Origin of the sequence: Faecalibacterium sp. Marseille-P9590, from assembly GCF_017377665.1 — a bacterium.
Lineage (GTDB): Bacteria > Bacillota > Clostridia > Oscillospirales > Ruminococcaceae > Faecalibacterium.
Genome location: NZ_JAFREF010000007.1, coordinates 1 through 57,671 on the forward strand (window position 1 = coordinate 1; position 57,671 = coordinate 57,671).

46 protein-coding genes and 1 tRNA gene (1 of these 47 running past the window's edge) are annotated in these 57,671 nt (G+C 59.8%); 18 read left to right on the forward strand and 29 right to left on the reverse strand.

Annotation, left to right across the window (positions count from 1 at the left end; all coding sequences use genetic code 11):
* Window positions 1–354: 354 nt before the first annotated feature.
* From J3349_RS08975 to J3349_RS08995, 5 genes are all read right to left on the reverse strand, one after another.
* Complete coding sequence (locus J3349_RS08975; RefSeq protein WP_207677174.1) at window positions 355–1,053, reverse strand: alpha/beta hydrolase; 699 nt, start codon at window positions 1,051–1,053, stop codon at window positions 355–357.
* An 82-nt stretch (window positions 1,054–1,135) separates the two neighbouring features.
* The gene (locus tag J3349_RS08980) at window positions 1,136–1,876 is read right to left on the reverse strand and encodes a YoaP domain-containing protein (protein WP_207677175.1); all 741 of its coding nucleotides are present in this window, start codon (window positions 1,874–1,876) and stop codon (window positions 1,136–1,138) included.
* A 122-nt stretch (window positions 1,877–1,998) separates the two neighbouring features.
* Entirely contained in the window at window positions 1,999–2,139 is a 141-nt protein-coding gene (locus J3349_RS08985) for a hypothetical protein (RefSeq protein ID WP_347564994.1), read from the reverse strand.
* Window positions 2,140–2,164: 25 nt separating this feature from the next.
* Window positions 2,165–3,061, reverse strand: a complete 897-nt coding sequence (locus J3349_RS08990) for an NAD(P)-dependent oxidoreductase (protein ID WP_207677176.1) — start codon at window positions 3,059–3,061, stop codon at window positions 2,165–2,167.
* A 15-nt stretch (window positions 3,062–3,076) separates the two neighbouring features.
* Window positions 3,077–3,877: an aspartate dehydrogenase domain-containing protein gene (locus J3349_RS08995; protein WP_149794335.1), complete on the reverse strand. Its 801-nt coding sequence runs from the start codon at window positions 3,875–3,877 to the stop codon at window positions 3,077–3,079.
* Window positions 3,878–4,098: 221 nt separating this feature from the next.
* Here J3349_RS08995 and J3349_RS14195 point away from each other — a divergent pair, with 221 nt between their 5' ends.
* The 9 genes from J3349_RS14195 (at window position 4,099) to J3349_RS09040 (ending at window position 12,639) form a co-directional block, all read left to right on the forward strand.
* Entirely contained in the window at window positions 4,099–6,108 is a 2,010-nt protein-coding gene (locus tag J3349_RS14195) for a hypothetical protein (protein WP_207677177.1), read from the forward strand.
* Between the two features lie 74 nt (window positions 6,109–6,182).
* Window positions 6,183–7,040 (forward strand): PHP domain-containing protein, encoded by an 858-nt coding sequence (locus tag J3349_RS09005; protein ID WP_207677178.1) that lies wholly within the window; start codon window positions 6,183–6,185, stop codon window positions 7,038–7,040.
* Window positions 7,041–7,138: 98 nt separating this feature from the next.
* Entirely contained in the window at window positions 7,139–7,399 is a 261-nt protein-coding gene (locus tag J3349_RS09010) for a TIGR03905 family TSCPD domain-containing protein (RefSeq protein ID WP_149794332.1), read from the forward strand.
* A gap of 278 nt (window positions 7,400–7,677) precedes the next feature.
* Window positions 7,678–7,753: transfer RNA gene (locus J3349_RS09015), tRNA-Gly, on the forward strand.
* A gap of 72 nt (window positions 7,754–7,825) precedes the next feature.
* Window positions 7,826–8,206 (forward strand): hypothetical protein, encoded by a 381-nt coding sequence (locus J3349_RS09020; RefSeq protein WP_207677179.1) that lies wholly within the window; start codon window positions 7,826–7,828, stop codon window positions 8,204–8,206.
* Window positions 8,203–9,117, forward strand: coding sequence for a DnaD domain protein (locus J3349_RS09025; protein WP_207677180.1), 915 nt, complete (start codon window positions 8,203–8,205; stop codon window positions 9,115–9,117). Before J3349_RS09020 ends, J3349_RS09025 begins: the two co-directional genes overlap by 4 nt.
* Window positions 9,118–9,138: 21 nt before the next feature.
* On the forward strand, window positions 9,139–10,119 hold the full coding sequence (locus tag J3349_RS09030; RefSeq protein WP_207677181.1) for an ATP-binding protein: 981 nt from the start codon (window positions 9,139–9,141) through the stop codon (window positions 10,117–10,119).
* Between the two features lie 49 nt (window positions 10,120–10,168).
* A complete protein-coding gene (locus J3349_RS09035; protein WP_158397044.1) occupies window positions 10,169–11,101 on the forward strand; it encodes a carbohydrate kinase family protein in 933 nt (310 codons plus the stop codon).
* A gap of 167 nt (window positions 11,102–11,268) precedes the next feature.
* Entirely contained in the window at window positions 11,269–12,639 is a 1,371-nt protein-coding gene (locus tag J3349_RS09040) for a sodium-dependent transporter (protein WP_207677182.1), read from the forward strand.
* 50 nt (window positions 12,640–12,689) lie between these two features.
* Here J3349_RS09040 and J3349_RS09045 read toward each other — a convergent pair whose 3' ends face one another.
* Both J3349_RS09045 and J3349_RS09050 read right to left on the reverse strand, forming a co-directional pair.
* Entirely contained in the window at window positions 12,690–13,226 is a 537-nt protein-coding gene (locus tag J3349_RS09045; protein WP_149794325.1) for a TIGR00730 family Rossman fold protein, read from the reverse strand.
* 14 nt (window positions 13,227–13,240) lie between these two features.
* A complete protein-coding gene (locus J3349_RS09050) occupies window positions 13,241–14,200 on the reverse strand; it encodes a 2-dehydropantoate 2-reductase (protein ID WP_207677183.1) in 960 nt (319 codons plus the stop codon).
* 331 nt (window positions 14,201–14,531) lie between these two features.
* Between J3349_RS09050 and J3349_RS09055 the strand changes: the two genes are divergently transcribed.
* Entirely contained in the window at window positions 14,532–14,813 is a 282-nt protein-coding gene (locus J3349_RS09055; RefSeq protein WP_207677184.1) for a hypothetical protein, read from the forward strand.
* 64 nt (window positions 14,814–14,877) lie between these two features.
* Here J3349_RS09055 and J3349_RS09060 read toward each other — a convergent pair whose 3' ends face one another.
* The 14 genes from J3349_RS09060 to pheS all read right to left on the reverse strand — a co-directional run bounded on the left by J3349_RS09060 (window position 14,878) and on the right by pheS (window position 37,637).
* The gene (locus tag J3349_RS09060; protein ID WP_347564996.1) at window positions 14,878–15,228 is read right to left on the reverse strand and encodes a cupin domain-containing protein; all 351 of its coding nucleotides are present in this window, start codon (window positions 15,226–15,228) and stop codon (window positions 14,878–14,880) included.
* Window positions 15,229–15,289: 61 nt separating this feature from the next.
* A complete protein-coding gene (locus J3349_RS09065; RefSeq protein WP_207677185.1) occupies window positions 15,290–15,907 on the reverse strand; it encodes a GyrI-like domain-containing protein in 618 nt (205 codons plus the stop codon).
* Between the two features lie 276 nt (window positions 15,908–16,183).
* Window positions 16,184–17,389: an elongation factor Tu gene (gene tuf / locus J3349_RS09070; protein WP_149794321.1), complete on the reverse strand. Its 1,206-nt coding sequence runs from the start codon at window positions 17,387–17,389 to the stop codon at window positions 16,184–16,186.
* 171 nt (window positions 17,390–17,560) lie between these two features.
* Window positions 17,561–19,687, reverse strand: a complete 2,127-nt coding sequence (gene fusA, locus J3349_RS09075) for an elongation factor G (protein WP_158397031.1) — start codon at window positions 19,685–19,687, stop codon at window positions 17,561–17,563.
* A 24-nt stretch (window positions 19,688–19,711) separates the two neighbouring features.
* Window positions 19,712–20,182, reverse strand: a complete 471-nt coding sequence (gene rpsG / locus J3349_RS09080; RefSeq protein WP_005930552.1) for a 30S ribosomal protein S7 — start codon at window positions 20,180–20,182, stop codon at window positions 19,712–19,714.
* A gap of 163 nt (window positions 20,183–20,345) precedes the next feature.
* Entirely contained in the window at window positions 20,346–20,774 is a 429-nt protein-coding gene (rpsL, locus tag J3349_RS09085) for a 30S ribosomal protein S12 (RefSeq protein ID WP_015564943.1), read from the reverse strand.
* Between the two features lie 308 nt (window positions 20,775–21,082).
* Entirely contained in the window at window positions 21,083–24,658 is a 3,576-nt protein-coding gene (gene rpoC / locus J3349_RS09090) for a DNA-directed RNA polymerase subunit beta' (RefSeq protein ID WP_149794319.1), read from the reverse strand.
* A 133-nt stretch (window positions 24,659–24,791) separates the two neighbouring features.
* Window positions 24,792–28,619, reverse strand: a complete 3,828-nt coding sequence (locus J3349_RS09095; RefSeq protein ID WP_207677186.1) for a DNA-directed RNA polymerase subunit beta — start codon at window positions 28,617–28,619, stop codon at window positions 24,792–24,794.
* A 389-nt stretch (window positions 28,620–29,008) separates the two neighbouring features.
* Window positions 29,009–30,088 (reverse strand): RNA polymerase sigma factor RpoD, encoded by a 1,080-nt coding sequence (gene rpoD, locus J3349_RS09100; RefSeq protein WP_158397028.1) that lies wholly within the window; start codon window positions 30,086–30,088, stop codon window positions 29,009–29,011.
* Window positions 30,089–30,124: 36 nt separating this feature from the next.
* Complete coding sequence (gene dnaG, locus J3349_RS09105) at window positions 30,125–31,903, reverse strand: DNA primase (protein WP_207677187.1); 1,779 nt, start codon at window positions 31,901–31,903, stop codon at window positions 30,125–30,127.
* A gap of 21 nt (window positions 31,904–31,924) precedes the next feature.
* The gene (locus tag J3349_RS09110) at window positions 31,925–32,923 is read right to left on the reverse strand and encodes a deoxyguanosinetriphosphate triphosphohydrolase (RefSeq protein ID WP_207677188.1); all 999 of its coding nucleotides are present in this window, start codon (window positions 32,921–32,923) and stop codon (window positions 31,925–31,927) included.
* Between the two features lie 512 nt (window positions 32,924–33,435).
* Window positions 33,436–34,056, reverse strand: coding sequence for a YigZ family protein (locus tag J3349_RS14270; protein ID WP_207677189.1), 621 nt, complete (start codon window positions 34,054–34,056; stop codon window positions 33,436–33,438).
* 128 nt (window positions 34,057–34,184) lie between these two features.
* Complete coding sequence (gene pheT, locus J3349_RS09120; protein ID WP_207677190.1) at window positions 34,185–36,596, reverse strand: phenylalanine--tRNA ligase subunit beta; 2,412 nt, start codon at window positions 36,594–36,596, stop codon at window positions 34,185–34,187.
* An 18-nt stretch (window positions 36,597–36,614) separates the two neighbouring features.
* Window positions 36,615–37,637 (reverse strand): phenylalanine--tRNA ligase subunit alpha, encoded by a 1,023-nt coding sequence (gene pheS, locus J3349_RS09125; RefSeq protein WP_207677191.1) that lies wholly within the window; start codon window positions 37,635–37,637, stop codon window positions 36,615–36,617.
* Window positions 37,638–38,337: 700 nt separating this feature from the next.
* Between pheS and J3349_RS09130 the strand changes: the two genes are divergently transcribed.
* The gene (locus J3349_RS09130) at window positions 38,338–39,543 is read left to right on the forward strand and encodes an MFS transporter (RefSeq protein WP_207677192.1); all 1,206 of its coding nucleotides are present in this window, start codon (window positions 38,338–38,340) and stop codon (window positions 39,541–39,543) included.
* A 363-nt stretch (window positions 39,544–39,906) separates the two neighbouring features.
* Here the strand turns inward: J3349_RS09130 and J3349_RS09135 are convergent, their stop codons facing one another.
* The 4 genes from J3349_RS09135 to J3349_RS09150 form a co-directional block, all read right to left on the reverse strand.
* Window positions 39,907–41,088: an FprA family A-type flavoprotein gene (locus tag J3349_RS09135; protein WP_158397017.1), complete on the reverse strand. Its 1,182-nt coding sequence runs from the start codon at window positions 41,086–41,088 to the stop codon at window positions 39,907–39,909.
* A 300-nt stretch (window positions 41,089–41,388) separates the two neighbouring features.
* Complete coding sequence (gene rmuC / locus J3349_RS09140; RefSeq protein WP_207677193.1) at window positions 41,389–42,744, reverse strand: DNA recombination protein RmuC; 1,356 nt, start codon at window positions 42,742–42,744, stop codon at window positions 41,389–41,391.
* Entirely contained in the window at window positions 42,745–44,229 is a 1,485-nt protein-coding gene (locus J3349_RS09145; RefSeq protein ID WP_207677194.1) for a transglutaminase-like domain-containing protein, read from the reverse strand.
* A 15-nt stretch (window positions 44,230–44,244) separates the two neighbouring features.
* Window positions 44,245–45,300, reverse strand: coding sequence for an alpha/beta hydrolase (locus J3349_RS09150; RefSeq protein WP_207677195.1), 1,056 nt, complete (start codon window positions 45,298–45,300; stop codon window positions 44,245–44,247).
* 146 nt (window positions 45,301–45,446) lie between these two features.
* On the opposite strand from J3349_RS09150, the gene J3349_RS09155 reads away from it, so the two are divergent.
* Both J3349_RS09155 and J3349_RS09160 read left to right on the forward strand, forming a co-directional pair.
* Window positions 45,447–46,244, forward strand: coding sequence for a histidinol-phosphatase (locus J3349_RS09155; protein WP_207677196.1), 798 nt, complete (start codon window positions 45,447–45,449; stop codon window positions 46,242–46,244).
* A 91-nt stretch (window positions 46,245–46,335) separates the two neighbouring features.
* The gene (locus tag J3349_RS09160; RefSeq protein WP_207677197.1) at window positions 46,336–46,854 is read left to right on the forward strand and encodes a GNAT family N-acetyltransferase; all 519 of its coding nucleotides are present in this window, start codon (window positions 46,336–46,338) and stop codon (window positions 46,852–46,854) included.
* A gap of 56 nt (window positions 46,855–46,910) precedes the next feature.
* On the opposite strand, the gene J3349_RS09165 is transcribed toward J3349_RS09160, so the two are convergent.
* The 3 genes from J3349_RS09165 to J3349_RS09175 form a co-directional block, all read right to left on the reverse strand.
* Complete coding sequence (locus J3349_RS09165; RefSeq protein ID WP_207677198.1) at window positions 46,911–47,426, reverse strand: HD family phosphohydrolase; 516 nt, start codon at window positions 47,424–47,426, stop codon at window positions 46,911–46,913.
* A 160-nt stretch (window positions 47,427–47,586) separates the two neighbouring features.
* Window positions 47,587–48,012, reverse strand: a complete 426-nt coding sequence (locus J3349_RS09170) for a hypothetical protein (protein WP_158388400.1) — start codon at window positions 48,010–48,012, stop codon at window positions 47,587–47,589.
* 102 nt (window positions 48,013–48,114) lie between these two features.
* On the reverse strand, window positions 48,115–48,894 hold the full coding sequence (locus J3349_RS09175) for an alpha/beta hydrolase (RefSeq protein ID WP_207677199.1): 780 nt from the start codon (window positions 48,892–48,894) through the stop codon (window positions 48,115–48,117).
* 295 nt (window positions 48,895–49,189) lie between these two features.
* On the opposite strand from J3349_RS09175, the gene htpG reads away from it, so the two are divergent.
* From htpG to galT, 3 genes are all read left to right on the forward strand, one after another.
* On the forward strand, window positions 49,190–51,118 hold the full coding sequence (gene htpG, locus J3349_RS09180) for a molecular chaperone HtpG (protein ID WP_207677200.1): 1,929 nt from the start codon (window positions 49,190–49,192) through the stop codon (window positions 51,116–51,118).
* Between the two features lie 437 nt (window positions 51,119–51,555).
* Window positions 51,556–52,842, forward strand: a complete 1,287-nt coding sequence (locus J3349_RS09185; RefSeq protein ID WP_207677201.1) for a galactokinase family protein — start codon at window positions 51,556–51,558, stop codon at window positions 52,840–52,842.
* Window positions 52,839–54,335, forward strand: a complete 1,497-nt coding sequence (galT, locus tag J3349_RS09190; protein ID WP_207677202.1) for a UDP-glucose--hexose-1-phosphate uridylyltransferase — start codon at window positions 52,839–52,841, stop codon at window positions 54,333–54,335. The genes J3349_RS09185 and galT overlap by 4 nt, the downstream gene beginning before the upstream one ends.
* Window positions 54,336–54,381: 46 nt before the next feature.
* Here galT and J3349_RS09195 read toward each other — a convergent pair whose 3' ends face one another.
* Window positions 54,382–55,209 (reverse strand): RNA methyltransferase, encoded by an 828-nt coding sequence (locus tag J3349_RS09195; RefSeq protein ID WP_207677203.1) that lies wholly within the window; start codon window positions 55,207–55,209, stop codon window positions 54,382–54,384.
* Window positions 55,210–55,413: 204 nt separating this feature from the next.
* Between J3349_RS09195 and J3349_RS09200 the strand changes: the two genes are divergently transcribed.
* Both J3349_RS09200 and J3349_RS09205 read left to right on the forward strand, forming a co-directional pair.
* Window positions 55,414–56,136: a YoaK family protein gene (locus J3349_RS09200; RefSeq protein ID WP_207677204.1), complete on the forward strand. Its 723-nt coding sequence runs from the start codon at window positions 55,414–55,416 to the stop codon at window positions 56,134–56,136.
* A 113-nt stretch (window positions 56,137–56,249) separates the two neighbouring features.
* Window positions 56,250–57,671: the 5' portion of a DUF1846 domain-containing protein gene (locus J3349_RS09205; protein ID WP_207677205.1), read on the forward strand. 69 nt of this gene lie beyond the right edge of the window; 1,422 of the gene's 1,491 nt are visible here — the first part of the coding sequence; the start codon lies at window positions 56,250–56,252; the stop codon falls past the right edge of the window.

Consider the following 57,671-nt stretch of genomic DNA (forward strand, 5'->3'; position numbering starts at 1 on the left):
TCTTTGATGAAACTATTTTTGTTTCATCGATGACATTGTACCAGCAAGCAGGGCAAGCGCATCGCTTTTATGCCCCTTTTGAGTGGAAATTTCTGCACCATCGTAGGTTGATACAGCAAAAGCGCAAAAATACCAGCCTCCCATAATGGGAAGCTGGCGCAATATCGCACATCGGAGCTCCTATAATGCTGCCATTACAAAGCCGAAAAACGGGCAACGCCTTGCTTTCGCAGCCACCGGTAGATGGGCACGGATAGCAGTACTTCACTCTCCTGCAGTTCCATCTGGCAGTTGTCTGTTCCTGTCATGCTTTCAACATTCAGTCCGTAAGGATCCGAGCCTCCTGTGCTGCTGTCAGCAAGACTTTTGGTGCCTCAAGCCATCAGCACCAGCCCGGTTCCCAGAACCATAAGCAGGAGAATCGAAGCCGTCCTTATTTTCTGTTTCATTGCAGGGTCTCCTATTCTTTATCCAGTTATCTAAAAATTGCATCTGCTCTTTCGTATGAAACCAATGCTCTCCGCCCGGCATAACGGTCAGCTCTGCGTTGTTCTTTTCCGCAAAGGCTTTTATGGTTTCCATGGAGGTCAGAGCATCCTTTTCCCCATACAAGATGCGGGTAGGGATTTTCCATGAAACCGGATACTCTCGGACATAGCAGAGATATTTCCACGACAGCGTTTCTCCAAATGTTGTGGGAATTTCCAGTTTTTCTGCAAGTTCTGCTTCGGAGACGTCAGCCCATTGCATCATGTTGCAAATCAGTTGCTCCATATCGACTACTGGAGAAATAAAACAAGCGGTATCCACCAATTTCTCATTCAACGAGGACAAAGATAAAAACGCACCAATGCTATTTGCCACCAGTGTGAGCTTCCCGCAGCGTTTCCGCACTGCCGTAAAAAATCCGGAAAATTCCTCCGTGGCTTCCCATGGAGATTGTGCGTGGTAGTCGAAACCAATTACTTCACAATCAGGGAATAGGGCTTTATAATGCTCGGCCTCTTGTGCCGAACCGCCCTTTCCGTGAACATATACAACAATTTCTTCCATATAAAGTCCTCCAAAAAACGCAGCACACCCCCATTCTATGGGCTGCACTGCGTCTGAGCGTCTGGCGTCTGGCCTGATTCAATTATTCTGCCGCTAATTTCAAAAATTTCTTGTCCGACTGGATGCTCTGGGTCACAAACTTCCCATCCCGGAACAACGCGTATGTTGTGACAGGTGCAGGCACATTCTGGGCCGTCTCTTTCTCGGTGATGTGAACGGCTTTGAACGGGATCCCATGTTCCTTTGCAGCCTCCTGTACCTTTGGCACCCAATAATAGGTGTAGGGGCACTGGTCGGTATAGTAGAGGACAAAGCCGTTTTCCTCCACCTTGGGATGCTTGGCACAGTCCTTGAATTTTGGTGGCCGGACATTCTCTGCAAGGGGCAGACACATGAGATTGATGCCGCAATCGGAGATGTCTGAGACCTTGAAGCCCTTATGGGTCAAAAACTTGGGGTCAGCGAGAAATTCCCGTTTGCGCCCCTCGGCACACAGAATGCAAACGCCGTTTTTGCCCTGCGCCTTGGCATCCCGAAGGCATTCTTCCAGCAGATCGCTGGAATAGCCGTGACCTTTCAAAGAACCGGAGACCCACAGACAGTTGATATAAAGCCAGCCTGCGGCATCAATGGGTACCCATGCGTTTTCTGCCGGGATGTACTCGATAAAGCATTTGCCGCGCTCTGTACTGCGGTAAAAAACAAGTCCCTCCTCAAAGCGCTGCTTGAGCCATTCTTTCTTGGTGAGGCTCTGTTTGCCGGACATGGCACAACAGATGTGTTCCCTGTCGATGTTTTCTTTGGTAACTCTGATATAGTCCATCGAAGCACTCTCCCCTATCTTTGTACTTTTTCATACCTTCTCCGGCACAGTTTCTTCCAGTTTTCCATCTGTGCCGCAGAGCACTTCTCCGGCACAGCGACCTTTTCGTTTTTGGCTGCGGCTTACCGCATCCGTCCATCGCCGCCCATCAAGGCGGTCATTTCCTCGATGTAGTCCAGCGGGAACGGCGGAGAGCACAGGGGCTTCATGGCAATGCTCATGAGCTTCATGGGGTTGTCGTCTGCCGCCGCACAGTCTCCCATGCAGCGGCTTTTCAAAAGTTATAGCTTATTCTCCCAGCGCCGTCTCGATGTTTGCCAGCACCTTCTTGCTCAGTAGAACGAAAGCCTGCCTGGTGCGGCCTGCCGAGACACCCGGGCTGTGGACATTGGGCCGCTGGAAAAAGCCCTCACTGACGGGGCCTGCGGCGGCGTAGGTATCACAGAAGAAGTGGGTGCCGGGCTTATCCAGCCACTTTTCCAGCGCGGCGGAGTCAAAGCCGGGGCCGATGGAGGTATTGAAAAGGACTTTCCCCTCCCCCAGCGCCTCAAACTCCGGCTCGCCCAAGAGCAGAACATTCTTGTTCAAACAGGTAAAGACCACTTCGCTCTCCCGGAGCAGAGCGTCCAACGGCTTATACTTCATGCCTGCGGCCTCGGCGTCGGGCTTATGGCTGCGGCTGTAGTAGGAGATGTCCGCGCCGAGGAAGGTCAGTGCATCGGCGATCATCCGGCCCGAAACGCCCAGACCCACGATACCCACCTTGAGGCCGTAAATTTCCACGGGCTCGTCGTGGAGCATCGGCATCCCGAAGCCGTGGAGCAGGCCGGTCAGCTCGTGGAGGACGTACTCCACCACGCCGCGGTCGCCGTAGTCCCGGATGCCCAGCACCTTGATGCCCTTTTCCCGGGCAAAGGCGATGTCCACATTGGCGCTTTCCTCCGAGTAGAGGCTGCAGCACATCCCGATGTAGCGCAGGTTCGGGCAGCGCTCGATGACGTTTTTGCCCATGCGGGAGGTATAGCTCAACAGCGCCGCGTCGGCGTCTCCGATGCGGCAAACGATCTCTTCGTCGTCGGCGGGAATATCGCGGTAAAGCTCGACCTGTTCGGCGTACTGATGCAGCGCTTCCTCTGCTGTGGGGATGAGGCTGACCGGCTCGATGGCCACCAGTTTCTTGAACATGAGACTCCCTCCTTTTTAATAGAAGCAGACCGGCGAGGCGAGGTTGCGCAGAAGCGCCACGGCGCTCCAACCGGCAATGGCGCTGGTGGACGAGCAGATGTCCACCACGGCCTTCACGCCCTCGATCTCGGCAGTGATGCAGTGGTCGTCGCCCACCCAACCGGGTACGGAGTGCATGGTCACGCCGGTGATGTCGGGGCCGGTGGTGGCCAGCGAGGTGGCCACAGCGACGTTGACCCGGCGCGGGAAGGTTGCGATGGCTTCCTTGGCGCTGCCGGTGAAGACTGTAGTCTTCTCGGTGTCGGTCAGCAGATGGTCGGCCCAGACAGGGGTGTTGCGGAAGCCCTTCGCACCGGTGTGAGTCTCGATGCCGGCCTTCTCGTCCAGCTTCAGGGCCTCAGCCATGAGGGTGACGGTCTGCAGCACATCGAAGCCGCCGATGGCGCCGCTGGCCAGATGCACCTTTGCGCCGCCCTCCCGGGCCGCCTGCTTGACCTCTTCATAAAACGCGAGGTCGGCGAATGCACCGATGGACAGCACCACGAGGTTCACGCCCCGGCGCAGCACCGGAACGGCCATTGCGCGCACCGCTTCCACCGAAGCGGCTTCCACGATGTACTCCGGCTCCAGCGCCAGCAGAGCATCCACGTCCGCGCAGGCCGCACAACCCACGCTTGCCGCCGTCTTCTCTGCCGAAGCGAAGGTGCGGCTGGTGACACCCACCAGCTCGTAGTCTTCCAGCAGGCCCTTCTTCCACGCATCGGCCACGATATTGCCGAGGAAACCACAGCCCACGATGCCAAATTTCGTTTTCATGTTTCCGTTTCTCCTTTTTCCCGCCGGGTTGGCGGATTTTTCTTTTCCAGTATACCATGCCATGTGCAGAAAAGCAAAACCCGGCGTTTTTCATAGTTTTTTTGTCATTCACGCACGAAAAGCAGCATTTCACGCAGATTTGCTTGCTTATTTCCCCAGAAATGCTATAATTGCATCAATCGAATGTCCATATTTTTTCAACATCCAAAGGAGGTTTTTGTATGCTCTCTTATCGTAAACTTGCCATGCGTGTTCTGGGTCGGCCTCTCAATACGGGGGGGGGTAACAATTCACCCCGTCCGGCCTCTCAGCGGGCAGCGGCGCTTGTCCTGACCGCTGCCCTGCTGACCGGGGCGGCCTTCCCCGCCTTTGCAGATACCTACTATATTGAGGATGGCGACATTACGATTTCGGCGGGTGAGAACGGCAACGACGTCACTCAGAACGAGACGACCACCAAAAATGACACCGACACCGTCATCACAAACCGTCACAAGGACACCGCTTCTTCCAACACTGTGACTATCGAGGCCGAAGATAAGGACGATAAGGTTGAGGTCACGCTCAAGGATGTGAACATCGACGCCAGCAGAGGGAGCGAAGCCGCCGTGAGCGTGACCGGCAAAGGTGACACCACCATTGAGCTGGATGGCGACAACGAGCTGAAGAGCGGCGCTGGCCATGCCGGGTTGGAGCACAACAAGACTGACACCAGCGGCGAACTGACCATTCAGGACAAAGATAATAACGGCAGTCTGGAGGCTGCCGGTGGATTCAAAGGCGCTGGCATCGGCAGCGCTGGCAGCAATGACGCTCAGGTGAAAATCACTGGCGGCAATATCACGGCCACCAGTGACGATTGGGGCGCAGGCATTGGCAGTGGTTCCTACGGCACCGGCACGGTAGAGATCACCGGCGGCGAGATCAATGCAACCGGCGGTTATTTAGGCGCTGGCATCGGCGGCGGCTGCAACGGCAGCGGCAATGTGACCATCAGCGGCGGCACCATCACTGCCGCAGGCGGTGATGGCGCTGCGGGCATCGGCGGTGGTTATTATAACGGTGCGACCGTTACGATAACCGGCGACGCTGTTATTAAAAATGCATCTAACACGAAGTACGGTGCAGGCATTGGCGGCGGCAATGGCAGCGATGGCAATGTGACCATCTCCGGCAATGCAAAAATCGAGAATGCGACCGGCGGCTACGGTGCGGCAGGCATCGGCGGCGGCGCATTTAGTTCCCCCGATAAAATCGGCAACGGTAACGTGGTCATCAAGGATAATGCCAAAATTGGCACTGTCACCGGTGGCACTTTTGGCGCTGGTATCGGCGGCGGTGTCTATGGCTTCGGCAATGTAACCATCAAAGATAATGCAACGATTGGCACTGTCACCGGCGACGCCTATGGTGCAGGCATCGGCGGCGGTTATGCCGCACTGGGTGATGTAACCATCGAAGGCAATGTCACCATCAAAAATGCACAGGGCGGCATGAACGCCGCTGGCATTGGCGGTGGTGCTGACGCAGAAAACGACGAAGATGACGGCAACGGCAACCAAATCTCCATCAAGAGCAATGAGAGCGGCGCGCCCACTGTGAACGCGACCGGCGGCGTGTCGGATGTAGACAATGCTGGCGAAACGATCCCCGGCGGCGCGGGCATCGGTAGCGGCGTTGGCGACGCCAAGGCAAACATCACCCTTGAGGGCAAAGTGACCATCGTTGCCAAGGCGGGCGAGGGCAACGCGGCTATCGGCGACATAAACGGCGAGCAGGAGTTCTCCGGCCTTGCTGAGGGCAGCTCTATCACCCGCTACGACTCTAAGGGCAATGATACCTCTCTGCCCGGCGACAAAGTCCCCGTTACCCCTATCGTCCCCGATGATACCTCCTCTGGCGGCTCTGCGGACGCCTCTGTGCAGGAGTCGGTCTTCCCGGGCCTCATCGTCACCGACAAGGACGGCCAGCGCATCTCCTACACCAGCATCCGGGGCAACAACGTCCTCTCCCTCCGCGTCGGGCGGTTCACGGCCTCCCTCCACGCTTCGCTGGCCACCCTGCGTCAGCTGCGGGCTGAGGGCATCGACACCATCACCTTCCAGACCATCCTCTGCTCCACCAGCCTCTCGGTGGACGAACTGCTGGCCATGGGCGGCGAGGATACCGAAGTCGTTCTCACCCACCACATCCGTTCTTCCACGCTCACGGTGGGCGGCAAAGCCGTGTAAGGCTCCCTTGTTCCCCGATGATTTTTGTGGTACACTAGGCGCAGAAATCTGTAAAAATCGAGGGAAAGTAACTTATGGCTGGCGACCTTCATACTCATTCCACCTGTTCTGACGGCTCTGTCCCCATCCACCGCCTGCCCCTGATGGCAGCGCGGCTGGGGCTGAGCGCTCTGGCCCTTTCTGACCACGACACCACCCTCAGCGCCCAGTACGCCTACGACCACCCGGTGCAGGACGGCGTGCGGCTCATCCCCGCCGCCGAGCTCACCGGCTACGACTTCGAGCGCAGCCACCGCGTCCACCTGCTGACCTTCTGGCCCGACCTCGACTGCCCTGCCCTGCGCCGGCACTGCGACATCATGCGCCAGCGCCGCAACGAGTGCGCTCTGCAGAGCTGCCGGGAGATCGAGGCGCTGTACCCCCAGTTCCGCGCCGAGCAGGCGCTGGAATATGCGCAGGACAGCGGCGTCCTCTTCAAGAGCGGCATCATGCAGGCGCTGCAGCAGCTGGGCCTGTGCGACGGCATCTACACCGGGCTTTATCACGAACTGTTCGGCTGGGAGCCGCGGGGCAAGTGCCTCCACTCCCCCACTTACCCTCCGGTGCGGGAGGTGCTGGCCACGGCAAAGGCCGCTGGGGCCGTGGTGGTGTTCGCCCACCCGACGGTGTACAAGAGTATGCCTCTGCTGCGGGAGCTGGTGGCTGAAGGGGCCATCGACGGCATCGAGGTGCATCACCCCCGCAACAGCCCCGAGGATATGGCCGAGTGCGCTGAGCTCTGCAAGAAGCACGACCTCATCGTCACCGGCGGCAGCGACTTTCACGGCGCGAACCACGGCAAACCCCACCCGGTGGGTGCCTGCGTCACCGAGGACGACCAGATCGCGCGCATCGAGGCACTGGCCCGCAAGCGCCGGGGCGGCGCTCTGTGACCGGGTCACATTGACTTCCTCGTCTGACAAGTATATAATAAAAATGCTATGCGAGTCCGCTCGCCTGTCAGTCGGATATAAAGAGAGGATGTTTGAATATGAGCAAGTCTTTCAGCTACCCCAACAAGGGTACCTGCTCCAAGGAGACCCACATCGTGCTGAACGATGACCACACCATCGAGTCCATCGAGGTCATCGGCGGCTGCAACGGCAACCTGAAGGGCATCAGCCGCCTGCTCAAGGGCATGAAGGCTGAGGACGCCATCGCCCGCATGGAAGGCACCACCTGCGGCCCCCGCCCCACCAGCTGCCCTGACCAGATCGCCCAGAACCTCAAGCGCGCTCTGGCTGAGCTGTAATTCACAGTCCGTTCAAAAGACCACCGTCCTGCCCTTATTTCCTGCGGGCAAAACGGTGGTCTTTTTGTTTATCGCAATTTTCAAAAATAGTGCCTATCGAAACGGCATATTTGCGATAGGCAATTCAACGCTGTTGCTGCTGCATTAAAAAGTTGAATTGCTATAAAGTAAAATTTGATTTTCTACGCTGCCGACAGAGGAGTTTCTGGTTCCGACCAAAATCGAGCCAAAAAGCGGTTGACAAAACCCGTGTCCTTTGCTACAATAAATGAGCAAACGCAGGGTTAGCTCATCCGGTAGAGCGACTGCTTCCCAAGCAGTAGGCGGCGGGTTCGAGTCCCGTATCCTGCTCCACAAAAAGAGCGCTGATTCGTCAAGAATTGGCGCTTTTATCATTTCAGCAAGTCTAAAACTGAGAGGGACGTCATGATTTTTGTACCCCTTCTGCACTATTTCAAGTGCAAGAATCAATACAGCGGCAACGAAGACGGGATGCGCTATCTGCTCTCGCCCGGCAAGCGCAGCGTGCCTGACCCGGACGGCGGCGAGGGCGCACAGAAAGAGGAAGCCATCCTCACGGTGGACATCTGGCCCGACCCCTGGGCGCTGGACCGCACCGACCCCGCCCTGCGCCGGCAGATGGTCTTTCCGCTGACGGACGAGGGCCGGGCCGCAGCGGCAGAGTATCTGTCCTCTGCCTACAGCACTGACCTGGCGCTCTGGAAGCAGCGGCCCTCCATCCTGGACTGTGAGCCCTGGTCACCGCCGCCGAAGGACGAGGACGCAGAAAGCGGGGAAAGCAAATGATATACCGTCTCAAAGAGCTCAAGGGCGACACCATCCCGGTGCCGCAGCTCATCTTTTCCAAGCTGGGCATCGCCGAGGAATACAACGTCCGGGTAGCGCTGTATGTGCTGGCCACCGGCGTCACCGACCCCGAAAAAATTTGTGCCGACCTTAAACTGCGCAGCCGCATCTCTGCCGAAAGCGCCCTCTCCTTCTGGGCCGGTGCGGGGCTTCTCGAGCGCTACGACGAGAACGCCGCGCCGGGAGCAGAGCCCTCTGCTCCTGCCCCCATGACCTGGGCGGAGATCGCCGCCGCAAGCCGCACCGACCCCATGATCTCGAGCCTCATCGACTGCGCTCAGACCGGCTTTGCCCGCCCGCTGACTCACAGCGAGATGGAAAAGCTGGTCAACCTCTACGTACAGGAGGGCTTTGCCCCCGAGACCGTCATGCTCTGCGTGGCCTATGTGGCCAGCCGGGGCAAGCGGACGATGGCCGCCGTCCTCCACGAGCTGAAAGTCTGGCGGGCCGAGGGCGTGGAGACCGGCGAACAGGCCGACGCCCACCTCAAGCTGCTGGCCTTCCGCCAGACCCGGGAACAGTATGTTGCTTCCCTGCTGGGCATCCCGGACAGCGAGCTCACCCTCGGCGGGCGGAAAGCCATCGCCCGGTGGTATGAGGTCTACGGCTACGATGACGCCATGGTGCAGGAGGCCGCTGTGCAGGCCGGGCCGAAGCGTGACCTGTGGTACTGGAACAGCATCCTCAAGACCTGGAACGCCAAGGGTCTGCGCAATATCCACGATGTGCGCACTCCGGTGGCCGCTGCCGGAGCCAGCAGGAACATCCGGGTAGACCGCGAGACCCCCAGCGGCAACGACTTCCTCAAGAACGCTGCCCGCCGCCGCACCCTCAAGAAAAAGTCCGAGTGACCCCCGGCATAAGGAGACACTATGCGTACCAAAAACGAACTGTATCAGGAAGCCCTGCGCACCGTCGCCCGCCGTCGTCAGACCGCACGGGCCAAGGCGGAGGACGCCCGCGCTGAGGCCGAGGCTGCTGTCCCCGGGCTGCGCCACGCCGAAGAAGAGGTGCGGGTGCGGGGCATCCGCTGCGCACTGGCCGGTGCGGCGGGCAAGGACCGCACCGATGCCGCTGCGGCCCTCACCGATGCCCGCAAAAAGCTGGCCGACCTGCTGGCCTCCAGCGGCCGTCCCGCCGACACACTGGAGCCGCACTTCACCTGCAGGCTCTGCGAAGACACCGGCATTGTGGACGGACGCACCTGCAGCTGCGTCCACAAGGTGATGCAGCAGCTCCGCCGGTCGGAGATCGAGGCTCTGTCCAGCCTCTCCATTTCCAGCTTCGATACCATGGAGCTGCGCTACTACCCCGCCCGGATGGACGCCTCCCTCGGCGAGCCGGTGCGGAGTTATATGTCCACCCTCCTGAATGACCTGCGCGGCTACGCCGACGAATTCGATACCACCAGCGAGAGCCTGATGCTCCTCGGCAACGCCGGTCTGGGCAAGACCCATGCCGCTCTGGCCATTGCCGGAGAGGTGCTGGAAAAGGGCTTCGACGTCATCTATGTGTCCAGCCCCGACTTCTTCTCGAAGCTCGAGGCCCTGCACTTCGGCTCCGACCCCGCCGGGGAGGAAGAGATGCTCCTGCGCACCGCCGCCGGGGCCGACCTGCTCATCCTCGACGACCTGGGTTCCGAGTTCAACTCCAGCTTCCTCATCAGCACCCTTTACAGCCTGCTGAACAACCGTCTGGGCGCGAAGCTGCCCACCATCGTCACCACCAACATCACCGACGGCGCTCTGCTGGAAAAGCTCTACACCGAAAAAATCTCCAGCCGCCTCTCCTCTTTTGTCCCCTTCCTCTTTATGGGCGACGATATTCGGGCGCAAAAGGCAGAAGAAGCGTAAATAGGATAGAAGTCAAAGAGAGTTCTTATTCAGGAAAGGAATTTCAAATATGGGAATCGTAGTCATCGGCGCAGTTTTCGTAGACATCAAGGGCTATCCCCTCTCCACCTACATCCCCGGCGGACGGAATGCCGGCCGCATTGAACAGGTGCATGGCGGTGTGAGCCGAAACGTGGCGGAGGACATCGCCAATGTGGAGCTGCGCCCCACCTTCGTGGGTCTGGTGGACGACACCGGCATGGGCCAGGACGTCATCGACAAACTGGACAATCACAAGGTCAACACCAGGTACATCCAGAAGGTTCCCGATGGCATGGGGACCTGGCTGGCCATCTTTGACAACGACGGCGACGTCCACGCTGCCATCTCCAAGCGCCCTGACACCACCCCGCTGACCACCCTGCTGGAGGAGAAGGGCGACGAGATCTTCAAGGACTGCGACGCCATCGCCATCGAGCTGGATCTCGAGAAAGACACGGTCAAGCAGGTGCTCCGCTATGCCAGGAAATACAACAAAAAAGTCTTTGCCGCAGTCTCCAACATGAGCATCGCCATGGAGCGCCGCGACTATCTGCAGCAGATCGACTGCTTCGTCTGCAACCAGCAGGAGGCCGGTCTGCTCTTCTCGGACGACTACGAGCATCTCACCCCCAGCCAGATGGCTCAGGTACTGGCCCGGAACGTCCACAGCGCCAACATGACCAGCATGGTGGTGACCATGGGCGGTCAGGGTGCCGTGTACGCCAAGCACACCGGCGAGTGCGGCGTCGTACCCGCCAAGAAGGTGGACGTCATCGACACCACCGGCGCAGGCGACGCCTTCTTTGCCGGTACGGTCATCGGCCTGACCTACGGCAAGAATCTGGCCCAGTCCTGTGAGATCGGCAGCCGCCTGGCCGCGTCGGTCATCTGCATCACCGAGAACGTCTGCCCCCGTTTCCGCCCGCTGGAATTCGGGCTGGATGTGCCGGTAGTGGACTGAATCTGCATCTTCAAGCGCAGAGGTCTCTGGGCCTCTGTGCTTATTTTTTAATGCTGCCGTTCGATTCTTTCGATGCATTTCGCGGTTTTTGTCGGAAAATCTGTTGAATCCCACCTGTGGCAGTGTTACACTGGACTTATTCAAATTTGTGAAAAGAGGAGAATCTAATGAACAAAAATCAGCACAAGCGAAGCGCCTTTTCGGGCAAGATCGGCTTTGTCCTCTCGGCGGCAGGCGCTTCGGTAGGCCTCGGCAATATCTGGCGTTTCCCCTACCTCGCAGCAAAGTACGGCGGCGGCATTTTCCTGCTCATCTACATCATCCTCGCCTTCACCTTCGGCTACACCATGATCGTGGCCGAAACGGCGCTGGGCCGGATGACCAGGAAAAGCCCGGTGGGCGCATTCGCCGCCGTCCGCAAGGGCAGGCGCTCCTTCGGCGGCTGGATAAACGCCATCATCCCCATCCTCATCGTGCCTTATTACTCGGTCATCGGCGGCTGGGTCATCCGGTATCTGGCCGACTACGTCAGCGGCCACGGCAGTGAGCTGGCCACAGACGGCTACTTTTCGGCCTTCATTTCCAGCGGCGCTTCGGCAGAGATATGCTTTGTCCTCTTTACCATCTTCACCCTTGCCATCATCTTTGCAGGCGTGCGCAACGGCGTGGAGCGGGTCTCCAAGGTGATGATGCCCATTCTCGTGGTGCTGTCTGTCATCATCGCGGGCTACTCCGTCACCCGCCCGGGTGCGCTGGAGGGCGTGAAGTATTTCCTCGTGCCGAATCTCTCCAACTTCTCCTGGATGACCGTCGTGACCGCCATGGGGCAGATGTTCTACTCCCTCTCCATCGCAATGGGCATCCTCGTCACCTTCGGCTCCTACATGAAGAAGGATGTCTCCATCGAGGAGTCCACCGAGAACGTGGAGATCTTCGACACGGCCATTGCCATCATGGCGGGCCTGATGATCATTCCGGCGGTCTTTTCCTTCTCGGGCGGCGACCCGGACACCCTGCAGGCCGGCCCGGCCCTCATGTTCATCACCATCCCGAAGGTCTTTGAGATCATGGGCCTCGGCACCGTGGTGGGCATCCTCTTCTTCACGCTGGTGCTTTTCGCCGCCGTCACCAGCTCCATCGCCCTGACGGAAAGCGCCGTCTCCACCTTCGAGGACGAGCTGGGCTGGGAGCGTAAGCAGGCTACCGTCCTCATCGGCATCATCATGCTGGTACTGGGCAGTCTGTCGGCTCTGGGCTACGGCCCGCTGGCCCAGTTCACGGTCTTTGGGATGCAGTTCCTCGACTTCTTCGATTTCCTCACCAACTCCGTCATGATGCCCATTGCAGCCATCACCACCTGCCTGCTGGTGTCCCGGGTCATCGGTGTGGAGAAAATCGAGGAAGAGGTCACGCTGGAAGGCAAGCCCTTCCGCCGCAAGCGCATCTTCAACTTTATGATAAAGTACCTCTGCCCCATCTTCGCGGCCATCATCCTCATCAGCTCGGTGGCAAACGCGCTGGGCGTCATCTCCATGTAAGCAGACAATAAAAAGCGCTGGAAGCCTTTACACCGCTTCCAGCGCTTTTCTTATGCCCTTTTCAGGATGCTCTTTATCTCGTCCAGATTCTTTACAAAATAAATGCCGCTCTGCCGCTCGGGGCTGGACAGCCCCATCTCGACCATGTGGGCCAGCAGAGCTTTCAGGCCGGCGTAGTAGCCGTCGAGGTCATAGAGGATGCAGGGCGCGTCCAGATGGCCCAGCGAGACCTTGGACATCACCTCGGCGATCTCTTCCAGCGTACCGGTGCCGCCGGGGAACGCGATAAAGGCGTCGCCCAGCTCTATCATCCTGGTCTTGCGCTCGGTCATGTCCTGCGTGACGATGAGCCTGGTCAGGCCGTCATACTGCACCTCGGAGTCGATGAAGAACTGGGGCTCGACGCCGGTCACTTCACCGCCCGCCGTCAGAACGCTGTGGGCCAGACGCCCCATCAGGCCGCTGCGGGAGCCGCCGTAGACCAGCGCGTTCCCGCTCTCGCCGATCCAGCGGCCCAGTTCCTCCACCGCCTGTTTCAGGGCCGGGTCGCTGCCCTCGTTGGCCCCCAGATAGACCGTAATATTCATCTGCATTTCTCCTGTCACTTTGCCCATGTCATTTCCTGATTCGGGCCGGTATAATCAAACTTACCGTCGTTCTTTTCTTCCAGCGCTTTTATCATGTGATAAGCAAACTCATTGTAGGGCGTCGGGATGCCCAGCTCTTTGCCCATCCGGATGAGCGCACCCGAGAACATATCGACTTCGGTATGGCGTCCGGCGTCGAGGTCTTGCAACGTCGAGTAGCGGGCCGAGGGCTTGACGGCGCAGCCCTTGCCGGACACGGCATCCACCTTCTGCATATCGATGCCTTTGGCTGCGGCAATGGCTTCCAACTCACGGCGGAGGCCGTCGCTGATGGCCTTCATATGGACGCTGTCACGGTAGCAGCCTACGCCTGCGCCGAGGATGGCCTGGGGCAGGTTGTTGCAGACATTGAGGCGGAACTTGCTCCACATCTCTTCCCGGATGCAGTCGGTGGCCCGGAAGTGCAGCTCTGTGCCGCCGAACAGTGCCTCCACGGCCTTGACGCGGGGGCTGTCGCAGGGCGGCTCCTTCTCGCCGAAGATGATGCCAACGGTGGTCGCCGGGTCAAAATGGAAGCCGTCCGCCTCCTTGTGAGACGCCACTTTGATGAGGGAGTAAAGCAGATGCTCCCCACCCACGGCAGAGGCAATGATGTCCTCGCTGTCCACGCCGTTCATCAGGCTCATGATGGTGGTATGGGGGCCAGTGACGGCTTTGATGCTGTCCAGTGCGCCGGGCAGTGCGCCGTATTTCAGGCAGACGATGAGAAGGTCAGCGTCATGCGCCTCCTGCGGCGTCCAGACCGCCGGGCGGTAGATTTTGCCGTTGATGGCACAGCCTTCTTTTGCCAGACGCTCGCCGCGCGGGCCATCGGCCACCACGCCAAGTTCAATGTCCCTGCGGGCCGAAAGCCCCCAGATCACGTAGGAGCCGACCGCACCGGCTCCTAGAACTGCAACTTTTTTGATGTCCATATCGTTCCACCTCAATATCATCCGCATGATTTGCGGGATCCATTTCTGCTGCTTTGTAACCAGACCCGCCATCGTTCTCTTTCATAGGTTCCATTATACCACGCTTTTCTCTTCCGGAAAAGCCCAGAGTGTTTCATTTTTGCACGTCAAAAATCTTTGACTTTTGGCGATAAGTTATAACAAAAGTGTAGAATCTCTTCGGTAAATAGAATCTTTGTCAAAAAAGGGCTTGATTTTTTTCGAAAACGGACTAGAATATCTTCTTGCGGAAAGGTTTCACCTGTACAGCCTTCCGCGAAACTGTTTTTTCAAAAGTAAGGAGATTTTCGATATGAAACTCAAGAATGTTTGTGTTACCGTTGCTGCTCTGGTCCTGGCTGTCAGCATGACTGCCTGCGGCAGCTCTTCTTCTACTGCTGCTTCTACCTCTGAGGCTGCTTCTGCTGCCGCTCAGTCTGAGGCTGCTTCCACCTCTGCCGTGGCCGAGGAGAACAGCGCTTCCTCCGAGGCTGCAAGCGAGGCTTCCTCTTCTGAGGCCGCATCCGAGGTCTCCAGCGAGGCTGCATCTTCTGAGGCTGCTTCCTCCGAGGCCGCTTCTTCCACTGCCGCCTGAGTTTCAGTGCATAAAAACGAGCCGCAACCTTTCCCCGGTGGGATGGGCTGCGGCTCATTTTATTTTAGACAAAATCCTCCCGCATGGGGGTGAAGATGTCCAGCAGGATGCCGGCCTCGGTGCAGACGCAGCCGTGCTCCACGCCGTCCTCTTTCAAGATGGTATCGCCGGTTCGCACCGTGCGGGTCACGCCATCCACCGTGAAATCGAACGCACCCGACACCACATAGGTGATCTGGGTGTGGGGGTGGTGATGCAGTGCGCCCACGGCCCCCTTTTCGAAGGTGTTCTCCACACACATCAGGCCGTCGGTGTAAGCCAGCACCCGGCGGGTGACGCCCTCGCCTGCCGCCTGCGGCAGAGCCTCTGCATGATAGACCCAGCGCTGTTTCTTCTCGGGAAGCTTCATATCCATTCCTCGTTTTCCGCCGCCAGACAGCGGCTTTTTCTTCTATTATAGCGGCCTTGGGACTGGATTACAAGCTTGATTTGAGCGGGTGTCGCAGGATGGTCTTCCGCTTTTCCGGCGCGGTGCGGTTGGGGTCGGAGAGATAGAGCTCGTGGTGAAAGCGCGTCTCAGAGAAGTCCACCGCATAGCCCTGCTCTGCCGCAAAAGCATTCATCCGGGCCAGCGTCTCCGGCTCGTCGTCGTAAGAGCCGAGGTGCATACACTGGACACAGAGGCCCTCATCGTAGGTGAAGAACTCGACCTTGGAGAAATCCTTTTTCTTTTTGGCTGTCGCTTCCCGGACCGCCCAGTCGAACTCTTCCCGGGTCACGAACTCCGGCAGGCGGAGCATGGATGTCCAGTGGAAGCTTTCCTTCCCGGTCCCCGTCTGTTCCCACAGCCCTTCCAGCGGAGGCACTACGAAGTCAAAGTAACCGTCCACCCGGTGACTGCCCTTCTTGCTCATCTTGATGGTGTAGAGCAGGCCATACAGCAGCTCGATGGCTGCTTTGTACTCGCCTGTAGGGTCGTTGGGGTCGCCCTGCCCCCGCACTGCGGCAAAGGTCATGGCTGGCACGGTGACAAACTGCGGCTCACGAGGTGGTTGGTAGAGTGCCTTATATTCCTTCTTATAATCAAACGCCATCGTCGCTGACCTCCTCTGCCTGTCCAGCAGCTCCTTCGGCAGTGTGTCCGACAGCTCACGTCGGCCCAAACCAAGTTCCAGTGCTGCTTGTTCTTTCATCGCCAGTATACCACGACAACCAATCTTTGTAAACCATAAAGTTGTGCTATGCGCCGAAAAAAATCCTCTGTCTGGAAAGGCAGAGGATGCAAACAAAAAAAGACCTTCCCACTCTCCGGAATGGGAAGGTCTTTATAAGTGCTTAGTTCGCCTTAGAACTGACGTTCAAGGACAAAATCACTCAATGATCTTGCCGACGACGCCGGAACCAACGGTACGGCCACCCTCACGGATAGCGAAACGCAGGCCCTCTTCCATAGCGACGGGGGTCAGCAGCTCAACGTGCATCATGACGTTATCGCCAGGCATGCACATCTCGGTGCCTTCCGGCAGGGTGATGATGCCGGTCACGTCGGTGGTACGGAAGTAGAACTGAGGACGATAGTTGGAGAAGAACGGGGTGTGACGGCCGCCTTCGTCCTTGGTCAGAACGTAGACCTGAGACTCGAAGACCTTGTGGGGATGGACAGAACCGGGCTTAGCCAGAACCTGGCCACGCTCGATCTGGGTACGGTCAACACCACGCAGCAGAGCGCCGATGTTATCGCCAGCCTCAGCGAAGTCCAGAGACTTACGGAACATTTCCAGACCGGTGATGGTGGTGCTCAGACGATCGGGCTTGATGCCGACGATCTCCATTGCATCGCCAACCTTGGCCATACCACGCTCAACACGACCGGTAGCAACAGTACCACGGCCAGAGATGGTCATGACATCCTCGATGGGCATCAGGAAGGGCTTGTCCTCCTCACGATCGGGGTTGGGGATATAGGTATCGACAGCGTCCATCAGCTCCTTGATGCAAGCATACTCGGGAGCATCGGGATCCTTAGAGTCAGACTCCAGAGCCTTCAGAGCGGAACCACGAATGATCGGGGTGTCGTCGCCCGGGAAGTCGTACTCGGACAGCAGCTCACGGATCTCCATCTCGACCAGATCCAGCAGCTCCTCGTCGTCGACCATATCGCACTTGTTCATGAAGACAACGATATAGGGCACGCCGACCTGACGAGCCAGCAGGATGTGCTCACGGGTCTGGGGCATGGGACCGTCGGTAGCAGCAACGACCAGGATAGCGCCGTCCATCTGAGCAGCACCAGTGATCATGTTCTTGACGTAGTCAGCATGGCCCGGGCAGTCAACGTGAGCATAGTGACGAGCGTCGGTCTGATACTCAACGTGAGCGGAGTTGATCGTGATACCACGAGCACGCTCCTCAGGAGCCTTATCGATGTTGGCGTAGTCCATGAAGTCTGCGTCACCCTTCAGAGCCAGGTACTTGGTGATAGCAGCGGTCAGAGTGGTCTTGCCGTGGTCAACGTGACCGATGGTGCCGATGTTAACATGCGGCTTAGAACGGTCGAACTTTGCCTTTTCAGCCATTGGAATATCCTCCCTTAAATTAGGTTTTGATATTGGTTACAACAGTCCTGCTAATACAGAATTGCATTGCAAAACTATTCTACTAGATTCCACCTGTAAAATCAAGTGTTTTACAGGAAATTTTGCCGGAGCTACACTACCCCGGCAAAATCTTTATCCGTTTTTCAACGATCAGCCCTTGGTGCGGCCTGCGATGATCTGATCAGCGATGTTCTTAGGCACCGGCTCGTAGTGAGACGGCTCCATGACATACTGGCCACGGCCCTGAGTCTTGGAACGCAGGTCGGTGGCGTAGCCGAACATCTGAGCCAGAGGAACGAATGCATTGACACGCTGGGTGCCAGCCATTGCCTCCATGCCCTGGATCTGACCACGGCGAGCATTCAGATCGCCAATGACATCGCCCAGATACTCATCGGGAACGATGACAGCAACCTTCATGATAGGCTCGGTGATGATAGGATCAGCCTTGCGCATAGCATCCTTGAAGGCCATAGAACCTGCAATGGAGAAGGCCATCTCAGAGGAGTCGACCTCATGATAAGAACCATCCCACAGGGTGACCTTGACGTCAACGACAGGATAGCCTGCCAGAACGCCGGACTTCATAGCACCCTGGATACCGTTGTCGATAGCCGGGATGTATTCCTTCGGGATAGCGCCGCCAACGATGGCGTTGACGAACTCATAACCCTTACCGGGCTCGTTGGGCTCGATCTTGATCTTGACGTGACCGTACTGACCCTTACCACCAGACTGACGAGCGTACTTGGTCTCCTGGTTGGCCTCCTTGCGGATGGTCTCACGGTAAGCGACCTGAGGTGCGCCGACGTTCGCCTCGACCTTGAACTCACGGAGCAGACGGTCAACGATGATCTCCAGATGGAGCTCGCCCATGCCGGCGATGATGGTCTGACCAGTCTCTTCGTCGGTGTAGGTCTTGAAGGTAGGATCCTCTTCGGCCAGCTTTGCCAGCGCGATGCCCATCTTCTCGTTGCCGGCCTTGGTCTTAGGCTCGATGGCGACGCGGATAACGGGCTCGGGGAACTTCATGGACTCCAGAATGATGGGATGATTCTCATCACACAGAGTATCACCGGTGGTGGTGTTCTTCAGACCAACGACAGCAGCAATATCACCTGCGTAGCAGCAGTCGATATCCTTGCGGTGGTTGGAGTGCATCTGCAGGATGCGGCCCATACGCTCCTTGCTGTCCTTCACGGAGTTGTAGACAGTAGTACCTGCCTCGACCTTACCGGAGTAGACACGGAAGTATGCCAGCTTACCAACGAAGGGGTCGGTAGCGATCTTGAAGGCCAGAGCTGCGAAGGGAGCGTCGTCGGAAGACGGACGGGTCTCCTGCTCTTCGGTCTCAGGATTCACACCCTTGATGTCCTCGACATCGGTAGGTGCGGGCATATAGTCAACGATAGCGTCCAGCAGCTTCTGCACGCCGCGGTTCTTGTAGGAAGAACCACAGACAACGGGGACCAGAGTGTTCGCAATAGTCTCTTTGCGGATAGCAGCCTTCAGTTCCTCACGGGTGATCTCCTCACCCTCGAGGTACTTCTCCATGAGCTCTTCGTCGTTCTCGGCAACAGCCTCAACGAGGATGTTGCGATACTCCTCAGCCTGCTCACGCATATCCTCGGGGATAGGCTCGGTGCGCATATCGTTGCCCATATCGTCGTAGTAGACCTCAGCGTTCATATCGACCAGGTCAACGATACCACGGAAGGTATCCTCCTGACCGATGGGCAGCTGAATGGCCACGCCGTTGGCGTGCAGACGATCGTGCAGCATCTTGATGCAGCGGAAGAAGTCAGCACCCATGGTATCCATCTTGTTGACGTACACCATACGGGGGACTTTGTACTCATCAGCCTGACGCCAGACGGTCTCAGACTGAGGCTCGACACCGCCCTTAGCAGCCAGAACGGTCACAGAACCGTCCAGGACGCGCAGAGAACGCTGGACCTCAACAGTGAAGTCAACGTGGCCCGGGGTGTCGATGATGTTGATGCGGTGACGATTCTTCTTGAATGCAACAGGGTCCTTCTGAGTCTCAGAGTGGCTCCAGTAGCAAGTGGTAGCTGCGGAGGTGATGGTGATACCACGCTCCTGCTCCTGAACCATCCAGTCCATGGTAGCGCCGCCGTCGTGAACCTCGCCGATCTTGTGGTTGATGCCGGTGTAGTACAGAATACGCTCGGTAGTGGTGGTCTTACCAGCATCAATGTGGGCCATAATGCCGATATTTCTCGTCATCTGAAGAGAAACTTCTCTGGGAGTAGCCATGAAATTAACCTCCTACAGAACAGATCAATAACGGAAATGAGCGAAAGCCTTGTTGGCCTCGGCCATCTTGTGGGTATCCTCGCGCTTCTTCACGGCGTTGCCGGTGTTGTTGGCAGCATCCATGATCTCAGCAGCCAGGCGCTGGGCCATGGTCTTCTCACCACGGCTGCGGCTGTAAGCAGTCAGCCAGCGCAGGCCCAGAGTCTCGCGGCGAGCGGGGCTGACCTCCAGGGGGACCTGGTAGTTAGCGCCGCCAACACGGCGGGTCTTGCACTCGAGGCTGGGCATGATGTTCTCCATCGCCTTCTCGAAAGTCTCGAGAGGATCGTTGCCAGTCTTCTCCTGAATCATGGAGAAAGCCTCGTAAACGATCTTCTGAGCGACGCCCTTCTTGCCGTCCAGCATGACGCTGTTGACCAGACGGGTGACCATCTTGGAATTGTAAATAGGATCAGCTAAGACATCGCGCTTAGCAATGTTACCTCTTCTAGGCATCTTTCTTCCCTCCTTCACAGAATGATATCATCGGTACTCGAAAGTAATAAAACTCCCGTTGTGTCACAAAGAGCTGACCTTACATAAACTGTTGCCCTCCGCACGTTTCTGCGGACTTGTTATTTATATAATGGAAAGCCGTTTATGGCGGTTCGTTCCTCAATTACTTCTTTGCAGCACCGGCCTTAGGACGCTTTGCGCCGTACTTGGAGCGGGCCTGATTACGGCCTGCAACACCCTGGGTATCCAGAGTACCACGGATGATGTGGTAACGCACACCGGGGAGGTCCTTAACACGACCACCACGGATCAGCACGACGGAGTGCTCCTGCAGGTTATGGCCGATACCGGGAATGTAAGAGGTGACCTCGATACCATTCGTGAGGCGGACACGGGCGACCTTACGCAGAGCAGAGTTAGGCTTCTTGGGGGTCATGGTACGGACTGCAGTGCAGACACCGCGCTTCTGGGGGCTGTTCAGATCAGAATACTGTTTCTTCTGAGAGTTGTAAGTCTTCAGCAGTGCGGGAGCAGTGCTCTTCGTAGCCAGGACCTGACGGCCTTTGCGTACAAGCTGGTTAAAAGTAGGCATTGGTTTTCTCCTTTCTTAATGATGAACATCGGATGTTTTCCGACTTTTTTGCCGCACTATCCCTGTGTGGGACGCGCAACAGTTATATAATACCCGTTTTCATCAGGAATGTCAACAGTTTTTCCAATATTTTTTTGTTTTATTCGCCGAAAGGTTTTTTGCTGTCTTTTAGGGCAAAAAATCGTTCTCTCAAGCCTCTTCCAAAGGGAGAGCCTTTCGTTCCTGCTTACATAAAAAGAGCCGCCTTCGCGGATACTCTCCACAAAAGCGGCTCTCATATTTACTTTAAGAGAACTGTGACGGGAAGCTTACTGCCGTGCGGCAGCTGCCAGCTCAGCGGCAACCTCGGCGTCGCGCTCTTCCTCACGGCGCTTCAGGTCCTCACGCACCTCCGGGAGACCGGTACCTGCGGGGATGAGCTTACCGATGATGACGTTCTCCTTCAGACCGGCCAGCGGATCGACCTTGCCCTTGATGGCGGCCTCGGTCAGCACGCGGGTGGTCTCCTGGAAGGAGGCGGCAGACAGGAAGGACTCGTTTGCCAGAGCAGCCTTGGTGATGCCCAGCAGCACCTGCTGATACTCGACCAGCTTGATGCCCTGCTCACCGGCGTCGATGCGCTTCTGCAGCTCGGCGTTGATGTTCTCGACTTCCAGACGGTTTGCCAGAGCACCGCCGATGAGGTCGGAAGAACCGGAGTCGGTCACGCGGACCTTGCGGCACATCTGACGGACGATGACCTCGATATGCTTATCGTTGATCTCAACGCCCTGCAGACGGTAGACCTTCTGGACCTCGCTGATGAGGTAGTTCTGAACATCGCTCAGACCCTTGATGGCCAGGATGTCCTGAGGATACAGGACGCCTTCACGGGTGATGATGTCGCCCTTCTCCACGCGGTCGCCCGGCATCACACGTGCGTGCTGGGTGAACGGGATGGAGTAGCTCTTGACGACCTCAGCGCCGTTCTCGTCCTTGCCGGTGACCTTGACGACGACGTTCTTCTTGGTATCGTCGTGAGAGACGACACCGGAGATCTCGCTCATGATGGCCATGCTCTTGGGACGGCGGCTCTCGAACAGCTCCTCGACACGGGGAAGACCCTGAGTAATATCTTCAGCAGATGCGATACCGCCGGTATGGAAGGTACGCATGGTCAGCTGAGTACCGGGCTCGCCGATGGACTCTGCAGCGATGACGCCGATGGACTCGCCCAGCTGGACGGGCTCACCGTTTGCCATATCGCTGCCGTAGCAGTGTGCGCAGACGCCGATCTTGGCGCGGCAGGTCAGCAGGCTGCGGATCTTCAGCTTGGTGATGCCTGCGGCCTCGATGTCGTTTGCATCGTAGAGGTCGATCATCTTGCCTTCGGGAACGATGACCTTGCCGGTGACGGGGTCGAGGACATCGCCCACGGCATAACGGCCGATGATACGCTCACGGAAGCTCTCGATCTTCTCCTTGCCCTCGTGGATCTCGGAGACCCACAGGCCGTCGGTGGTGCCGCAGTCGATCTCGCGGACGATGACTTCCTGAGAGACATCGACCATTCGACGGGTCAGGTAGCCGGAGTCAGCGGTACGCAGAGCGGTATCGGCCAGACCCTTACGAGCGCCACGAGCGGAAACGAAGTATTCCAGGATATTCAGACCTTCGCGGTAGTTCGCACGAATGGGCATCTCGATGGTCTTACCGGCAGTGTTTGCCAGCAGGCCGCGCATACCGGCCAGCTGCTTGATCTGGTTCATAGAACCACGAGCACCGGAGTCTGCCATCATGAAGATCTCGTTGTCCTCGGGCAGGTTTGCCGCCAGAGCCTTGGAGACCTTATCGGTGGTAGCCTGCCAGATGTTGATGGTCTGGGAGTAGCGCTCGTTCTCGGAGATCAGGCCGCGGTTGAACAGCTTGCTGACCTGAGAGACCTGCTTGTCGGCGTCGGCGATCAGCTCGTCCTTCTGGGGCGGGATGACAGCGTCACAGACAGCGACGGAGATAGCGGACAGCGTAGAGTACTTGTAGCCCTGTGCCTTGATGGCGTCCAGCATCTTTGCACACTTGCGGCTGCCGTTGCGGGTCATGCAGCGGGAGATGATGTCGGGCAGGGTCTTCTTGGTCACGCGGAAGCTGACCTCGTACTCCAGCCAGTGCTCAGGGTCGGTGCGGTCGATATAGCCCAGATTCTGAGGTACGGGGTTGTTGAAGATGATGCGGCCGACGGTGGCGTCCACCAGACCGGTACGCTCCACGCCGTCGATGACCATGGTGCGGCGCACCTTGATGGGTGCGTGCAGGGTGACGATGTGCTCAGCGTAAGCCATCAGAGCCTCGTTCTCATCGCGGAACACCTTGCCTGCGCCCTCTTCGTTCTCACGAACGGTGGTCAGGTAGTAGCTGCCCAGGATCATATCCTGCGTAGGAACGGTGACAGGTGCGCCGTCAGAGGGCTTCAGCAGGTTGCCGGAAGCCAGCATCAGCATCTTGGCCTCGCGGCAGGCATCCTCGCCCAGGGGCAGATGGACTGCCATCTGGTCGCCGTCGAAGTCGGCGTTGAATGCGGTACAGGCCAGGGGGTGCAGCTTGATGGCACGGCCCTCGACCAGCACGGGGTTGAATGCCTGGATGCCCAGACGGTGCAGGGTAGGTGCGCGGTTCAGCAGGACGGGATGGCCCTTGATGACAGTCTCAAGGCTGTCCCAGACCTCGGGCTTTGCGCGCTCGACCATCTTGCGGGCAGACTTGATGTTGTTGGCAACACCCTTCTCGACCAGGTCCTTCATGACGAAGGGCTTGAACAGCTCCAGAGCCATCTCCTTGGGCAGACCGCACTGGTCCATCTTCAGCTCAGGGCCGACGACGATAACGGAACGGCCAGAGTAGTCAACACGCTTGCCCAGCAGGTTCTGACGGAAGCGGCCCTGCTTGCCCTTCAGCAGATCGGAAAGGCTCTTCAGTGCGCGGTTGTTGGGGCCGGTGACGGGACGGCCGCGGCGGCCATTATCGATGAGGCTGTCAACTGCTTCCTGCAGCATACGCTTCTCGTTGCGCACGATGATGTCAGGAGCGCCCAGCTCCAGCAGGCGGCGCAGACGGTTGTTGCGGTTGATGACGCGGCGGTACAGGTCATTCAGGTCGGAGGTGGCGAAGCGGCCGCCGTCCAGCTGGACCATGGGGCGCAGGTCAGGCGGCAGCACGGGCAGCACGTCCATGACCATCCACTCGGGGCGGTTGCCGGAAACGCGGAAAGCCTCGACGACTTCCAGACGCTTCAGGATACGCACCTTCTTCTGGCCGGAGGACTTCTCCACCTCGGCAGTCAGCTCAGCGCTGAGCTGGTCGAGGTCGATCTCCTTCAGCAGGTCCTGAACGGCCTCAGCACCCATCGCAGCCTCGAACTCGTCGCCGTAGCGCTCGCGCATCTCGCGGTACTCTTTCTCGGTCAGCAGCTGCTTCTTTTCCAGCGGGGTCAGACCGGGGTCGGTGACGATATAGCTTGCAAAGTAGAGGACCTTCTCCAGCAGGCGGGGGCTGATGTCCAGCATCAGGCCGATGCGGCTGGGGATGCCCTTGAAGTACCAGATGTGGCTCACAGGAGCGGCCAGCTCGATGTGGCCCATACGCTCACGGCGGACCTTGGCCTTGGTCACCTCGACGCCGCAGCGGTCGCAGATCTTGCCCTTATAACGGATGCGCTTATACTTGCCGCAGTGGCACTCCCAGTCCTTGGTAGGTCCAAAAATGCGCTCGCAGTACAGACCGTCGCGCTCCGGCTTCAGGGTGCGGTAGTTGATGGTCTCAGGCTTCTTCACCTCGCCATAGCTCCAGTTGCGGATCTGGTCAGGAGAGGCAAGGCCGATTTTGATCGAATCGAAGACGTTGTTTTCCATGAAACGAACCCTTTCTTAATCTTTATAGTCTCGATGATAACAGTTGACGTTGGAAGACCCGCTGCCCTCCCCTGCCCTGCGGCGGCAGCACGCGCACCGCGCAGGGAAACACAGCTTTCTCAAAGGGGCCTTATTATTCGTCGATGTTCACTTCGTCAGAAGCGGACTCTGCAGCGGCAGAGTTGTCATCCTCCAGCACGGAGGGATCATCGAAACCAGCATCGGCGTCCTTGATGGTGTAATCGTTCAGCAGCTCGTTCTCGTTGGCGACAGTCTCGGTGCCGGCAACATCACGCATATCAAAGCCGGTCTCTTCGTCGTCGAAGTTCTGGCGCATGTCGATCTCGTTGCCTTCCTTGTCCTGGACCACGACGTCCAGACCCAGAGACTGCAGTTCCTTGAGCATGACGCGGAAGGACTCGGGGATGCCCGGCTGCGGGATGGGCTCGCCCTTGACGATGGCCTCGTAGGTCTTGACACGGCCCTCGACGTCATCGGACTTGACGGTCAGGATCTCCTGCAGGGTGTAAGCAGCACCGTAAGCTTCCAGAGCCCAGACCTCCATCTCGCCGAAGCGCTGGCCGCCGAACTGGGCCTTGCCGCCCAGAGGCTGCTGGGTGACCAGAGAGTAGGGGCCGGTGGAACGGGCATGGATCTTATCATCAACGAGGTGATGCAGCTTGAGGTAGTACATATAACCGACGGTAACGCGGTTATCGAACTTCTCACCGGTACGGCCATCGTAAACGGTGGTCTTGCCGTCGCGGTCCAGCTCGATCTTGGAGAAGTCGATGATGTGGCCCTTCTCGCCCATCAGCTTGGGGAGCTTGGTGGGATATGCAGGAGCATTCTCGCCGTGCCACATCTCGCGGGCGGTATCGAAGGTATCGCCGATGTCAGCCTCGCGGGCGGAGTCGAAGACGGGGGTCATGACCTTGATGCCGCAGGCCTTGGCAGCGTAGCCCAGGTTGACTTCCAGCACCTGACCGATGTTCATACGGGAAGGAACGCCCAGGGGGTTCAGCACGATGTCCAGCGGGGTGCCGTCGGGCAGGTAGGGCATATCCTCCTGCGGCAGGATGCGGGAAACGACACCCTTGTTGCCGTGACGGCCTGCCATCTTATCGCCGACGCTGATCTTACGCTTCTGAGCGATGTAGCAGCGGACGACCTCGCGCACACCGGGCTGCAGCTCGTCGCTGTTCTCCGGGGTAAAGACCTTGACGTCCACGATGATGCCGTACTCGCCGTGAGGCACACGCAGAGAGGTGTCACGCACCTCGCGGGCCTTCTCGCCGAAGATGGCACGGAGCAGGCGCTCCTCAGCGGTCAGCTCGGTCTCGCCCTTCGGGGTGACTTTACCGACCAGAATATCACCGCTCTTGACCTCGGCGCCGATGCGGATGATGCCGCGCTCGTCCAGGTCCTTCAGAGCATCCTCAGAGACGTTGGGGATGTCGCGGGTGATCTCTTCGGGTCCCAGCTTGGTGTCGCGGGACTCGGTCTCATATTCCTCAATGTGGATAGAGGTGTAAACGTCCTCACGGACGATCTTCTCGTTCAGCAGGACGGCGTCCTCGTAGTTGTAGCCCTCCCAGGTCATGAAGCCGATGAGGGCGTTCTTGCCCAGAGAGATCTCGCCGTTGCGCATTGCGGGGCCGTCGGCCAGCACCTGACCGGCCTTGACGTTCTCGCCCACCTCAACGATGGGGCGCTGGTTGATGCAGGTGCCTGCGTTGGAGCGGGCAAACTTGACCAGAGAATAGTTGTCCACGGCGCCCTGAGCGTTGCGCACCTCGACATGGTCAGCGTCCACCTTCTCAACGATACCGTCGTTCTTTGCCAGAACCGCGGTGCCGGAGTCGGTAGCAGCCTTGTACTCCATACCGGTAGCAACGATGGGCTGCTGGGTGACCATCAGAGGCACTGCCTGACGCTGCATGTTGGAGCCCATCAGAGCACGGTTACAGTCATCGTTCTCCAGGAAGGGGATGCAGGCGGTAGCGACAGAGACCATCATTCGGGGCGAGACGTCCATATAATCGACCTTCTCGGCGTCGATCTCCAGAATGTCGTCGCGGCGGCGGGCAGAAACGCGGGCGCGCTTGAAGTGCTTGGTCTCGTCCAGAGGCTCGTTGGCCTGAGCAACGACGTACTCGTCCTCGACGTCAGCGGTCATATACTCGACCTCGTCGGTGACGACCTGGTCGATGAGGCGGCCCTTCTCGTCGTAGGTCTTCTTGACCTTGCGGTAAGGAGCCTCAACGAAGCCGTACTCATTGATCTTGGCGTAGGATGCCAGATAGGAGATCAGACCGATGTTGGGGCCTTCAGGAGTCTCGATGGGGCACATACGGCCATAGTGGCTGTAGTGGACGTCGCGGACTTCGAAGCCTGCGCGGTCACGGCTCAGACCGCCGGGGCCCAGAGCAGACAGACGGCGCTTGTGGGTCAGCTCAGCCAAGGGGTTATTCTGGTCCATGAACTGGGACAGCGGAGAAGAACCGAAGAACTCCTTGATGGCGGCGACCACAGGACGGATATTGATGAGAGCCTGCGGAGTGATGACGCTCTGGTCCTGGCTCTGCAGGGTCATGCGCTCACGGATGACGCGCTCCATGCGGGAGAAGCCGATGCGGAACTGGTTCTGCAGCAGCTCACCGACGCTGCGGATGCGGCGGTTGCCCAGATGGTCGATGTCATCGGTGGTGCCGATGCCGTGGCCCAGGCCGTTCAGATAGTTGATGGAAGACAGGATGTCGGTCACGGTAACGGTGCGGCCGATGAGCTGGTCGTGGTTGCGGCGCAGCATCTCCTTCTGCTCTTCCACATCCGAAGTGGTGTCGAGGATCTTCTTGATCTCCTCAAAGGAGCAGCGCTCGTTAATGCCGCACTCCTTGACATCGAAGGAGAAGAAGCCCTGAGCGTCAACACAGCCATTGGTGATGACCTTGACCTTCTTGCCCTCGACGTTCAGCACGACGATGTTGACGCCGGCGTTGTCAGCGGCCTCAGCCAGCTGACGGGTGATCTTGGCATCCTTCTCGATGAGCAGTTCGCCGGTCAGAGGAGCGACGACGTTCTCAGCGGCGATGTAGCCGGTGATGCGGCGTGCCAGAGACAGCTTCTTGTTCATCTTATAACGACCGAACCGGGACAGATCGTAGCGGCGGGGGTCGAAGAAGAGCATATTGAGCTGGCTGGTAGCGGACTCCACCGTGGGAGGCTCACCGGGGCGCAGCTTGCGGTAGACTTCCAGCAGGCCTTCCTCGGTGTTCTTGGTGGTGTCCTTTTCCAGAGTAGCAAGGATGCGCTCATCCTCGCCGAAGTAGTTCAGGATGTCCTCGTTGGAAGACAGGCCCAGTGCGCGGCAGAGCACGGTGACGGGCAGCTTGCGGTTCTTATCGATACGGACATAGAACACGTTGGAAGCGTCGGTCTCGTACTCCAGCCAGGCGCCGCGGTTGGGGTTCATGGTGGCGCTGTACAGGTCATTGCCCACCTTATCGTGATCATGGCCGTAGAATACGCCGGGAGAACGGACCAGCTGGCTGACGATGGCGCGCTCTGCACCGTTGATGACAAAGGTGCCGGCGTCGGTCATCAGGGGGAAGTCGCCCATGAAGATCTCCTGGTCCTTCACCTCGCCGGTCTCCTTGTTCAGCAGACGGGCGGTGACGCGCAGGGGTGCTGCATAGGTCACGTCGCGCTCTTTGCACTCTTTGATGCTGTACTTGGGCTCTTTATCGAGACGGAAGTCCACGAAGCTCAGTGCCAGATTGCCGGTGTAGTCCTCAATGGTGCCGATGTCGTGGAAGACCTCTTTCAGGCCCTCGTCCAGGAACCACTGATAAGAGTTCTTCTGGACCTCGATGAGGTTCGGCATACTGATGACTTCGTCGATGTGGGAGAAGCTCATGCGCTCGGTCTTGCCGAGCTTGACGGGCTTGACTTTCATCATAAAATCAACCACTCCTTACTTTTATACTCTACGGATGTTGCAAAATGCAGGTCGAATTTGAGCAGACACACATAATTCGGCCTGCACCGCGCGCAGAAGTCCGGCGTTTTGCACAAACTTTTCGGTGGAACCCGTTCCGCTCATGCTGCGCAAACTCCCTTTTTGGCGCACTAGGCCATTATGTGATACTAATGCAGTATACACCCTAAAACCCCTGTTGTCAAGCCATTTTTCCGTTTTGAGGCAAAAAAATTCCCGGACGCCCTCTTTTATCGGACACCCGGGAACGTGTATGTTTTGCGTGATTTTGGGGTTGATTTTTTTGTTTTTTACGTTCCAGACAAAAACACCCTTGTGCATTTTGTCACCATTTACTCTTGCAATGCAGTTTATTCATCCAGATAATCCCGCAGGCGCTTGGCCCGGCTGGGGTGGCGGAGCTTGCGCAGGGCTTTGGCCTCTATCTGGCGCACCCGCTCCCGGGTGACGTTGAACTCCCGGCCCAGCTCTTCCAGCGTCCGGGCGCGGCCATCCTCCAAACCGAAGCGGAGGGCGATGACCCGCTCTTCTCGGGGCGTCAGGCTCTTGAGCACATTCATCAGCTCCCGGCGGAGCAGCTGCCGCCCGGCCTCGTCGGCGGGGACGCCTGCCTCATCGTCCTGGATGAAGTCCTCGAGGTGGGCGTCCTCTTCCTCCCCCACCGGCGTCTCGAGGCTGATGGGGTCCTGAGCCAGCTGTATCAGCTCCCGCACCCGGGCAGGCTCCATGTCCAGCTGGGCGGCGATCTCCTCGGCGGTGGGCTCCCGGCCTGTGCGGCGCAGCAGCTCTCCTGCCGTCTTCTTCACCCGGTTGATGCTCTCCACCAGATGCACCGGGATGCGGATGGTGCGGCCCTGGTCGGCGATGGCCCGGGTGATGGACTGGCGTATCCACCAGGTGGCGTAGGTCGAGAACTTGAAGCCCCGGTCCGGCTCGAACTTCTCCGCCGCCTTCATCAGGCCGAGGTTGCCTTCCTGGATCAAATCGAGGAAGGGCAGGCCCCGCCCGGCATACCGCTTTGCCACCGAGACGACGAGGCGGAGGTTTGCTTCGCTGAGACGGCGGCGGGCGTCCTCGTCCCCTGCCTGCGCAGCACGGGCAAGGGCGGCTTCCTCTTCCGCCGAGAGCAGCGGCACCCGGCCGATCTCTTTCAGATAGGTCTTCACCGGGTCGTCCAGCGCCACGCCTTCGGCAGACAGCTCATGCTCGAGCTTTCCGATCTGCTCTTCGTCCAGAAGCGGCAGCTCTGTCTCTTCCTCGGCCACCTGCACGCCCCGCATCTCCAGTGCGGCATACAGTTCGTCCAGCCCCGCCGGGTCGAAGTCCTGCTCTTCCATGGCACGACTCACCTGCTCGGGCGTCAGGACATGGCGGCGGGCGCGTCCCGCCAGCATCTTCGCCATTTCTTCCGTCTGTGACATTTTCTGCATCTGTGCTTCTCCTTCCGGCCCCAGCCGGTGGAGAGATCAGACCGAATCTTCTGCGTCAGCAGTTCCCTGCTTTTGTTCCCGCATCGACTGGAGATACTGTTCAATATCGTTGGTTGACATACTGGCGGCGCGGCTGGCCACGGGAGTCCCCCGGGCAATGCGTTCCAGATAGAGTTTGATGTCCTCCGGCGTACAGTTCACATCGCTGTATTGTGCCGCAAGACGGCTCAATTCATTCAGAGCTTCCTCGCTGACAAAGGCCCGCAGGGTGGCGAGGCTCACCTCCACCCCCTGCTCCTTGCAGCGGAGCATGGCTTCGTACAGCTCCTTCTGCTGGGGCTGCAAGAACTGTTCCGGCCTGAGCTGGGCGCTCACCTTATCGATATAGCCCGGCTCCCGCAGCATGGCGGCAAGAAGCCGCTGCTCTGCGCTGGCCATGCCCAGTGCGCCCCGGCCTGCGCCGTAGGGGACTTTGATCTGGTCCATTTCGCCCTCTTTCAGGCGGGCGCGGTTCTGCTCCCGGCGGCGCCAGCTGCCCGCTTTCTTCACGGCGTCGGCCAGCTGGGCCATGATGGCAGTCTTGGAGATGTTCGTCTCCTCGGCCAGACGCCCGGCGTAGACCTCCTGCTCGGTGGGGTTGGAGCGCTGCGCCAGCATCTCCACCGCTTCCTTGACGTACTCGAGGCGCTGAGCATCCTGTTTGAGGTCGTACTGACTGCGCAGACGGCCCAGCCGGAAGTCCAGCGCATTGCCCACGCCGTCCAGCAGGGCTTTGAAGCGGTCGGCACCGTATTTCTTGATGTACTCGTCCGGGTCTTTCGCGCCCGGGATCTGCAGCACGCCCACCCGCACCGGGCTGTTACGGAACAGTTCCAGCGAGCGGAGGGTGGCCTTCTGGCCCGCCTCGTCGGAGTCGTAGCTGAGGATGACCTCATCGGCATACTGGCTGATGAGCTTGACCTGGTCGGGCGTCAGAGCCGTGCCGCAGGCGCAGACAGCGGTGTCGATGCCCGCCTGATGCATGGAGATGACATCCATGTAGCCCTCGCAGAGGACGTACCGATGGGAGGCGCTCCGCTTTGCGATTTGGAGCGCGAACACCGTGTCCGACTTGTGGTAGACCAGCGTTTCGGGGCTGTTGACGTACTTGGGCTTAGAGTCGTCCAGCACACGGCCACCGAAGGCGATGATGTTTCCCCGCAGATCGAAGATGGGGGTCATGACCCGCCGCCAGAACAGGCAGTAGATACGGCCCGACTGGCTCCGCTTGAACAGGCCGCTGGCGTCCAGCTCCTGCTGGTTGTAGCCCTTGTCCCGGAGATGCTGGTAGAGCGCCTGCCCGTCGTCGGGGGCGTAGCCCAGCCCGAAGCGGTTGATGGTCTTGTCATCGAGGCCTCGCCGACGCCAGTAGGCACGGGCCTGCCGGGCCTCCTCCACGGTGGAGTTGAGGCAGGCGTGGAAGAAGCGGGCCGCGTCCTTGTTCATGGTGAGGATGCGGCTGCGCAGACGACCCGTCTTGTCGTCCTCGGTGGGCTCGGGCATACCGGCCCGCTGGGCCAGCAGCTTGACGGCCTCCACATAGTCGATGCTGTTTATCTTTTTGGTAAAGGTCACTGCATCGCCGCCTGCACCGCAGCCAAAGCAATAGAAGCTCTGGGTGTCCGGATAGACGTAGAACGAAGGGGTCTTCTCGCTGTGGAAGGGACACAGACCGCCGTAGAGCCGGCCCTTCCGCTTGAGCTGGACATAGCCGCCCACCAGCTCCACGATGTCGGTGCGGCGGGTCAGCTCTTCAATATATTCGTGTGGGATCATAAAGATGTTCGGCGCTCCTTTTTACAAAACGTGCCACTTGCGAGGCACAAAGACGTCCTCAAAGGTCCGGATGGCAAATTCGTCGCTCATGCCGCTGATATAGTCGGTGACGGCCCGCTCGGGGTTGTCCTGATAGGCCAGCTGGACGTAGAAGTTGGACATCTGGTCCACATGAGCCAGATAATACTCGTACAGCTCCCCGATGACCTTGTCCACCTTCTGCTCCTCGGCCTTGGCGGTCTTGTCCACATACACGGTGGCATACATGAAGTCCCGCAGGGCGAGGAAGGCTTCGTTCTCCTCCGCGCCGACCCCCACATCCCCGTCGCTGTGGGCGAGGATGCTGTTTATCATGGTGGTGATGCGGGCGGACTTCGTCTGGCCCAGCACGGCAGTGCAGTCCTTCGGCAGGGTGGCCGGGTCCAGCACACCGGCCCGGACGGCGTCCTCAATGTCGTGGTTGACGTAGGCGATCTGGTCGGCCATCCGCACGATGCGGCCCTCGGGCGTCGCGGCCCAAATGCCTTTTGTGTGAGTGACGATGCCGTTGCGCACCTCCCAGGTCAGGTTGAGGCCCTGCCCGTCCTTCTCGAGCTTGTCCACCACCCGCAGGCTCTGCATATAGTGCTTGAAGCCGCCGGGCGTGAGCTTATCCAGCGCCCGCTCTCCGGCGTGGCCGAAGGGGGTGTGGCCAAGGTCGTGGGCGAGGCTGATGGCCTCGGTCAGGTCCTCATTGAGCCGCAGCGCCCGGGCGATGGTGCGGGCGATCTGGGAGACTTCCAGCGTGTGGGTCAGGCGGGTGCGGTAGAGGTCGCCCTCCGGCGAGAGGAAGACCTGCGTTTTCTGCTTGAGCCGCCGGAACGCCTTGCAGTGGATCACCCGGTCACGGTCCCGCTGGAACACAGGGCGGATGGGGTCCTGTTCCTCCGGTCTCTGCCTGCCCCGGCTTGCATCGCTGAACGTCGCCCACGGGGCCAGCGTCAGCCGCTCGATCTCTTCGGTGCGTGTGCGCACATCCATCCTGTGTCCCTCCTTTTTTCTCTCGTTTTCCCTCCTCTCCGCGCGCGGCCGATCCCAATGCCGCGTCTGCGGCTATTGTAACCGATTCGCCCTGTCGAAGGGGGAAAATCCATGTCTCTTCGTCAGAAAATGTTTCGACTTGTCATATGGTAATTTTTGGTATTTATCATTTTTCTGTCTGGTTTCGACGCTGCCGTGGGCGAAACTTCTCCGTCTGCGCCTCTGGCGCAGCCACCTCCCCTATCGAGGGGAGGCTTTGGCATGTCGGTCAAGTTCCCACTGAACGAGCAAAGTTTATTCGTTTCGTGGGCTGTAGTGCTCCGCTGTCCAGGGCAGCGGCAGCTTGACAAGGTGCGTTGTCCAGAAGCTGCTGCCCTCTGTAGCAAGGCCCGCCCTTTTGCGCCATATCGGACCTCGGGCGTCCAGTAGGAAGTGGCCCGGCTTGCCAAGGGCTCCCCTACTAGGGGAGCTGTCTGCGAAGCAGACTGAGAGGTTCTACCGGTAAAGCGCTCTTAAAACGCCGCATAGAACGGCTCGCTCACTGCCACCTTCGCCGTGCCTCTTGTCAGCTCCTGTAACTGCGTCAGCAGCGGCCCTTCGGTATGCTCCGGCATCTGCCAGCGGAGGGTGACTTTATCGGTGAACTCCGGTTCGGCCAGCTTGCCGCCCGCCGCCTTGATGAGCAGGTCTGCCCGTTCATAGAGGCCGTAGTCCACCGTCACATCCAGCGCCACCACGCTGCGCACCGTCACCACCTCGGCGGCTTCCAGTGCGCGGGACGTGGCTGTCGTGTAGGCCCGGACGAGGCCGCCGGTCCCCAGCAGCACGCCGCCGAAGTAGCGTGTGATGACCACGATGAGGTCGGTCAGTCCGCTGTGCTGCAAGACCTCCAGGGCAGGCGTACCCGCTGTTTTGGCCGGTTCGCCGTCGTCGGAATAGCGCTCCCGGCTCCCCTCCCGCAGGCGGTAGGCATAGACATTGTGGCGGGCGGTGCGGTTGGCCGCGCGCACCTGCTCGAGGAAGGCCACGGCCTTCTCCTCGCTGTCTGCAAAGGAGAGCTGCGCAATGAAGCGGCTCTTCTTCTCTTCGTATTCTCCGATGGCTGTTCCCCGGATGGTGCGGTAATCCTCCACGCTGAATCCTCCTGCTGTTTTATATATAAGATAAGTATAGCATAAATCGGCATAAAGAAAAAGAAGCTGCTGCACAAAACACCGTGCAGCAGCTTCTCAGTCTTCATTTCCGGACGGGTGAAACAGTTTTAGCGGATCTCGATGCCCAGCTTGAACTTCAGGTTGCCCAGCACCTTCTTGACGGTGCGCTCCACCTGCTCGTTGGAAACTTCGGCAGCGGGGTCAGAGAGGGTCAGGGAGAAGGCCATGCTCTTCTTGCCCTCGCCAAGGTTTGCGCCGCGATAAATATCGAACAGCTTGACCTCCGTGATGAGGGGGCTTGCCTTCCTGATGGTCTCTTCGATGTCGCCGCAGGCCACAGCCTCGTCGCAGACCAGAGCCAGGTCACGCTTGACAGCGGCGTAGGGGCTCAGCGGCTTATAGCGCAGCTCACCCTCGACGCAGGACATCAGAGCCTCATAGTCCAGCTCGCCCAGATAGATGTTCTGGCTGTCCTTCTGCTCCTTGGCGATCTCCAGCTCCGCGTTGATCTCGTTGGCCAGCTTGCCGAAGACGCCCAGACGCTTGCCGTTGCAGTAGACGGCGGCGCTGATGCCGGGGTGGAGCCAGCTGGTGGTCTCACGCTGGTAGGTGAAGGTCAGGTCAAAACCTGCGGCCAGCGCTTCCAGAGCGCCCTTGACGGTAAAGAAGTCCTCTTCGGGGCCGAAAGCACCGATGCAGAGGGTCTGGCGCTCGTGGGGATGCTCGTTGATGGGCAGCTCCTTGGCGAGGTAGACGGGAGCCATCTCGAACAGACGGCCCTCAGCGTTGCCCTTCTTGAGGTTGTCCACGATGACGTTCAGCATGGAGGGTGCCAGCAGGGTGCGCATGACGGACAGGTTCTCGCTGATGGGGTTCAGGATGCGGATGGCCTTGCGGGCCTCATCCTCTGCCGGGATGTGGAGCATATCGAACTCGGCATTGGAATAGAACGCCAGCGTGGAAGCCTCATAGAAGCCCTGTGCGGCCAACAGACGCTTGGTCTTGAGCTGCTGCTTCTGCTCGTAGTTCAGACCGCCGTTGGTGACAGCGGCAGTGTTCAGGAAGGTGGGTACGATGTGGTCATAGCCGTACTCACGGATGACTTCTTCGGCCAGGTCGGGGAAGCTCTCCACATCCTCACGGTACAGAGGTGCGGAGACGTCCCAGCTGCCGTCGGCCTGCACGTCCACGGTGAACTCGAGGCGCTTGAGGATGTCGATCATGGTCTGGTCCGGCACGGTGATGCCCAGCACGCCGCAGATCTTGGCCGGGGTGGTGACGATGTGCTTGCGCTCGAGAGGACGGCCATCGGTCAGATCGTATTCCAGCGTGGTGATGTCGCCGCAGTCCAGCTCCTGGATGAGGTGCAGGGCGCGGGCAAGGCCCAGCTCGGGAGAGTGGCGGTCAACACCCTTCTCGTAGCGGGCGGAAGAGTCGCTGTTCTGGCCCAGAGCGCGGCTGGTCTTACGGACGGAGTCGCGGGCGAAGGTAGCGCACTCGAAGAGCAGGCTGGTGGTGTTGTCGTCCATGCCGGAGTTTGCACCGCCCATGATGCCGGCCAGAGCGACCGGCTTCTCAGCGTCGCAGATGACCAGATTGTTGGGATTCAGGGTGAACTCCTTCTCATCGAGGGTGGTGATCTTCTCGCCTTCCACGGCGCGGCGGACGGTGATGCTGCGGCCGGCGACCTTGTTCAAGTCGAAGGCGTGCATGGGCTGGCCCATCTCCAGCAGAGTGTGGTTGGTAATATCGACCACATTGCTGATGGAGCGCAGGCCGCACAGAGCCAGATGGCGCTTCATCCAGCGGGGAGACTCGCTCATCCGGATATTGCGGACGTAGTGTGCCATGTAGCGGGGGCAGAGGTCCGGAGCCTCCACCTTCACACTGATCGGCTCGTCGGCGTCGCAGACGGCGCTGTAGTCCATGGCGGGCATGTGCAGGGGCTTGCCGAGGATAGCGGCCACCTCGCGGGCGATGCCCAGCACGGACTGGCAGTCGGGACGGTTTGCGGTGATGGAGATGTCGAAGATGTAGTCATCCAGACCCACCACAGGGGCGATGTCGGTGCCGGGGACGGAGTCCTCGGGCAGGATGAGCAGGCCGTAGGCCTCAGAACCCGGGAACAGGTCATCGTTCAGGCCCAGCTCCTCGCCGGAGCAGAGCATACCATTGGACTCGACGCCCTGCATCTTGCGGGCCTTGATCTTGATGCCGCCGGGCAGGGTGGAGCCGTCCAGAGCGGCAGGCACGCAGTCGCCCAGCTTCATGTTCGCCGCACCGGTGCTGATGCGGATGTCATGGCCATACTCGCCGCAGTCCACGACGCACTTGGTCAGATGGGTGCCTTCCTGAGGCTCCATCTCCACGATCTTGCCCACGACGACCTTGCTGATGCCGGCGTCCAGCGGGATGAGTTCCTCGACTTCAAAGCCGCAGGAGAAAAGCTTTTCTTCAAGCTCCTGTGCGGTGACGTCAATATCGACGAGTTCTTTTAACCAACTGAAAGGTACTTTCATTGTTTGCTCTCTCCCCTCTTATTCGTGGAACTGCTTGAGGAACTGCAGGTTGTTCTCAAACATCAGGCCGATGTTGTTGATGCCGTACTTCAGCATGGCGATGCGCTCGATGCCGATGCCGAAGGCGAAGCCCGAGTACTCATCCGGGTCGATGTTGCAGTTCTCGAGGACTTTGCGGTTGACGACGCCGCCGCCCAGCACCTCGATCCAGCCGGTGTGCTTGCACAGGGGGCAGCCCTTGCCGTGGCACTCGAAGCAGCTCACGTCCACCTCGACGCTGGGCTCCGTGAAGGGGAAGTAGGAGGGACGCAGGCGGGTGCGGGTGTCGGCACCGAACAGCTTCTGCACGAAGGTGTTCAGAGCGCCCTGCAGGTCGCCCAGCGTGATGCCCTTATCCACGACCAGACCTTCCATCTGGTGGAACATGGGGCTGTGGGTAGCGTCGGAGTCAGAGCGGAAGACGCGGCCCGGGATGAGCACCTTGATGGGAGGCTTCTGGCTGTCCATGGTGCGGATCTGGCCGCCGGAAGTCTGGGTGCGGAGCAGGAACTCATCGGACAGGTAGAAGGTGTCCTGCATATCGCGGGCGGGATGGTCCTTCGGGACGTTCAAGCGGGTGAAATTGTGGTCGTCGTCCTCAATTTCGGGGCCATCTGCCACAGCAAAGCCCATGCCCGAGAAGACGTCGATGATCTGGTTGGTGACGAGGGTCAGGGGGTGCAGACCGCCCACGGCGCGGGTCTTGGCCGGCAGGGTGATGTCCACCGTCTCGGCGGCGTTGCGGGCAGCAAGCTCAGCCTGCTTCACCTTGTCAGCAGCGGCGTCATACTCGGCCTGGACCTTGGCCTTCAGTTCGTTGATGATCTTGCCCATGGCCGGCCGCTCCTCGGGGGCGACAGAGCGCAGATTCTTCATCAGGGCGGGGATCTTGCCGTTCTTGCTCAGATATTCCTGCCAGAAAGTTGCCAGCGTTTCTTTGGAAGAGACCTGGCCCAGGCTCTCTTCGGCCTGCTTTGCCAGCTCGTCGATCATTGCTTGCATGGATGTTCTCTCCTTCTCATTCGTGTTGTTCAGCGGACAGCAAAAAAGCTCCGTCCCCTGCCCCGGCCTCCTGAAAGGCCCGGCAAAAGGGACGAAGCTCTAAAAATTCACAGCTCCGCGGTACCACCCGGTTTCCGCCCGGCTCTTTCGCAAGCCGTGCGGCGCTCAAAACGCCGTAACGGGGCGCACCGTCCGGCCCTACTGTCGTTCAGGCCGGCCGCTCGGGAGCGAACTTCAGCCTGCGCCCGCGCGGAAGCCCTCTCAGCCGGTGAAGCTTCTCTCTTTGCTGCGGTGCGCCTGCCTACTCTCTCCGTCGCTGCGTTTGGAGTATTCAGGTCGTGGTCATTTTGATAACCGAGAATCATCTTATCACATTTTGGGGCGGTTTGCAAGCACAGCGGGCAGATTTTAAGGAATATCCGCATTTTTCTTGCTTTTCAGTCGTTATCATGGTATGCTGAACTCAGCGCTTTACTGAAAGGAGGGTACACCTGCGATGGGTTGGAACGGCTGCGTTTTCTTCAAAAAAGGAAACCCCTAAGCTTTTCCGGCTCGAAGTGTACCCTTTTATACCTTTCAGCAGAGCGTGGAGCATGATCTATGCGCCCCGCAGCTTTGCTATGGGGCGCTTTTGTTTTGCGCAGAAATATATAAAAAGGGTACACATTTCTATCCATAATAATAGAAAGGGTGTTCCCCCATGAACCATAAACTCAACCTGAAAAAGCAGCTTGCCTGCATCTATACCAACAACTTCTTCTCCGGCCTGCGCATCACCGACGCGGTGTGGGTGGCGCTGCTGGCTGCGCGGGGCTTCTCGCTGTGGGAGATCGGCGTTGCCGAGAGCGTGTTCCACATGGTCAGCCTCACCTTCGAGGTGCCGAGCGGCATGGCGGCGGACCTGCTGGGCCGCAGGAAGACACTCGTGGCCGGCGGGGTCTGCATGGTGCTCTCCAACCTCCTGATGGCCTTTGCGCCGGACCTGTTTTTCATCTGCCTGGCGATGGCGCTGAGCGCACTGGCCAACGCCATGTTCTCCGGCACCGCCTCGGCCCTGACTTACGACAGCCTCAAGCAGTGCGGACGGACAGACGACTACCTCCGGGTCTCCGCCAACTGCTCCCAGCTCTCCATGCTGGCCACGGCTGTGGGGTCCCTCGCCAGCACGCTGGAACGGTTTCTCCGCTTTTCCGGTTTCTACCTGCTGAGCGCCGCCTTTGAAGGCACTGCCGCTGCCGCTACCGCCCTGATGACCGAGCCCATCGTCACCGAGACGCAGGCCCGCCGGGAGAAGCAGACCTTCCGCGACCTGCCCGGCCAGCTCGCGCGGCTGGTGCGGGACAGCATCACCGCTCTTCGCGCCACCCCGCTGGCTGCAAAGCTCATCGTCTCTGCCGCTGTCCTCTGCATCCCCAGCTACCTGACCAAGATGTTCGTCCAGCAGCGGCTCGTCGAGCTGGGCTGGCCCACAGCGCTGCTGTTCGTGCCGATGCTGCTGAGCGGGCTTGCCTCCATGCTGGGCGTTGAAGCGGCCCGGCGGCTCCATCCGAAGAGCCTGCGGCGGTTTTACGCCGTCTGCGCCCTGCTCTGCGGCGGCGGCTGTGCACTGGTGGGTGCCGCCCCGGTACTGGGCTGCATCTTCGGCTGTATGCTGGTGCAGGGCGTCATCGACGCCTACCTCCTGCATGAGGACCAGAAGCTCAACGATGTCATCCCCAGCGACCAGCGTGCCACCCTCATCAGCGTGGACAGCATGGTCTACAGCCTGCTCATGATACCCGCCAGCCCCCTCGTGGGCGCGGTGGGCGACACCTTCGGGCAGGCCGGTGCGGGCCTTGCCGTGCTGGGCGTTCTCGTGGCGCTGACCGGCACGGCGGCGCTTGGCCGAAAGACGCGCGCCTCCTGAGCAAAAAACGCACTGCCGGGTTTCTTGACAGCTGCCCGGCAATGCGCTATAATAACGATAGAAAAGGCACTGTGACAAGCGGTTTGGCCTCTTCAATGGTTTAGATTTCTTTTTCCGAAACCGTCACCTTGGCAGAGGTGGCGGTTTTACTTTTTGATTCGCAGTGTGAACGTGAGTCCAAACAAGTGAAACGTCAAAGTAATCGGCATCTTCTCACCCCCTTTCGGAAGTGAGAGACCAAACCGCCTGCCGTATGTACAGTGCCTTACCGCCTTGCGGCGGCAGTATCAGTGTATCATAAACACTGACAGAAAACAAGAAAATCCCCCACGAAAGTGGGGGATTTCCTGTTTCTACTCGTTTTTACTTACTCAGCAGCTCATCCACCATCGCGTCCATCTGCGCCTCAGCGGCGGCGTTGGAAGCAGAGCGGAGGGTGACGACGGTGTCGCAGACGGTGATGTTCTTCATGCCGTCCAGCTCGGCGCGCATGAGCTTTGCAGCCATGGGCGCCCAGGTGCCGTTCTCCATCAGGGCGATGGTGCGGCTCTGGAATGCCTTGGTCTTGAGGTGGGCCAGCAGGTTCTCCATCGGCGGGAAGAGGAAGCCGTCATAGGTGGCGCAGGCCAGAACGGTCTTGCCGCAGCGGAAGGCTTCGGTGACGGCGTAGGAGACGTCGGTGCGGGTCAAATCCATCTCCACCACCCTGGCACCCTTGGCGCGGAGCTTTTCGGCCAGAATGTGGGCGGCGGCGCGGGTGTGGCCGTGGATGGAGGCACTGGCGACCAGCACCTTCTCCGGCTCTTCGGCCTTGTAGCTGGACCACAGATCGTAGTAGTTCAGGTACTTGCCAAGGTCGCCGGTGAGGACGGGGCCGTGGAGCGGGCAGATGGTCTTGATGTCCAGCGCAGCGGCCTTTTTCAGCAGAGCCTGCACCTGCGGGCCATACTTGCCCACGATGTTCAGGTAGTAGCGGCGGGCCTCGCTGGCCCAGTCGGCCTTCTCGTCGAACTTTGCCACCGCGCCGAAGCGGCCAAAGCCGTCGGCAGAGAAGAGGACTTTTTCGGTGGACTCATAGCTCACCATGACCTCGGGCCAGTGGACCATGGGTGCGAACACGAAGGTCAGGGTGTGGGCGCCCAGCGAAAGGCTCTCGCCGTCCTTCACGACGACGCGGCGCTCCTTGGCGATGGCCTCTGCGCCGAAGAACTGCTCCATATACTGGAAGGTCTTGGCGTTGCCCACCACCTGCATCTCGGGGTAGAGGGCGGCGAGGCGGGCCACATTCGCGCCGTGGTCAGGCTCCATGTGGTGGACGACGAGGTAGGCGGGCTTCTCCCCTGCCAGTGCCTCGGTGACGTTTGCCAGCCACTCGTCGGTAGCGCGGTCGTCCACGGTGTCGAGGATGGCGATCTTCTCGTCCCGGATGACGTAAGAGTTGTAGCTGACGCCGGTGGGGACCGGGTACTGGCTCTCAAACAAATCGATGGTGGTATCGTCCACGCCCACGCCCAGAATGGCGCTGCTGATGTTCTTTACGCTCATAAGCACATTTCCTCTCTGTTATTGGTGTGTATGGTCTGCCATGGCTGGCAATTATTTTAGTAATCGTTCTCAGTATAGCACAGTCTGCCGCCTTCGTCAACTATTTATCAGGCCGGATGGCCGAATGACGTTCTACTGCGGTAGGTTCTATGATAAAGTTCCAAATATATATCTTAGATACGTTATAAATCAAACTTTATCAGCTTGATAAAGTTCCCCCTGTTGATAAAGTTCGAACTTTATCAGCTTACCCGAAGTTCATCACATGGATAAAGTTCGTTTTGTCGCGCTGATACGTCATTATTCAGGAACTTTATCCGATATTTCGCTGGTCTCAGAGAGTGCTTTCGGCAGCTCGTTCATATCGTCTATCTCGAGCAGGGCGCTGGCGCTGGCCTCGTCGAGGCTCTGGACGCTGCGCAGCTTCCGGCTGATGGCCCGGCTGCGGACGCCGATGAGCTGGTCCAGCTCTTCGTCGGTCTGGCGCAGACGCTGCTGCATCTTGGCGAGGCCCTGCCCGAACTTGTCGAACTCCGTTTTCACCGCGCCCAGCAGCTGCCAGACCTCGCCGGAGCGCTTCTGGATGGCGAGGGTCTTGAAGCCCATCTGCAGGCTGTTCAGCAGGGCTGCCATGGTGCTGGGGCCTGCCACGTTGACCTGATAGTCCCGCTGCAAGACCTCCAGCAGCCCTGCGTTCACCACCTCGGCATACAGGCCCTCAAAGGGCAAGAACAGGATGCCGAAAGCCGTGGTATAGGGCGGCTCGACGTACTTTTCCCGGATGTCTCTGGCCTCGCTGCGGAGCACCAGCTCGAGGGCGTGGCGGGCATCCTCCACGGCCTGCGCGTCGCCGGAAGCGTAGGCGTCCTGTAAGTGGGCGTAGGTGTCGCCGGGGAACTTGGAGTCGATGGGGAGCCAGACGCTGCCGCCGTCGGCACCCGGCATCCGGATGGCGTATTCCACCCGCTGGGTGCTGCCCGGGATGGTGGCGACGTTGGTGTCATACTGCTCCGGGGCGAGGATCTCTTCCAAGATCGCGCCCAGCTGGATCTCGCCGAGGATGCCGCGGGTCTTGACGCCCGAGAGCACCTGCTTCAGGCCGCCCACGTCGGCGGCGAGGGACTGCATCTCGCCAAGGCCCTTGTACACCTGCTCGAGCTGCTGGTTAACAGCCTTGAAGCTTTCCGTCACCCGCTTCTGCAAAGCGTCCTGAAGCTGCTCGTCCACCGTGTGGCGTATCTCGTCCAGCTTGCGGGTGTTCTCAGCCTGCAATGCCGTCATGCTCTCGACCATGGCGCGGCGCAGCTGCTCCATCTGCTGGTTGTTGGCCTGTTCGAGGCTCTGCAGACGCCGCTCCAGGATGCGCTGCTGGCTGTCCTGCCCCTGACCGAGGGTGGTGCTCATGCCCTGCACAGCCGTCTGCAGCGTCTCGCTGACGCTGCGGATGGCGGCGTAGTTCTGCTGGGCGATGGCGTCCTGACGGGCGTTGAACTCTCTGGCCTGAGCGGCCAGCTGCTCTTCGAGCCAGTCTTTCAGCTCTTCGCAGTCGGCTTCGTCCAGCCCGCCGGTGGGGCGTCCGCTGCGGAAGAGCAGCAGCGCCATCATCAGGCAGATGGCCACCAGCAGGACGGTATACAGCATTGCGAGAAATTCCATTTATTCTACTTCCTCAAACTTCAAAACTTCTTTGGTGGTCACGGTATCGTCACCGTACAGGCCCACGCCGTCGGCCTCCATCTCGCCGCTCTGGTTGTCGTAGGGGTCGCTGCGGAAGCCCAGCATCGGCGGGTCGAAGGGCGCTTCAAAGGCGCTGTTTGCCACCATGCGGCCCGTATCCAGACTGCCGAAATAGTGGCGGCGGAGCACTTCATCGCCCCGGCGGGCCATGGAGGCACCGTAGGAGCAGTCGGCATACATCCAGCCCCTGGGGGCGACGTAGAACCGCGCCCAGTCGTGACAGCCCGCGTCCCCCGGGGCCACTGCAAAGCCGCTCTCCCACCGGGCCGGGATGCCCGCGATGCGGCAGAGGGTGATGAAGGTCAGCGCCATGATGCCGCAGTCTCCCCGGCGGCTGCGGGCGCAGTTCTCGGCGATGGACTCATGGACGAAATAGGATGGCTGGAAGTGATACCGGACATTCAGGGTGACATAATCGTAGATGCGCTTAGCCTTCTCCGCCGGGCTGGCGATGCCCTCGGTGAGCTGAGCCGCCAGCGCCCGCAGGTAGGGCGTAAAGACGATGTGGGGCGCTTCCTCGCCGGTGTAGAGATCGGGCTGCTCCGCGTCGGGCGTGAAGGAAAGCGGGTCGGCATAGACTGCCGTCTCCCGGTAGCTGTACTCGGCCCCGAAGGTGCGGTTCTCGGTCAAGTCGGCCTCCCAGCAGACGGTGCGCTGGGGCGCGTCCTCGGCGGCGATATGGCCGGGCGTCTCGGTGAAGCGGTCCAGCGTGATATGGCTCTGGGACGGGCAGGCGGCAGGCAGAGCCAGCCATGCCCGGACGTGGACGGCGTCTCTGCCCTCGGCTTTCGCCTTTTCCAGCGCGGCGGCGAAGGCTTCGTCGGACATCCGGATGCTGGTGCGGAGGGTGATGTCGGCGCTGGCGCTCCCCTCCCGCTCCATCTTCTCGTGGAGGCGGTGGCGCTCTTCGTTCTTGTTGTTGGGGGCGTCCGGCGTCAGCTTCCGGGCGGCGAGGTCGGCGTGGGTGGCCAGCAGCGTCTCGGCGAACCGGGCCTGATACCGCTTCTCCCCTTCCACGAACCGCCAGTCCATCCGGCCCTCCCAGTCGAGCTTCTTAAATTCCTCTGCCGTGAAGTCCCTGACCCGCTCCTGCATCCGGGCAATGGCCTCGGCTTCCGTCCAGCAGTATTCCCCGGGCAGCCGGCGCATGATCTCCTTCTGGACGGTCAGGGCCTCCCGCAGGGCGTCCACACCGTGGGGCGTGGGGTTCTCGGGCGGGACATACCCCTCCGGCGGGGCGATGCCGTTGGACGCCGGGCCGTTCTGGGTCTTTGTCCAGTCCTCGGCCAGCAGCCGGTCGATGCGGGCGATGGCCTCCTGATAATATCCGGCTGCTTTCAGCCGGGCGATGTCGTCGGGCAGGCCCACATTCAGGCTGCGGATCGATCCATTCCAATCGTACATAATCTTTTCCTCCTGTTATTCCGAAACGCTCTGCCAGAACTCGGCAGCACGTTCCACCCAGTCCTCGGCGTCCGTCCCCACGCCGATGCCGATGCCATGTTTGGCGTTGTCGTAAACTTCCACCCGGTTGGGGACGCCGCTGGCTTCCAGTGCCTTTGCAAGGGTCGGCCCCTGCAGGGGGTAGACGAAGGCTTTCAGCATGAGGTCATTCCTGCCGTACCACAGGAAGGTGGGCGGATAGTCCGGCGTCACGAGCTTCGAGACGGTGTAGGAATAGTAGCGTCTTTCCAGCCGGTCGGTATCCATCAGGAGATGGTAGGCAGGCTTTGCCTCAAAGAAGTTGTTGATGGGGTAGGCCAGCAGCAATACGCCGGGCTTCGGCACACCGTAGCGGCCCCAGCCCTTTTCCTCATTGCCGAAGACGCCTGCGAGCTGTCCGCCGGAGGAGTAGCCCAGCAGGGCGTAGTCTTCCGTGGAGACGCCGAAGGTGTCGGCATTGTCCATCACGAAGCGGATGGCCCGGGCCAGGTCTTCCAGCGGAGCATCGTCCCCGGCCTCCCATCCGATGCGGTAGCGCAGCGAGAAGACGGCATAGCCCTGCTCGTGCAGCTCCCACGCCGTGGACACGCCGCCCCGCAGCTCGCCGCTGTAGTAGAGCGAGTTGCCCGACAGCACGATGGCAAACCTGGCCCCCGGCTGCTGGGCCGGGCAGTAATACAGCTCCGCATGAGCGCGGGCAGGCACGGCGGCGATCTCCTCTTCCGAATAGAGCGGATAGGTCACCCGGGTGCCGTCGTGATAGACCTGAGCCAGATAGTTGAGGCCCGCCGCGCAGGCTTCGGCGGAGGTCTTGCCGACCACCTCGGTCAGCGTCTCGTCGTCGCGGCTGGTGGAGAGCTTTTCGCAGTCCCGCTCCCACACATAGGTGTATGTATAGAGACCGCTGGCCTTGATGTCGGGGTCGTCGCGTATCTCCTTCATGGTGGTCTGGGGGGTGATGCTGGCTGCTGAGGCCGGGACGGCGAGGACACCGAGCATCAGCACAGAGGCAGCGATTCGTTTCCAATCCATCTTCATTTCTCCTTTTTCAGAGCAGCCTTCATTGCATTTTTCGGCAAAGAGGTCTATAATAGTCCCTGCCCTGAACGGGTATTTACTCTATTGTATCACAACGGTGCTGATTGTCAAAAAATTTCTGCCCGGGAGGGAGCTTTGTCATGCTGACCAATTACCACACCCACACCACCCGCTGCGGCCACGCCGAAGGCACCGAGGAGGAATACATCCTCACGGCCCTGCGCTGCGGCTTCAAGGTGCTGGGGTTTTCTGACCACACCCCCTGGGCCTACGCGACGCCGGGCTTCGTCAGCCGCATCCGGATGCTGCCCTTCCAGCTGGACGATTACGTCCTGACCCTGCGCAGGCTGCGGGAGAAATATGCCGACAAACTCCACATCCGCATCGGCCTCGAGGCAGAGTATTTCCCGGCCTATCTGGGCTGGCTCAGAGAAGAGACGGAGCGGCTGGACATCGAATATCTCATCCTCGGCTGCCACTACGACACCACCGACGAGCAGGACGCCAGGGCCAGCCGCTTCGGCGGCAGCCCCTCCACCGCCCACGGCAGACGGTATGCCGAGCAGGTGGTGGAAGCGCTGGAAACGGGACTTTACCGGTATCTGGCCCACCCCGACCTCTTTTTGAACCGGGTGACGGCCTTCGACGCCGACGCCGAGAAAGCCTGCCGGGACATCTGTGCCGCAGCGGCGCGGCTGGACATCCCCCTCGAGTACAACATGGCCGGACTGACCCTGCAGGGCCGTCCCGACGGCTCTCTGGGCTACACCCGGGACGAGTTCTGGCGCATCGCGGCGGAGTACCCCGTCAAGGCCATCGTGGGCTGCGACGCCCACGCCCCCTCGGAGCTGGACGTCGTCCCCTCCATCGAGGAAAAGAAAGCCTTCCTGCACAGCTTGGGCATCCCGGTGCTGGACACCCTGCCGGGGCTGGAATAAGCGGCCATTGCGCGGACGGGCTGCATCTGCTATACTGAGACAAGAGGAATGATGCAGGGCGCATTGGGGCGCTCTGCCGGGAAAGAATATCATGAGCAATATCACCATCCGGCCCATGGAGCCGGAAGACTGGAACGCTGTGTCCGAGATCTATTTAGAGGGCATCGCCACGGAGCACGCCACCTTCCAGACCACCTGCCCGCCCTACACGGCGTGGGACGCCTTTCACATCAAAGAATGCCGCCTCGTCATTCTGGACGGCGGCGAGCTGGCCGGTTGGGCCGCACTGCGGCGGGTAGACCCCCGCTGGTGCTATCGGGGCGTGGCCGAGGTGAGCATCTACGTCGGCGAGAAGTTCCGGGGCCGAGGCATCGGCTCCCGCCTGCTGACGGCCCTCTGCGAAGAGTCGGAAAAAGAGGGTTACTGGACCTTACACTCCACCGTTTTGCAGGACAACACCGCCAGCCTCGGCCTCCACACGAAGTGCGGCTTCCGGGTGGTCGGGCGGCGGGAGCGCATCGCCCGGGACTGTCATGGCCGCTGGCTGGACACCTACCTGATGGAGCGCCGCGCCAAAGCCGACGAGCCTGCGGGGTACAAGAAATTATAAAAAATGAGCTGCTGCACGTAACGTACAGCAGCTCATTTTCGTATCAGGCAAGGCCTTTACCACTCGTTGTCCGCCGCGTCCGTATCGGCCACCCGGGTGCGCTGGAACATGCTTTCCAGCACGGCGCAGTATTTGTCGGCCAGGCAGACGATGACCGCTTCCCGGCAGGTGGGGACATGGCGGAAGGTCAGGGGCCACATATGGCTCGAGATGATGTTCTGCTCTTTCCTGGTGATGGCGAAGCAGCGCTCGGCATTGACGCAGGCAGAGCCGGGATGGGCAAAGCCGTGCATCTCGAACAGGCGGCGCAGACCCCGGAAAGAGCTGCGCTTGTGCCAGTCGTAGAGATAGAAGTCATGGAGGAAGGCCCCCACGGCCAGCGACGTCTCATCCGCGCCCAGATGGAAGCGGCGGTTGAGCCAGAAGCTCACCAGCACCACATTCTTGCAGTGCTGGTAGGTGGTCACATCGCCGTGCTGGATAAATTCCCGCATCCGCTGCACTTCGGGGTGCTGGTCATATTGGGCCAGAATGGCGGTGAGGCACTGACGCTCCGTATCAGAAAGCTGCATTGAAAAGTTCCCTTTCATAAAGAGGTTAAACCTCTCCGTCACGCCTGACGGCGTGCCACCTCCCCTATTGAGGGGAGGCTTTGGCATTTCGTAAAGCTTTTTCTCTTCGCCAGAGGCTCCCCTCGGTAGGGGAGCTGTTGAGCGAAGCGAGACTGAGAGGTTAACTTCTCAGCTGCACCGGGTTGGAATTGCCGAAGTTCTCGGCCTCGGTGGGGTTTGTGCGCTTGAGGTCCAGGTCCACGAGGTACTGCTTGCCGTCGCCCAGCTCCTCGAGCTGTGCCAGTTTTGCCTTGGCGGATGCTTCGTCCGGGTACCACTGGATGAGGAAGAAATTCTCCGCCTCCACGCCGTAATACAGCCACTGGCCGTCGGCCCGGAGCAGGTCGTCCAGATGGTCTACCTCGTCGCCGTCGGTCAGGCCGAGGCCCTCTTCCGCGTAGACGTTTTCCGGCTCCACCTGCAGCACTTCGATGACCTGAATGGCGCTCTGCAGATATTCGTCCTGAGCGATGCTCTTGTCGGAGAGCTCCCAGCCCGTCAGGAATGCCTGCATCAGCAGGTCTTTGACCGAGATCTTCTTTTCCATGTATGTTTCCTTCTTCCTCGTTTGTTTCCGCTGACCAGTATACGCTCAAATCTTGGGCAGGTCAACCATAAATTTATGAATTTTTTGTAGGAATGTCCAAATTCAACTCAATTTGAACCCCAACGTCTCCCCCAGCCACTCGAGGCAGAGAGCCACCCAATGGGCGCGGTGAGGGTCGGCGGCATCCACTTCGGCGGTACTGATGCTGGTGCCGTGAGCGCCCTTCTCGAACAGATGTGCCTCGCACGGCACGCCCGCCCTCCGCAGGGCGGCCAGCAGGAGAAGCGTGTTCTCCACCGGAACGGTCTTATCCTCCATGGTATGCCAGACGAAGACCGGCGGTGTGTCGGAGGTCACCTTATCCTCCAAGGTGAACGCCTGCTGTGCGGCAGCATCCTCGCTGCCCGCCAGCTGGACGAAGCTGCCCCGGTGGGCAAACTCCCCTGCCGTGATGACCGGGTAGCCCAGGATCACTGCATTGGGCCTCTGCTGGGCCGTCTCGCCCGGAATGTCCAGCACCGCGCCGGACAGGGCCAGATGTCCGCCCGCCGAGAAGCCGCAGACGGCAATCTTATCCGGCAGGATGTGCCACTCTCCCGCATTCTGCCGCAGCAGAGCCAGCGCTTCGTTCAGCTGTCGGAGAGGCCGGTAGTTCTGCGCCCCCTCCCCCACGCTGTAGGTCAGCACGGCGGTGTGATAGCCCGCCGCCGCAAACTGCAGGGCCACCGGGTCGCCCTCCCGGGGGCTGACATGGTTGTAGCCGCCGCCCGGCACCACCAGCACCAAAGGCCGCTGCTTCACGGCGGGCATGGCGTCCAGCGACGCCCGCAGGGAAACCGTCAGCACACCGCCGCCTGCAAGTTCCAGCTCTATCTGCTGCATCTCTCATCCTCCTTATAGACAGGTCTGTCATTCCGGCCCATTATACGGCTTTGGCGCGGGAAAGTAAAGGCAGCTTCGGCCCCAAAAGGAAAGTTTTTTGAACTTTTTATGAAACCCCTTGATTTTTGTTTCTCAGCGGTGTATATTAGCACTCGAAAGTTGTGAGTGCTAAGTTTTCACGAGTGGTTTTCCGCTCCGTGTGCCGGCACTCTCCACAGGCAGATCCTGATGCGACACGCGCCCGGGCAGTTCCGCCGCCGGGACGCTAAAATCTGATAAAAAGAGGTTTTGTATTATGGCGAAAAAAGAATTTCAGGCCGAGAGCAAAAAGCTGATGGACATGATGATCAACTCCATCTACACCAACAAGGAAATTTTCCTGCGCGAGCTGATCTCCAACGCTTCGGACGCCATCGACAAGCTGTATTATAAGAGCCTGACCGACACTTCCGTCGGCATGAACAAAGGCGATTTCCGCATCCTGCTCACCCGCGACAAGGACAGCCGCACCCTGACCATCTCCGATAACGGCATCGGCATGACCCGGGAAGAGCTGGAGCAGAACCTCGGCACCATCGCCCACTCCGGCTCCCTCGACTTCAAGAAGGACAACAAGGATGAGAACATTGACATCATCGGTCAGTTCGGTGTCGGCTTCTACTCTGCCTTCATGGTGGCCGACAAAGTGACGGTCATCTCCAAGGCTTACGGCTCCGACGAGGCCTGGCAGTGGGAGTCCAGCGGTGCTGACGGCTATGAGCTTGAGCCTGCTGAGAAGGAGACTGCCGGTACCGACATCATCCTCCACATCAAGCCCGACACGGAGACCGACAACTACGACAACTTCCTCGACGAGTACGGCATCGTGGCCATCGTCAAGAAGTACAGCGACTATGTGCGCTACCCCATCCAGATGGAGCGCGAAAAGAGCCGTCAGAAGCCCGAACCCGACCCCAAGCCCGACGACTACAAGCCCGAGTGGGAGACCTACACCGAGCTGGAAACTCTGAACAGCATGGTGCCTATCTGGAAGAAGCAGAAGAGCGAAGTCACCGACGAGGAGTATGCAAACTTCTACAAGGATAAGTTCAGCGACTACGCCGACCCCGCCCGCGTCATCGTGAGCCGCACCGAGGGTACTGCAAACTATAACGCCCTGCTCTTCGTGCCCAGCCACCGCCCCTATGACTTCTACACCAAGGACTACGAAAAGGGTCTGGCTCTGTACGCATCCGGCGTCCTCATCATGGAGAAGTGCGCCGACCTGCTGCCCGACTACTTCAGCTTCGTCAAGGGCATCGTGGACAGCCAGGATCTGAGCCTGAACATCAGCCGTGAGATGCTGCAGAAGGACAATCAGCTCAAGCTCATCCACAACGCTCTGGAAAAGAAGATCAAGAACGAGCTCCACGCCATGCTGGCCAACGACCGCGAGAAGTACGAGAGCTTCTGGAAGGAGTTTGGCCGTCAGCTGAAGTTCGGCGCTTACTCCGACTACGGGATGCACGCCGAGCTGCTGCGCGACCTGCTGCTGTTCTGGTCTGCCAAGGAGCAGAAGATGGTCACTCTGCAGGAGTACGTGGACAAGATGCCCGCCGAGCAGAAGTACATCTACTTCGCCGCCGGCGACTCCACCGACCGTCTGGCAAAGCTGCCTGCCGCTGAGCTGGTCATGGACAAGGGCTACGACGTTCTGCTCCTGACCGAGGATGTGGATGAGTTCTGCCTGCAGATCATGCGCACCTATCCCCGCAAGGATGCCGAGGGCAAGGACGGCACCGTCGAGTTCAAGAACGTCAACAGCGGCGATCTGGGCCTCGAGACCGAGGACGAGAAGAAGGCCGCCGAAGAGGCTACCACCGCCAACAAGGCTCTGTTTGACGCCATGAAGGACGCTCTGGATGGCAAGGTCAAGGAGGTCAAAGTCTCCACCCGCCTGAAGGACCACCCCGTCTGCCTGTCCGCCGACGGCCCGCTGTCCATCGAGATGGAGAAGGTGCTGTCCAAGCAGCCCGGCAGTGAGGGCGTCAAGAGCGACAAGGTGCTGGAGCTGAACGTCAACCACCCCGTCTTCACTGTGCTGAAAGCCGCACAGGAGGCTGGCGATACCGAGAAGCTCAAGAAGTACAGCGCTCTGCTCTACGCACAGGCACAGCTCATCGAGGGCCTGCCCGTGGATGACCCCGCCGCTTACGCCGAGGCCGTCTGCAGCCTGATGCAGTAATTTTTCCCTGTGTTCCCGGGCCGGAGGGCGCTGCTCCCTCGCCTTCCGCCTGACATCATAATTTTCTTCCCTTAACAAGAAGGCCGCGCTCCGCTGGAAAAGTGGATCGCGGCCTTTTCTTTTGCGCTGCCCGCCGCAGTAAGGTTTCTCCATATCGCGGCCCGCTCCCCCGCCGGGACGCGGCAGCGGGAAGTTTTGGCGCAGTTATACAATGCTTTTCCTGTTTTGAAAAAACTTTTGTCTCAGTTGTAATTTATCCGAGATTTTTATTTTGCATCCCCGCCGGACAGCCCCGGCGGGGATTTTTTGCAACTTTTCATTGAGATGCAACAATAACACATGGTTTTTTCCGGACAAATCCTTTACTATAGGATTAGAAGCGGGCTGTATCGCCCACACGAAACAAAAAAGTATCTGTCTGTCAGGAGGAAGATTCCATGATGAAGTCCATTCCCGTATGGAAGCAGGAGCTGTCCGACGGCGTCCACGCCGCACGCCTCGCCTCCCTGTATTGCTGTGCTCCCGCCGAGACGGCCTCTGAAGCCGCCCGTTACGCCGCCGTGCTGGACGGGCTGGAAAAGACCTTCGGCTCCCACGCTGAGGCCGGCCTTTACAGCGCACCGGGCCGCACCGAGATCGGCGGCAACCACACCGACCACCAGCATGGCCGGGTGCTGGCCGGCAGCGTGAACATCGACATGATCGCTGCCGCAGCCCCCAACGACAAGAACCAGCTCCGCGTCCAGAGCGAGGGCTATGATCTGTGCGTCATTGATCTGAATGACCTCGAGGCCCGCAAGGAAGAGGAGAACACCACCGCCTCTCTGCTGCGCGGCGAGTGCGCCGCCTTCACCCAGCGGGGCGCAAAGCTGGCCGGTCTGGACGTTTACATCTCTTCCAACGTGCCGAAGGGCAGCGGCGTCTCTTCTTCTGCCGCCTTTGAGGTGCTCATCGGCGTCATCCTGAACGACTGCTTCATGACCGAGAAGGTCTCCCCCATCGCCATCGCGCAGATCGGCCAGTGGGCTGAGAACGTCTACTTCGGCAAGCCCTGCGGCCTGATGGACCAGATGGCTTCCAGCGTGGGCAACATCATCACCATCGACTTCGCCAGCCCCGCAAAGCCCGTGGTGGAGCCGGTGGCTGTGGACTTCTCCAAGGCTGGTCTGGCCCTCTGCATCCTCGACTCCGGCGCAGACCACGCCGATCTGACCGACGAGTACGCCGCCATCCCGGCTGAGTGCCGCGCCGTGGCCGCTGTCTGCGGCGGCGAGGTGCTGCGGGATGTGCCGTTCGAGACCTTCCTTGCAAAGCTGCCCGAGTGCCGCAGGCAGTGCGGCGACCGCGCCGTCCTCCGCGCCTTCCACGTCTACGCCGACAATGACCGTGTGGCAAAGCAGGTGGCCGCACTCCACGATGGCGACTTCGGCACCTTCCTCTGCCTCGTGAACGAGTCCGGCCGCAGCAGCTGGGAATATCTGCAGAACGTCATCCCCGCAGGCTACAAGGAGCATCAGGAAGTGGGCGTGACCATCGCTGCCGCCAAGCATCTGCTGGGCGATAAGGGCGCTGTCCGCGTCCACGGCGGCGGTTTCGCCGGCACGGTGCAGGCTTTCGTGCCTGTGGAGATGCTGGACGAGTTCAAGGCCGGTATGGAAGCCATCCTCGGCGAGGGCCGCTGCCACGTCCTGTCCATCCGCCCGGAGGGAGGCGCTGTCCTGTGATCTCCACTGCCATCCAGCAGCTCGTCAACTACGGTCTGGACACCGGCCTCATCCTGCCTGACGACGAGATCTACATCCGCAACCAGCTGCTCATGACCATGCAGCTCGACAGCTTCACGGAGCCGGAGGGCGACGTCTGCTACGCCGACCTCGAGAGCATCCTGAAAACGCTGGTGGATGATGCCGCGGCCCGGGGCGTCTGCGACGACAGCCCCACGGCCCGCGACCTCTTCGACACCCGGCTCATGGGTGTGCTGACGCCCCGCCCCAGCATCGTCCGCGCCAACTTCGAAGAGCGGTACGAGACCGACGGCCCCCAGGCCGCCACCGACTGGTTCTACAAATTCAGCCAGGATACCGATTACATCCGTCGCTACCGCATCAAGCGGGACGTCAAGTGGGTGACCCGGACTCCTTATGGCGACCTCGACATCACCATCAACCTGTCGAAGCCCGAAAAAGACCCCAAAGCCATCGCAGCCGCAAAGCTGGCTCCTCAGAGCGCCTACCCCAAGTGCCAGCTCTGCGTGGAGAACGAGGGCTATGCCGGCCGGCTGAACCATCCCGCCCGGGAAAATCACCGCATCATCCCGCTGACCATCAACGACAGTGCGTGGAATTTCCAGTACAGCCCCTATGTCTACTACAATGAGCACTGCATCGTCTTTAACAACCAGCACACCCCCATGAAGATCGAGCGTGCCACCTTCCGCAAACTGCTGGACTTCGTGGCCCTCTTCCCCCACTACTTCGTGGGCAGCAACGCCGACCTGCCCATCGTGGGCGGCAGCATCCTGAGCCACGACCACTTCCAGGGCGGCCACTACGAGTTCGCCATGGCCAAAGCGCCCATCGAGAAGAAGTGGGTCTTCCCCGGCTTTGAGGACGTGGACGCCGGCATCGTCCACTGGCCCATGAGCTGCATCCGCCTCACCTGTGCCGACGACGAGCGCCTTGTGGAACTGGCCGATAAGATTTTGACCGTATGGCGGGGCTACACCGACGAGAGCTGCTTTGTCTACGCCGAGACCGACGGCGAACCCCACAACACCATCACCCCCATCGCCCGGATGCGGGACGGCAAGTTCCAGCTGGATTTGGTGCTGCGCAACAACATCACCACGCCGGAGCATCCGCTGGGCGTCTATCACCCCCACGCAAAGCTCCACCACATCAAAAAGGAGAACATCGGCCTCATCGAGGTCATGGGTCTGGCTGTTCTGCCCAGCCGCCTGAAAGCCGAGATGACCGATGTGGAAGCCGCCCTCGTGGCCCACACCCCCGCCGCTGAGTACGGCGAGAACATCCAGAAGCACGCCGAGTGGGCGATGGACATCCTCGCCCGCCATCCGGAGCTGAACGCCGAAAATGTCCACACCATCGTGCAGGACGAGATCGGCCATGTCTTTGCCGAAGTCCTCGTAGACGCCGGCGTCTACAAGATGGACACGGCAGGCCGCGCAGGCTTTGAGCGATTCTTAGCAAGTATCTGAGCATAAAAAATAATGCCTCCCCGGCGGGGAGGCATTCCTTTTTCGTTTATTGTTTGCCCAGCTGCCAGAACGCAACGGCGCTGGCGGCAGCGACATTCAGCGAATCGACGCCGTGGGACATGGGGATCTTGACCGTGTAGTCGCAGGAAGCGATGGTGCCGGCGGCGAGGCCGTCGCCCTCGGTGCCAAGCACGATGGCAAGCTTCGGCTCTTTTGCAAGCTGCTCGTCGTCGATGCTCACCGAGCGGTCGCTGAGGGCCATCGCGGCGGTCTTGAAGCCGAGGGAGTGGAGGATGTCCATCCCCTTCTCCGGCCAGTCTGCCGGGGTCTCGCCCAGCTGCCCCCAAGGCACCTGGAACACCGTACCCATGCTGACGCGGACGGCGCGGCGGCAGAGCGGGTCGCAGCAGGAAGGGTTGATGAGGACAGCGTCCATGTTCAGCGCCGCCGCCGAGCGGAAGATAGCGCCCACATTGGTGGAGTCCACGATGCCCTCCAGCACGGCCACCCGGCGGGCGTTTTTGCAGAGTTCTTCCACCGGGCGGGGTGCCGGGCGGTGGAAGGCGCAGAGCACGCCCCGGGTCAGCTCAAAGCCGGTGAGCTCTGCCAGCATCTCCCGATCTGCCGTGTACACCGGCGCGTCGCCGCAGCGGCTCAGGATGCCCGCTGCCGGGCCGGTGATCTGCTTGCGCTCCATCAGCAGGGACACGGGCTTGTAGCCTGCGTCCAGCGCCCGGGCGATGACCTTGGGGCTCTCGGCGATGAAGATGCCTTTCTCCGGCTCGAGGCGATTGCGCAGCTGGTTCTGGGTCAGCCGGGCATAAGGGTCCAGCTCCGGCGCGTGGAAATCCGTGATCTCGATGATATTGGGCATACAGAAAGCCCCTCCTTCTCCTGAAAAAAGCTGTTTTCTGTATTCTACCACAGTCTGCGCCGCATTGCAAAGCAAAGCGCATCCTGCGATACCCGCCCGGAATCGTCATTATCTATAAAAAATATGGCATAGTTTTTGACAAAACGCCGGTTTTGCGTTATAGTATGGCATGGAATTATTTTCTGGATAGAAGGAGGAGCTTTTATGCCATCTCTCAAACCTCACGGACAGATGTCCGAAGCTTTTATTACCGCTCTGTTTCTCTCCGTCTCAGGCGGCTTACAGGATGTTTATACTTATTTATACCGCGGCAAGGTCTTCGCCAACGCCCAGACCGGCAACATCGTGCTGATGGCCGTCAAGCTGTTTGCGGGCAAGTGGGGCGAGGCACTGCGCTACCTGATTCCCCTTTGCGCCTTTGCGCTGGGCATTTTTGTGGCCGAGTTCATCCGCCTCAAGCTCAAGCGGATGCAGTGGCTCCACTGGCGTCAGCTGGTGGTGCTGTTCGAGATCCTGATGCTCTTCGTCGTGGGCTTTTTGCCGCAGGAGCTGAATCTTCTGGCCAACTCCCTCGTCTCCTTCTCCTGCGCCATGCAGGTACAATCCTTCCGCAAGGTGAACGGCTATGCCTTCGCCAGCACCATGTGCATCGGCAATCTGCGCAGCGGCATGGATTCCCTCTGCGCATGGCTGGTGGGCGGCAACACCAAAGCCTTCGGCAAGGCGATTCACTACTTCGCCATCATCTTCCTGTTCGCGCTGGGTGCCGGCCTTGGCAGCCTTGCACTGGCCCCCATGGGCAGCCGGGCCATCTGGCTTTCCTGCCTGCTGCTCTTCATCAGCTTCTGCCTGATGTTCCTGAAAGAGGACATTGAGGAGCTGGAAGAATTTGAGCACCTGGAGCACGAGGAGGCCCTCAAAAAATAATTGCGCCGAAGCCTGTCGTATGCTATACTATAGAGTGTTTATGTGACCCTCCGGCCCGCCGCACCACCGACGTGCCGGAGATGAAGTTGTAGAATCAGGAAGAGGAGCATTCCATGAAAAAAGGCTTTGACAACGCGAAATATCTTCAGATGCAGTCCCAGCACATCCGGGAGCGCATCGCACAGTTCGACAACAAGCTCTACCTCGAGTTTGGCGGCAAGCTGTTCGACGACTACCACGCCTCCCGCGTGCTGCCGGGCTTTGAGCCGGACTCCAAGCTGCAGATGCTGCTGCAGCTCAAGGAACAGGCCGAGATCGTCATCGTCATCAGCGCGCAGGACATCATCAGCAGCAAGGTGCGCGGCGACTACGGCATCACCTACGACCTCGACGTTCTCCGCCTCATCGACGCCTTTCAGGGCACGGGCCTGTTCGTGGGCAGCGTCTGCGTGACCATGTACACCGCCGCCCCCGAGGTCGAAGCCTTTGAGCACAAGCTGAACAGCGTGGGCGTGCGCACCTTCCGCCACTATAAGATCCCCGGCTACCCCAACGACGTGGCCCGCATCGTGAGCGACGAGGGCTACGGCAAGAACGACTACATCGAGACCCAGCGTCCCCTCGTCGTCATCACGGCTCCCGGCCCCGGCAGCGGCAAGATGGCCACCTGCCTGTCCCAGCTCTACCACGAGCACAAGCGGGGCGTCAAGGCCGGTTATGCCAAGTTCGAGACCTTCCCCATCTGGAACCTGCCCCTCAAGCACCCGGTCAACCTTGCCTACGAGGCCGCTACCGCCGACCTGAACGACGTGAACATGATCGACCCCTTCCATCTGGAGGCCTACGGCGTCACCACCGTCAACTACAACCGCGACATCGAGATCTTCCCGGTGGTCAACGCGATGTTCGAGCTCATCGCGGGCAAGAGCCCCTACAAGTCCCCCACGGACATGGGCGTGAACATGGCCGGCAACTGCATCGTGGACGACGAAGCCTGCCGCGAGGCCTCCCGCAACGAGATCATCCGCCGCTATTTCAAGGCCCTCTGCGACCACAAGATCGGCAAGAACGTGGACAGTGAGATCTTCAAGCTGGAGCTGCTGCTGAATCAGGCCGGTCTGGCTGTCGGCGACCGTGCCGTGGAAAAGCAGGCTCACGCCGTGGCCGAGCGCACCGGCGGCGCACCCGCTGCCGCCATCGAGCTGCCGGACGGCACCGTCGTCACCGGCAAGAACGGTCCCCTGCTGGGCGCAGCCTCTTCTGCCCTGCTCAACGCCCTCAAGAAGCTGGCCGGCATCGACCATGAGATCGACCTGGTCTCCGCCCGCGCCATCGAGCCCATCCAGACCCTCAAGACCAACTACCTTGGCAGCCGGAATCCCCGCCTGCACACCGATGAGATCCTGATCGCGCTGTCCAGCTCTGCCGCCGAGAATGAGACGGCTGCTGTCGCTCTGCAGCAGCTCTCCAAGCTCAAGGGCTGCGACATGCACTCCACGGTCATCCTGTCCAGCGTGGATACGGACACCATCAAG

Excerpts from the sequence above, each read along its gene's own strand:
- J3349_RS08975 (WP_207677174.1), bottom strand. The coding sequence starts at position 1,053 with ATGGAAGAAATTGTTGTATATGTTCACGGAAAGGGCGGTTCGGCACAA.
- J3349_RS08980 (WP_207677175.1), bottom strand. The coding sequence starts at position 1,876 with ATGGACTATATCAGAGTTACCAAAGAAAACATCGACAGGGAACACATC.
- J3349_RS08985 (WP_347564994.1), bottom strand. The coding sequence starts at position 2,139 with ATGGGAGACTGTGCGGCGGCAGACGACAACCCCATGAAGCTCATGAGC.
- J3349_RS08990 (WP_207677176.1), bottom strand. The coding sequence starts at position 3,061 with ATGTTCAAGAAACTGGTGGCCATCGAGCCGGTCAGCCTCATCCCCACA.
- J3349_RS08995 (WP_149794335.1), bottom strand. The coding sequence starts at position 3,877 with ATGAAAACGAAATTTGGCATCGTGGGCTGTGGTTTCCTCGGCAATATC.
- J3349_RS14195 (WP_207677177.1), top strand. The coding sequence starts at position 4,099 with ATGCTCTCTTATCGTAAACTTGCCATGCGTGTTCTGGGTCGGCCTCTC.
- J3349_RS09005 (WP_207677178.1), top strand. The coding sequence starts at position 6,183 with ATGGCTGGCGACCTTCATACTCATTCCACCTGTTCTGACGGCTCTGTC.
- J3349_RS09010 (WP_149794332.1), top strand. The coding sequence starts at position 7,139 with ATGAGCAAGTCTTTCAGCTACCCCAACAAGGGTACCTGCTCCAAGGAG.
- J3349_RS09020 (WP_207677179.1), top strand. The coding sequence starts at position 7,826 with ATGATTTTTGTACCCCTTCTGCACTATTTCAAGTGCAAGAATCAATAC.
- J3349_RS09025 (WP_207677180.1), top strand. The coding sequence starts at position 8,203 with ATGATATACCGTCTCAAAGAGCTCAAGGGCGACACCATCCCGGTGCCG.
- J3349_RS09030 (WP_207677181.1), top strand. The coding sequence starts at position 9,139 with ATGCGTACCAAAAACGAACTGTATCAGGAAGCCCTGCGCACCGTCGCC.
- J3349_RS09035 (WP_158397044.1), top strand. The coding sequence starts at position 10,169 with ATGGGAATCGTAGTCATCGGCGCAGTTTTCGTAGACATCAAGGGCTAT.
- J3349_RS09040 (WP_207677182.1), top strand. The coding sequence starts at position 11,269 with ATGAACAAAAATCAGCACAAGCGAAGCGCCTTTTCGGGCAAGATCGGC.
- J3349_RS09045 (WP_149794325.1), bottom strand. The coding sequence starts at position 13,226 with ATGAATATTACGGTCTATCTGGGGGCCAACGAGGGCAGCGACCCGGCC.
- J3349_RS09050 (WP_207677183.1), bottom strand. The coding sequence starts at position 14,200 with ATGGACATCAAAAAAGTTGCAGTTCTAGGAGCCGGTGCGGTCGGCTCC.
- J3349_RS09055 (WP_207677184.1), top strand. The coding sequence starts at position 14,532 with ATGAAACTCAAGAATGTTTGTGTTACCGTTGCTGCTCTGGTCCTGGCT.
- J3349_RS09060 (WP_347564996.1), bottom strand. The coding sequence starts at position 15,228 with ATGGATATGAAGCTTCCCGAGAAGAAACAGCGCTGGGTCTATCATGCA.
- J3349_RS09065 (WP_207677185.1), bottom strand. The coding sequence starts at position 15,907 with ATGGCGTTTGATTATAAGAAGGAATATAAGGCACTCTACCAACCACCT.
- tuf (WP_149794321.1), bottom strand. The coding sequence starts at position 17,389 with ATGGCTGAAAAGGCAAAGTTCGACCGTTCTAAGCCGCATGTTAACATC.
- fusA (WP_158397031.1), bottom strand. The coding sequence starts at position 19,687 with ATGGCTACTCCCAGAGAAGTTTCTCTTCAGATGACGAGAAATATCGGC.
- rpsG (WP_005930552.1), bottom strand. The coding sequence starts at position 20,182 with ATGCCTAGAAGAGGTAACATTGCTAAGCGCGATGTCTTAGCTGATCCT.
- rpsL (WP_015564943.1), bottom strand. The coding sequence starts at position 20,774 with ATGCCTACTTTTAACCAGCTTGTACGCAAAGGCCGTCAGGTCCTGGCT.
- rpoC (WP_149794319.1), bottom strand. The coding sequence starts at position 24,658 with ATGGAAAACAACGTCTTCGATTCGATCAAAATCGGCCTTGCCTCTCCT.
- J3349_RS09095 (WP_207677186.1), bottom strand. The coding sequence starts at position 28,619 with ATGATGAAAGTCAAGCCCGTCAAGCTCGGCAAGACCGAGCGCATGAGC.
- rpoD (WP_158397028.1), bottom strand. The coding sequence starts at position 30,088 with ATGCAGAAAATGTCACAGACGGAAGAAATGGCGAAGATGCTGGCGGGA.
- dnaG (WP_207677187.1), bottom strand. The coding sequence starts at position 31,903 with ATGATCCCACACGAATATATTGAAGAGCTGACCCGCCGCACCGACATC.
- J3349_RS09110 (WP_207677188.1), bottom strand. The coding sequence starts at position 32,923 with ATGGATGTGCGCACACGCACCGAAGAGATCGAGCGGCTGACGCTGGCC.
- pheT (WP_207677190.1), bottom strand. The coding sequence starts at position 36,596 with ATGAAAGTACCTTTCAGTTGGTTAAAAGAACTCGTCGATATTGACGTC.
- pheS (WP_207677191.1), bottom strand. The coding sequence starts at position 37,637 with ATGCAAGCAATGATCGACGAGCTGGCAAAGCAGGCCGAAGAGAGCCTG.
- J3349_RS09130 (WP_207677192.1), top strand. The coding sequence starts at position 38,338 with ATGAACCATAAACTCAACCTGAAAAAGCAGCTTGCCTGCATCTATACC.
- J3349_RS09135 (WP_158397017.1), bottom strand. The coding sequence starts at position 41,088 with ATGAGCGTAAAGAACATCAGCAGCGCCATTCTGGGCGTGGGCGTGGAC.
- rmuC (WP_207677193.1), bottom strand. The coding sequence starts at position 42,744 with ATGGAATTTCTCGCAATGCTGTATACCGTCCTGCTGGTGGCCATCTGC.
- J3349_RS09145 (WP_207677194.1), bottom strand. The coding sequence starts at position 44,229 with ATGTACGATTGGAATGGATCGATCCGCAGCCTGAATGTGGGCCTGCCC.
- J3349_RS09150 (WP_207677195.1), bottom strand. The coding sequence starts at position 45,300 with ATGGATTGGAAACGAATCGCTGCCTCTGTGCTGATGCTCGGTGTCCTC.
- J3349_RS09155 (WP_207677196.1), top strand. The coding sequence starts at position 45,447 with ATGCTGACCAATTACCACACCCACACCACCCGCTGCGGCCACGCCGAA.
- J3349_RS09160 (WP_207677197.1), top strand. The coding sequence starts at position 46,336 with ATGAGCAATATCACCATCCGGCCCATGGAGCCGGAAGACTGGAACGCT.
- J3349_RS09165 (WP_207677198.1), bottom strand. The coding sequence starts at position 47,426 with ATGCAGCTTTCTGATACGGAGCGTCAGTGCCTCACCGCCATTCTGGCC.
- J3349_RS09170 (WP_158388400.1), bottom strand. The coding sequence starts at position 48,012 with ATGGAAAAGAAGATCTCGGTCAAAGACCTGCTGATGCAGGCATTCCTG.
- J3349_RS09175 (WP_207677199.1), bottom strand. The coding sequence starts at position 48,894 with ATGCAGCAGATAGAGCTGGAACTTGCAGGCGGCGGTGTGCTGACGGTT.
- htpG (WP_207677200.1), top strand. The coding sequence starts at position 49,190 with ATGGCGAAAAAAGAATTTCAGGCCGAGAGCAAAAAGCTGATGGACATG.
- J3349_RS09185 (WP_207677201.1), top strand. The coding sequence starts at position 51,556 with ATGATGAAGTCCATTCCCGTATGGAAGCAGGAGCTGTCCGACGGCGTC.
- J3349_RS09195 (WP_207677203.1), bottom strand. The coding sequence starts at position 55,209 with ATGCCCAATATCATCGAGATCACGGATTTCCACGCGCCGGAGCTGGAC.
- J3349_RS09200 (WP_207677204.1), top strand. The coding sequence starts at position 55,414 with ATGCCATCTCTCAAACCTCACGGACAGATGTCCGAAGCTTTTATTACC.